This is a genomic window from Arthrobacter vasquezii, assembly GCF_029455255.1.
GTDB classification, from domain to species: domain Bacteria; phylum Actinomycetota; class Actinomycetes; order Actinomycetales; family Micrococcaceae; genus Arthrobacter_D; species Arthrobacter_D parietis.
On the sequence record NZ_JAROKN010000003.1, the window covers coordinates 113809 to 163569 of the forward strand.

The 49761-nt window shown below is 63.3% G+C and carries 45 protein-coding genes and 2 pseudogenes (1 of these 47 only partly in view); 35 read left to right on the forward strand and 12 right to left on the reverse strand.

Annotation, left to right across the window (positions count from 1 at the left end; genetic code table 11):
• From aroB to nusB, 3 genes are all read left to right on the forward strand, one after another.
• Positions 1-24: the final stretch of a 3-dehydroquinate synthase gene (aroB, locus tag P4U43_RS02575; RefSeq protein ID WP_277357310.1), read on the forward strand. Its footprint begins 1068 nt before the window's first position; the window shows 24 of its 1092 coding nt (coding positions 1069-1092); its start codon lies off the left edge, out of view; the stop codon is at positions 22-24.
• 121 nt (positions 25-145) lie between these two features.
• Complete coding sequence (gene efp, locus P4U43_RS02580; RefSeq protein WP_056549427.1) at positions 146-709, forward strand: elongation factor P; 564 nt, start codon at positions 146-148, stop codon at positions 707-709.
• Positions 706-1116, forward strand: a complete 411-nt coding sequence (gene nusB, locus P4U43_RS02585) for a transcription antitermination factor NusB (RefSeq protein WP_204536095.1) — start codon at positions 706-708, stop codon at positions 1114-1116. Before efp ends, nusB begins: the two co-directional genes overlap by 4 nt.
• A 37-nt stretch (positions 1117-1153) precedes the next feature.
• Here the strand turns inward: nusB and P4U43_RS02590 are convergent, their stop codons facing one another.
• Positions 1154-2422 (reverse strand): PrsW family intramembrane metalloprotease, encoded by a 1269-nt coding sequence (locus P4U43_RS02590; protein WP_277357311.1) that lies wholly within the window; start codon positions 2420-2422, stop codon positions 1154-1156.
• Positions 2423-2520: 98 nt separating this feature from the next.
• Here P4U43_RS02590 and pyrR point away from each other — a divergent pair, with 98 nt between their 5' ends.
• The 11 genes and pseudogenes from pyrR to P4U43_RS02645 all read left to right on the forward strand — a co-directional run.
• On the forward strand, positions 2521-3096 hold the full coding sequence (gene pyrR / locus P4U43_RS02595; RefSeq protein ID WP_277357312.1) for a bifunctional pyr operon transcriptional regulator/uracil phosphoribosyltransferase PyrR: 576 nt from the start codon (positions 2521-2523) through the stop codon (positions 3094-3096).
• The gene (locus P4U43_RS02600; protein ID WP_277357313.1) at positions 3093-4094 is read left to right on the forward strand and encodes an aspartate carbamoyltransferase catalytic subunit; all 1002 of its coding nucleotides are present in this window, start codon (positions 3093-3095) and stop codon (positions 4092-4094) included. Before pyrR ends, P4U43_RS02600 begins: the two co-directional genes overlap by 4 nt.
• The gene (locus P4U43_RS02605; protein WP_277357314.1) at positions 4091-5410 is read left to right on the forward strand and encodes a dihydroorotase; all 1320 of its coding nucleotides are present in this window, start codon (positions 4091-4093) and stop codon (positions 5408-5410) included. Before P4U43_RS02600 ends, P4U43_RS02605 begins: the two co-directional genes overlap by 4 nt.
• Before the next feature lie 3 nt (positions 5411-5413).
• The gene (locus P4U43_RS02610; protein ID WP_277357315.1) at positions 5414-5944 is read left to right on the forward strand and encodes a PH-like domain-containing protein; all 531 of its coding nucleotides are present in this window, start codon (positions 5414-5416) and stop codon (positions 5942-5944) included.
• Complete coding sequence (gene carA / locus P4U43_RS02615) at positions 5941-7185, forward strand: glutamine-hydrolyzing carbamoyl-phosphate synthase small subunit (protein WP_277357316.1); 1245 nt, start codon at positions 5941-5943, stop codon at positions 7183-7185. The genes P4U43_RS02610 and carA overlap by 4 nt, the downstream gene beginning before the upstream one ends.
• Positions 7186-10497 (forward strand): carbamoyl-phosphate synthase large subunit, encoded by a 3312-nt coding sequence (carB, locus tag P4U43_RS02620; RefSeq protein WP_277357317.1) that lies wholly within the window; start codon positions 7186-7188, stop codon positions 10495-10497.
• Position 10498: 1 nt separating this feature from the next.
• Positions 10499-11347, forward strand: coding sequence for an orotidine-5'-phosphate decarboxylase (pyrF, locus tag P4U43_RS02625; RefSeq protein WP_277357318.1), 849 nt, complete (start codon positions 10499-10501; stop codon positions 11345-11347).
• 99 nt (positions 11348-11446) lie between these two features.
• On the forward strand, positions 11447-11782 hold the full coding sequence (gene mihF / locus P4U43_RS02630) for an integration host factor, actinobacterial type (protein ID WP_277357319.1): 336 nt from the start codon (positions 11447-11449) through the stop codon (positions 11780-11782).
• A gap of 14 nt (positions 11783-11796) precedes the next feature.
• Positions 11797-12366, forward strand: a complete 570-nt coding sequence (gene gmk / locus P4U43_RS02635; RefSeq protein WP_277357320.1) for a guanylate kinase — start codon at positions 11797-11799, stop codon at positions 12364-12366.
• A gap of 48 nt (positions 12367-12414) precedes the next feature.
• Complete coding sequence (gene rpoZ / locus P4U43_RS02640; RefSeq protein ID WP_026544007.1) at positions 12415-12675, forward strand: DNA-directed RNA polymerase subunit omega; 261 nt, start codon at positions 12415-12417, stop codon at positions 12673-12675.
• Between the two features lie 30 nt (positions 12676-12705).
• Positions 12706-12849, forward strand: a pseudogene (locus P4U43_RS02645) (flavoprotein); the annotation flags it as partial.
• A 133-nt stretch (positions 12850-12982) separates the two neighbouring features.
• Here the strand turns inward: P4U43_RS02645 and P4U43_RS02650 are convergent.
• Positions 12983-14233, reverse strand: a complete 1251-nt coding sequence (locus P4U43_RS02650) for an inositol-3-phosphate synthase (protein WP_277357321.1) — start codon at positions 14231-14233, stop codon at positions 12983-12985.
• Between the two features lie 80 nt (positions 14234-14313).
• Positions 14314-15381 carry a sugar phosphate isomerase/epimerase family protein gene (locus P4U43_RS02655; RefSeq protein ID WP_277357322.1) on the reverse strand — a complete coding sequence of 356 codons (1068 nt, stop codon included), beginning with the start codon at positions 15379-15381 and terminating at the stop codon, positions 14314-14316.
• A gap of 240 nt (positions 15382-15621) precedes the next feature.
• Here P4U43_RS02655 and P4U43_RS02660 point away from each other — a divergent pair, with 240 nt between their 5' ends.
• The 4 genes from P4U43_RS02660 (at position 15622) to P4U43_RS02675 (ending at position 20041) form a co-directional block, all read left to right on the forward strand.
• A complete protein-coding gene (locus P4U43_RS02660; protein WP_277357323.1) occupies positions 15622-16830 on the forward strand; it encodes an ROK family transcriptional regulator in 1209 nt (402 codons plus the stop codon).
• Between the two features lie 452 nt (positions 16831-17282).
• Positions 17283-18230 (forward strand): TIM barrel protein, encoded by a 948-nt coding sequence (locus P4U43_RS02665; protein WP_277357324.1) that lies wholly within the window; start codon positions 17283-17285, stop codon positions 18228-18230.
• Between the two features lie 238 nt (positions 18231-18468).
• Positions 18469-19032, forward strand: a complete 564-nt coding sequence (gene pyrE, locus P4U43_RS02670; protein ID WP_056545924.1) for an orotate phosphoribosyltransferase — start codon at positions 18469-18471, stop codon at positions 19030-19032.
• A gap of 10 nt (positions 19033-19042) precedes the next feature.
• On the forward strand, positions 19043-20041 hold the full coding sequence (locus P4U43_RS02675; protein ID WP_277357325.1) for a thioesterase domain-containing protein: 999 nt from the start codon (positions 19043-19045) through the stop codon (positions 20039-20041).
• 122 nt (positions 20042-20163) lie between these two features.
• Here the strand turns inward: P4U43_RS02675 and P4U43_RS02680 are convergent, their stop codons facing one another.
• Positions 20164-20943 (reverse strand): HAD-IIA family hydrolase, encoded by a 780-nt coding sequence (locus tag P4U43_RS02680; RefSeq protein WP_157359012.1) that lies wholly within the window; start codon positions 20941-20943, stop codon positions 20164-20166.
• 69 nt (positions 20944-21012) lie between these two features.
• On the opposite strand from P4U43_RS02680, the gene P4U43_RS02685 reads away from it, so the two are divergent.
• Positions 21013-21657 carry a TrmH family RNA methyltransferase gene (locus tag P4U43_RS02685; RefSeq protein ID WP_277357326.1) on the forward strand — a complete coding sequence of 215 codons (645 nt, stop codon included), beginning with the start codon at positions 21013-21015 and terminating at the stop codon, positions 21655-21657.
• Here P4U43_RS02685 and P4U43_RS02690 read toward each other — a convergent pair whose 3' ends face one another.
• Positions 21658-22167, reverse strand: coding sequence for a MarR family transcriptional regulator (locus P4U43_RS02690; protein WP_277357327.1), 510 nt, complete (start codon positions 22165-22167; stop codon positions 21658-21660). It abuts the gene before it with no gap.
• A gap of 168 nt (positions 22168-22335) precedes the next feature.
• Here P4U43_RS02690 and sigK point away from each other — a divergent pair, with 168 nt between their 5' ends.
• From sigK to P4U43_RS02710, 4 genes are all read left to right on the forward strand, one after another.
• Entirely contained in the window at positions 22336-22941 is a 606-nt protein-coding gene (gene sigK / locus P4U43_RS02695) for an ECF RNA polymerase sigma factor SigK (RefSeq protein ID WP_277357328.1), read from the forward strand.
• A gap of 96 nt (positions 22942-23037) precedes the next feature.
• A complete protein-coding gene (fbaA, locus tag P4U43_RS02700; protein ID WP_277357329.1) occupies positions 23038-24057 on the forward strand; it encodes a class II fructose-bisphosphate aldolase in 1020 nt (339 codons plus the stop codon).
• Positions 24057-24479 carry a DUF3151 domain-containing protein gene (locus P4U43_RS02705; RefSeq protein WP_277357330.1) on the forward strand — a complete coding sequence of 141 codons (423 nt, stop codon included), beginning with the start codon at positions 24057-24059 and terminating at the stop codon, positions 24477-24479. Before fbaA ends, P4U43_RS02705 begins: the two co-directional genes overlap by 1 nt.
• A 180-nt stretch (positions 24480-24659) precedes the next feature.
• Positions 24660-26045: an MFS transporter gene (locus tag P4U43_RS02710; RefSeq protein ID WP_277357331.1), complete on the forward strand. Its 1386-nt coding sequence runs from the start codon at positions 24660-24662 to the stop codon at positions 26043-26045.
• Positions 26046-26050: 5 nt separating this feature from the next.
• On the opposite strand, the gene P4U43_RS02715 is transcribed toward P4U43_RS02710, so the two are convergent.
• A complete protein-coding gene (locus P4U43_RS02715; RefSeq protein ID WP_277357332.1) occupies positions 26051-26686 on the reverse strand; it encodes a hypothetical protein in 636 nt (211 codons plus the stop codon).
• A 173-nt stretch (positions 26687-26859) separates the two neighbouring features.
• On the opposite strand from P4U43_RS02715, the gene P4U43_RS02720 reads away from it, so the two are divergent.
• The 8 genes from P4U43_RS02720 (at position 26860) to P4U43_RS02755 (ending at position 39472) form a co-directional block, all read left to right on the forward strand.
• Positions 26860-30576, forward strand: a complete 3717-nt coding sequence (locus tag P4U43_RS02720) for a nitrate reductase subunit alpha (protein WP_277357333.1) — start codon at positions 26860-26862, stop codon at positions 30574-30576.
• The gene (gene narH / locus P4U43_RS02725) at positions 30576-32276 is read left to right on the forward strand and encodes a nitrate reductase subunit beta (protein WP_277357334.1); all 1701 of its coding nucleotides are present in this window, start codon (positions 30576-30578) and stop codon (positions 32274-32276) included. The genes P4U43_RS02720 and narH overlap by 1 nt, the downstream gene beginning before the upstream one ends.
• The gene (narJ, locus tag P4U43_RS02730) at positions 32273-32950 is read left to right on the forward strand and encodes a nitrate reductase molybdenum cofactor assembly chaperone (RefSeq protein ID WP_277357335.1); all 678 of its coding nucleotides are present in this window, start codon (positions 32273-32275) and stop codon (positions 32948-32950) included. The genes narH and narJ overlap by 4 nt, the downstream gene beginning before the upstream one ends.
• A gap of 2 nt (positions 32951-32952) precedes the next feature.
• Entirely contained in the window at positions 32953-33705 is a 753-nt protein-coding gene (gene narI, locus P4U43_RS02735; protein ID WP_056545949.1) for a respiratory nitrate reductase subunit gamma, read from the forward strand.
• 21 nt (positions 33706-33726) lie between these two features.
• Positions 33727-34965 (forward strand): MFS transporter, encoded by a 1239-nt coding sequence (locus P4U43_RS02740; protein WP_277357336.1) that lies wholly within the window; start codon positions 33727-33729, stop codon positions 34963-34965.
• Positions 34966-35022: 57 nt separating this feature from the next.
• Entirely contained in the window at positions 35023-35472 is a 450-nt protein-coding gene (locus P4U43_RS02745) for an RrF2 family transcriptional regulator (protein ID WP_056545952.1), read from the forward strand.
• Positions 35473-35577: 105 nt separating this feature from the next.
• Positions 35578-36747: a globin domain-containing protein gene (locus tag P4U43_RS02750; RefSeq protein WP_277357337.1), complete on the forward strand. Its 1170-nt coding sequence runs from the start codon at positions 35578-35580 to the stop codon at positions 36745-36747.
• Positions 36748-36787: 40 nt separating this feature from the next.
• On the forward strand, positions 36788-39472 hold the full coding sequence (locus P4U43_RS02755) for a multicopper oxidase domain-containing protein (protein WP_277357338.1): 2685 nt from the start codon (positions 36788-36790) through the stop codon (positions 39470-39472).
• Positions 39473-39500: 28 nt separating this feature from the next.
• Here the strand turns inward: P4U43_RS02755 and P4U43_RS02760 are convergent, their stop codons facing one another.
• A complete protein-coding gene (locus P4U43_RS02760) occupies positions 39501-39713 on the reverse strand; it encodes a hypothetical protein (RefSeq protein ID WP_277357339.1) in 213 nt (70 codons plus the stop codon).
• Between the two features lie 91 nt (positions 39714-39804).
• On the reverse strand, positions 39805-41505 hold the full coding sequence (ptsP, locus tag P4U43_RS02765) for a phosphoenolpyruvate--protein phosphotransferase (RefSeq protein WP_277357340.1): 1701 nt from the start codon (positions 41503-41505) through the stop codon (positions 39805-39807).
• 66 nt (positions 41506-41571) lie between these two features.
• On the opposite strand from ptsP, the gene P4U43_RS02770 reads away from it, so the two are divergent.
• From P4U43_RS02770 to P4U43_RS02780, 3 genes are read left to right on the forward strand one after another with little or no spacing between them, the layout of a single operon-like run.
• Positions 41572-42300: a TetR/AcrR family transcriptional regulator gene (locus P4U43_RS02770; protein ID WP_277357341.1), complete on the forward strand. Its 729-nt coding sequence runs from the start codon at positions 41572-41574 to the stop codon at positions 42298-42300.
• Between the two features lie 58 nt (positions 42301-42358).
• Positions 42359-44476, forward strand: coding sequence for a PTS mannitol transporter subunit IICBA (locus tag P4U43_RS02775; RefSeq protein ID WP_277357342.1), 2118 nt, complete (start codon positions 42359-42361; stop codon positions 44474-44476).
• On the forward strand, positions 44476-45627 hold the full coding sequence (locus P4U43_RS02780) for a mannitol-1-phosphate 5-dehydrogenase (RefSeq protein ID WP_277357343.1): 1152 nt from the start codon (positions 44476-44478) through the stop codon (positions 45625-45627). Before P4U43_RS02775 ends, P4U43_RS02780 begins: the two co-directional genes overlap by 1 nt.
• Positions 45628-45705: 78 nt before the next feature.
• On the opposite strand, the gene P4U43_RS02785 is transcribed toward P4U43_RS02780, so the two are convergent.
• The 3 genes and pseudogenes from P4U43_RS02785 to P4U43_RS02795 all read right to left on the reverse strand — a co-directional run bounded on the left by P4U43_RS02785 (position 45706) and on the right by P4U43_RS02795 (position 47701).
• A complete protein-coding gene (locus P4U43_RS02785) occupies positions 45706-46179 on the reverse strand; it encodes a cupin domain-containing protein (protein WP_277357344.1) in 474 nt (157 codons plus the stop codon).
• A 148-nt stretch (positions 46180-46327) separates the two neighbouring features.
• Positions 46328-46492 (reverse strand): annotated as a pseudogene (locus P4U43_RS02790) (spore photoproduct lyase family protein); the annotation flags it as partial.
• A 24-nt stretch (positions 46493-46516) separates the two neighbouring features.
• Positions 46517-47701, reverse strand: a complete 1185-nt coding sequence (locus tag P4U43_RS02795) for a N(5)-(carboxyethyl)ornithine synthase (RefSeq protein WP_277357346.1) — start codon at positions 47699-47701, stop codon at positions 46517-46519.
• A gap of 156 nt (positions 47702-47857) precedes the next feature.
• On the opposite strand from P4U43_RS02795, the gene P4U43_RS02800 reads away from it, so the two are divergent.
• Positions 47858-48973, forward strand: coding sequence for an FUSC family protein (locus P4U43_RS02800; protein WP_277357347.1), 1116 nt, complete (start codon positions 47858-47860; stop codon positions 48971-48973).
• A gap of 30 nt (positions 48974-49003) precedes the next feature.
• Here the strand turns inward: P4U43_RS02800 and P4U43_RS02805 are convergent, their stop codons facing one another.
• The gene (locus P4U43_RS02805) at positions 49004-49315 is read right to left on the reverse strand and encodes a hypothetical protein (protein WP_277357348.1); all 312 of its coding nucleotides are present in this window, start codon (positions 49313-49315) and stop codon (positions 49004-49006) included.
• Between the last annotated feature and the right edge of the window lie 446 nt (positions 49316-49761).

Sequence of the window (49761 nt, forward strand, 5' to 3'; positions counted from 1 at the left end):
GCGTACCAGGAAATCGCTTCCTGATCCGGTTACCGCGGGCAGGGTAGACTGGTCTTCGGTCTTTTGGCGGGCAGTTCCTGAACAGTCCGGTACTGCGCCTGCTGCGACGTAAGCCAAACATCAGTGAATCGACGAAAGAGAATCCGTGGCTACCACGAATGACATCAAGAACGGCACTGTTCTCAAGCTTGAGGGAAACCTCTGGAATGTGCTTGAGTTCCAGCACGTGAAGCCGGGCAAGGGCGGCGCATTTGTCCGTACGAAGCTCCGCAACATCCTGTCCGGCAAGGTCGTCGACAAAACCTTCAACGCCGGGCTCAAGATCGAAACTGCCACCGTGGACCGCCGCGACTACCAGTACCTGTACAAGGACGGCGACGACTTCGTGTTCATGGACACGACGGACTATGACCAGATCACCGTTCCCGGCGCTACCGTGGGCAGTGCGGAAAATTTCATGCTCGAAAGCCAGATGGCGACCATCGCCATGCACGAGGGTTCGCCGCTCTACCTCGAACTGCCGCCGTCAGTGGTCCTTGAAATTACTTACACAGAGCGAGGGCTGCAGGGAGATCGCTCTACCGGCGGCACCAAGCCGGCCACCGTTGAAACCGGGTACGAGATCCAGGTGCCCCTTTTCCTGGAAACCGGGACCAAAGTGAAGGTCGACACCCGCTCCGGTGAGTACCTGGGACGCGTCAACGAGTGAGCGCCCGGAGCAAGGCGCGGCGCAGGGCCATGGATATCCTGTTCGAGGCCGAGCAGAGGTCCGTTTCTCCCCTGGAAGCACTGCAGGCACGCCGCGAGAAAACGGACACCGTCATCAATGAGTACTCGGTGGAGATCATCGAAGGCGTGATGGCCCACGGCACGCAGATCGATGAGTTCCTCGGCACGTATTCGCAGGGGTGGACGCTTGATCGAATGCCCGCGGTGGACCGTATGATTCTCAGGGTCGGCACCTGGGAACTGCTGTACAACGAGGATGTTCCGGACACCGTCGCTGTGAGCGAGGCTGTGCAGCTGGCAACCATGTTGTCGACCGATGAGTCGCCCACGTTCATCAACGGCTTGCTGGGCAGGCTCCAGCAGCTCAAACCCACGCTGCTGGCGTAGTTTCCAGCTGCCCGGACCGGAAGTCTGCGCCGGGAACTCAGACCCTGCGCGCTGACGCCGCGTTGAGGATCCGGCGGCGGGCCGCGTCCAGTTCGTGTAGGAGGTGGACCTCCAGTTGCGGATCATGCGTGGCCGCGTGGCCCGCGCGGAGACGCTGGCGCACAAAGGCCAGACGGACGCCGGTGTTGATGAATTGCTTCATACCAGGACCCGCGCCGACGGCCCGCGCCCACGCCATCGCCGATGACCGACCGCGCGGCGCCGCCACCATTTCCAACTCCTGATTGGTGAGCCAACCGGCACCGGAGTACTCCGCCAGGCGCTGATATGTCACTGCCCGTTCAGCGCGGCGCAAACCAAGCACGACTGCGATCACCACGAGGAATAGCGGCACCTGAACCAGGAAATAGAACGAGAAGAAGTCGGTGAACAGGACCACCAGGCCGCCGTTCCACAGCATGTGACCGGCGATGGCGGGAAGCAGGCCGATAGCAAACGCACCCAGCAGCCGGCCCTTCCCACGGCCTTTCGCGACGACCATCCCGAGGACAACTCCCAGCGCACCGGTGAACATCACATGGGCGAACGGTGAGAACAGTCCCCGCATCACAAACACCGTGATGAGTCCGCCGAGCCCTGCAGGGTCAGTGATCGCCGATCCGAAGTAGAGGATATTTTCGGTGAACGCGAAGCCCGCGGCGACAGTTCCGGCATAGACCATCCCGTCCACCGGCCCGTCAAAATGGGTGCGTCGGGACAGAGCAAGAATCAGTACGCCGAGACCCTTGGCTGCTTCTTCCACCAGCGGAGCCTGGAAGACAGGACCGATGATGTCGGGACTCGTTCCCTCCAGCCCTACGCTCAAAAGCGCCGTGACGACGGGCCCTAGCAGGAGCGTGACAGCCACCGACATTCCTGCTCCCCAGAGGAAAGCGAAAGTCAGGGCGCCCCGCGGTTCCGGGTCCCACCGGTCCACCCAGCGGATGCCGGCCAGGCAGATTGCCAGCGGCACCAGTGCAAGAGCGGCGCACAGAACCAGTGCAGCCGCCCCCAACTGCACCGTCACGAGCACCGCCACTCCACCAAGAATGAGGGCCGCAAAAACGAGCAGCAAACCATTGACGACGGCGGCGCGCACCGGACGGGAGTGCTCCCTGCCAAGTGATTCCATTCCGGGGGGCAGGTGGGCAGGCGACGGAATCGGTGGCCCCGGACTTACCTGCTGCCACATTCCCAGCGGCGGCTGTGCCGCCGGTTGTACCGTCCGACGTGGCTCCGAGTAGGGGCGCCCGGCGTTCATACTCATCCCCACAGGATAGGCGGTGGGGCGGCTGTGATAGTTTTGAACGCGCAGCCCAACCCTTTAAAGGCCGTCCCGTGAGGCGGAGAAGGAGGACGCGTTCCATGAGTGTACCCAGCCCTCACACCGGAGGCTCCGTGTTCCGCACGGTCCTCGGTGACGCTGATATCGATCGTGCCCTGACGCGGATCGCGCACGAAATCCTCGAAGCCAACAAGGGCGCAGAAGACCTCGTACTGCTGGGCATTCCCCGCCGCGGTTTTCCCATCGCGCAAAGGCTCGCCCGCAAGATCGCGCGCACCGATCCCACCGTGAACCCCGAGCGCATGGTCGGACGCCTCGATGTCACGATGTTTCGTGACGACCTCCGCAAGCACCCCACCCGCCCGCCCGGTCCCACAAAGCTTCCGCCTTCCGGCATCGACGACAAGGTTGTCGTGCTGGTGGATGACGTGCTCTACTCCGGCCGCACGATCCGGGCAGCGCTTGACGCAATCGTCGACGTCGGAAGACCCCGAATTGTCCGTCTGGCCGTTCTGGTGGACCGCGGGCACCGCGAGCTCCCCATTCGAGCGGATCACGTTGGAAAGAACCTTCCCACCTCCTCCGCAGAAAAAGTTCGTGTGCGGATCAGCGAAATCGATTCCGTCGACGAAGTAGTCATTGAAGGACCGGCATGAAGCACCTCCTGTCGACCGAGAACCTGACGGGAACGGAAGCTATCCGGATCCTCGACACTGCCGAAGAAATGGCGGTTGTCGGTGAGCGGGAAGTGAAGAAGCTGCCGGCGCTACGTGGACGGACCGTCGTAAATCTCTTCTTCGAGGACTCGACACGGACCCGTATCTCTTTCGAAGCCGCAGCGAAGCGGCTGTCCGCTGATGTGATCAACTTCGCTGCGAAGGGCTCCTCGGTTTCCAAGGGCGAGTCACTCAAGGACACGGCGCAGACCCTTGAGGCGATGAGTGCCGATGCCGTGGTCATCAGGCACTGGGCATCCGGGGCTCCCGCCCGGCTTGCTGCCTCGGACTGGATCGACGCCGCCGTGATCAATGCGGGCGATGGAACCCACGAGCATCCCACCCAGGCGCTGCTCGATGCCTTCACACTCCGCAGGCACTGGTCGAAGATCGCCGGACGCCCATCCCTCGGTGAAGACCTGCGGGGGCTGCGGATCGCGATTGTGGGTGACGTTCTGCACTCGCGGGTAGCCCGCTCCAACCTCTGGCTGCTCACCACCCTCGGTGCGGAGGTGACCCTCGTGGCGCCTCCGACCCTGCTGCCCGTCGGTATCGATACCTGGCCCTGCAGGGTCAGCTTCGACCTTGACGAGGTACTGGCGACCGGTCCGCACGCGGTCATGATGCTCCGGGTTCAAGGCGAGCGGATGAACGCTGCCTTCTTCCCCTCGACCCGTGAATACGCCCGCACCTGGGGCTTCGACGATGAGCGGCTGGCAGCGCTGGAGGCCTCCGCCGGCAAGGACACCATCATCATGCATCCGGGCCCCATGAACCGGGGCCTCGAGATTTCCTCAGCTGCGGCTGATTCTCCCCGTTCAACCGTGCTTGCCCAGGTGCGCAACGGCGTATCCGTCCGGATGGCCGTTCTCTACCTGCTGCTGTCGGGCGATGATTCCGCGCAGCCCACACCCGCCCAGGAGGCAATAACAGTATGAGTACCAGCTACCTGATCAAGGGCGCCACCATCGCCACGGGGGAGGCCGGTGTGGACGTACTGGTTTCAGATGGACGCATAGCTGACCGAGGGCGATCCCTTTCAGCTGCCGGCGCCGTCGTTCTTGATGCCGACGGGTTGATCCTGCTACCCGGAATGGTGGATATCCACACACACCTTCGGGAACCGGGACGCGAAGATGCGGAGACAGTGGAGTCCGGTACCCGGGCAGCTGCGCTGGGGGGCTATACAGCCGTGCACGCGATGGCCAACAGCATGCCCGTGGCAGACACCGCTGGCGTGGTTGAGCAGGTTCATGCACTTGGGAGGCGCGCCGGCTGGGTAGACGTACGTCCGGTTGGTGCTGTCACAGTCGGGCTTGCCGGGGAGAGGCTCGCGGAGCTCGGCGCGATGGCGGAGTCGCGTGCCAGGGTCAGGGTATTTTCCGACGACGGCATCTGTGTGTCAGATCCGGTGCTGATGCGGCGCGCACTGGAATACGTGAAGGCGTTCGACGGCGTAGTCGCCCAGCACGCGCAGGAGCCGAGGCTCACTGAGGGCGCACAGATGAATGAGGGCGCCGTCTCTGCAGTCCTCGGGCTGGCGGGTTGGCCGGCGGTTGCCGAGGAAAGCATTATTGCGCGTGACGTCCTGCTGGCGCAGCACGTTGGTTCACGGCTCCACGTCTGCCATGTTTCAACTGCGGGGTCGGTTGACATCATCCGATGGGCGAAACAGCGCGGCGTGAAGGTGACCGCAGAAGTCACGCCGCACCACCTGTTGCTGACCGACGAACTTGTCCGTTCCTGGGATCCCGTCTACAAGGTGAACCCGCCGCTGCGCACGAACGACGACGTCACGGCTCTCCGCGAGGCGCTGGCTGACGGAACCATCGACGTCGTCGGCACTGATCACGCGCCGCACCCCTCCGAACACAAGGAGTGCGAATGGGCGCAGGCCGCAATGGGCATGACGGGCCTGGAAACTGCTCTGTCCGTCGTGCAGCACAGCATGATCGAGACCGGACTCATGGATTGGTCGCGTTTTGCCGATGCGACGTCCATTCTCCCTGCGCGCATCGGCAGGGTGGAGACGCAGGGAAGACCGCTGGAGGTTGGCGAGATGGCAAATCTCACACTGGTGGATCCAGCAGCCCGGTGGACGGTCGATCCCCATAAGATGGCTACCAAGGGCCGTAACAGTCCCTTCGCCGGCCTTGAGTTGCCAGGCGCCGTCGTCGCAACCTTCTTCGCGGGGCATCCGACCGTGCTCGAAGGGCGGCTCAACACACCGCATCCCGATGCACAAGGGGAATGAAGCGTGGACGTAGCAACAACCGCGGTCGTCATCTCACTGATTGCGATCGTGCTGGTGGTGGGACTGATGGCCCTTGGCTGGCGCAATCGCCAGCTGCGCCAGCAGGGGCTGCAGGCTCCTGCCGGTCTTCCCGGCAATCCCGGGACACCGCTCTATGCTGCGGAAGGGCAATACGTGGTCACCACCACCGGCGGTGACTGGCTTGACCGCGTCACAGCCCATGGTTTGGGCAATAAGGCAACAGCGACCGCAGCCGTGTATGCGCACGGTCTCCTGTTTGACCGCACCGGTGATAGCGAGGTGTACATCGCCAAGGAAAATCTTTCAGACGTTCGGCTCGAGCGCGGCATGGCCGGAAAATTCGTTGAAAAGGACGGTTTGGTGGTTGTGTCATGGACCCTGGATTCCCAGACCTTTGATACCGGCTTCCGAACCCGGTATTCCGCGGACAAGACTCAGCTTCTGGCCGCAATCAGCGCACTGATTGAGGACGCTGACCCCCTCACCAACCCCACGAGCAAGGAAATACAGTGACAACACACGCGGGAGTAGCAGGCGCCGGTGCAGAGGCGGTTCTGATTCTGGAGGACGGACGTTCCTTTCGTGGACGCAGTTACGGAGCGCCCGGAACGGCTCTGGGCGAGGCAGTCTTCGCTACCGGCATGACCGGGTATCAGGAGACCATCACGGATCCCTCCTACGCGCGGCAGCTCGTAGTGCAGACGGCACCGCACATCGGCAACACCGGGGTGAACCGGGACGACGCCGAGTCCCGGCGGATCTGGGTGGCCGGCTACGTTGTGCGTGACTCGGCGAGGCGCCCCTCCAACTGGCGGTCCGAGAAAAGCCTCGATGACGAGCTGACCGAACAGGGCGTCGTCGGTATTCAGGGTGTCGATACCCGTGCCATCACCCGCCACCTGCGCGAGCGCGGCGCTATGAAGGCCGGCATCTTCTCCGGACCGGACGCCGCACGCAGTGATGCTGAGCTCCTCGCCGAGGTGAAAGGCCAGCGCAGCATGGAGGGGTTCCGGCTCGCGGAGGAAGTGAGCGCCACCGCACGCTACGTTGTGGAGCCCTCCGACCACGGTTGGGACGGCGAGCCACGGTTCACGGTGGCGGCCCTGGACCTCGGCATCAAAGCCATGACACCGAAGCACTTTGCCCAGCGCGGTGTGCGCACAGTGGTGCTGCCTGCAGATTCAACCTACGACGACGTCGTGGCCGTCGGTGCCGATGGGGTCTTCATGTCAAACGGGCCGGGGGATCCGTCAACCGCGGACGCCCAGGTTTCGCTACTGCGCCACGTTCTCGACGCGCGGATGCCGTTCTTCGGTATCTGTTTCGGCAACCAGATCCTTGGCCGGGCACTCGGTTTCGGCACGTACAAGCTGCGTTACGGGCACCGGGGGATCAATCAGCCCGTACTCGACCGGCGTACGGGCAAGGTAGAGATCACCAGCCAGAACCACGGGTTCGCGGTGGACGCACCACTCGAGGGACCGGTTACCGCCCCTGAGGAACGCTTCGGCCGCGTCGAGGTGAGCCATGTGTGCCTCAATGACGACGTCGTCGAGGGCCTCGCGTGCCTGGATCTGCCGGCGTTCTCGGTGCAGTACCACCCGGAAGCGGCTGCCGGCCCGCATGATTCCGCGTACCTGTTTGACAGGTTCATCGACTTCATGGCCGAAGCTGCCCGCTCCGGCGACGGCTCCGGCAAGCTTGATGCCTCCGAAGTCTCCAAAGCTCCCACCCCCGCGCAGGAAGAAAACTAGATGCCCCGCAGAACCGATCTCACCTCCGTCCTGGTCATCGGATCGGGGCCCATCGTCATCGGCCAGGCGGCCGAGTTCGACTATTCAGGCACCCAGGCGCTCCGCGTGTTGAAGGAGGAGGGCCTGAGGGTCATCCTGGTCAACTCCAACCCGGCAACGATCATGACCGATCCGGAGTTCGCCGACGCAACCTACGTTGAGCCGATTACGCCGGAAGTGGTCGAGAAGATCATCTCGAAGGAACGTCCGGACGCGATCCTTCCCACGCTGGGCGGCCAGACCGCGCTCAACACGGCGATCGCCCTGGACAAGAACGGCGTACTCGAGAAATACGGTGTGGAACTCATCGGCGCGAACATCGCTGCGATCGAGCTCGGCGAGGACCGCGAGAAGTTCAAGGGCGTCGTGGAGCGTTGCGGCGCGGAATCGGCCCGGTCCGCCATTATTCACTCCTTGGAGGAAGCTTTCGTTGCTGCGGAGGATCTCGGATACCCGATGGTGGTCCGCCCTTCCTTCACCATGGGTGGTCTCGGTTCCGGCCTTGCCTACACCGAGCAGGACCTGCGGCGCATTGTGGGTCAGGGCCTGCAGTACAGCCCTACCAGCGAGGTACTGCTTGAGGAGAGCATCCTCGGGTGGAAGGAATACGAGCTGGAAATGATGCGCGACAAGAAGGACAACGTCGTCGTCGTCTGTTCCATCGAGAATTTCGACCCGGTCGGGGTCCATACCGGCGACTCCATTACCGTGGCGCCGGCCCTGACACTCACCGACCGTGAGTACCAGCGCCTGCGGGACATCTCGATCGCGGTCATCCGTGAAGTGGGCGTGGATACGGGCGGTTGCAACATCCAGTTCGCGGTTGAGCCAGGTACCGGTCGCGTCGTGGTTATCGAGATGAATCCACGCGTCTCGCGGTCCTCGGCCCTGGCCTCGAAGGCCACCGGATTCGCCATCGCGAAGATCGCCACGAAGCTCTCCCTCGGGTACACGCTCGACGAAATCCCGAATGACATCACGCGCAAGACACCGGCGTCCTTCGAGCCGACACTGGACTACGTTGTGGTCAAGGTTCCCCGGTTCGCGTTCGAGAAGTTCCCCGCCGCAGATAACACGCTGACCACCACCATGAAGTCCGTCGGCGAGGCGATGGCGATGGGCCGAAATTTCACCGAAGCGCTGCAGAAGGCGCTGCGCTCCCTGGAACAAAAGGGCTCACAGCTGACCTTTGATCCGGTCAGCGAATTCGACGTCCCCGAACTGATCGAGGCGGCAAAGCGCCCGACGACGGAGCGTCTCTCCCAGGTGCAGCGGGCACTCCTCGGAGGAGCGAGCATTGAAGACCTCTATGAGGCCACCGGTATCGATCCGTGGTTTTTGGACCAGCTCGTCCTCCTCAACGAGGTGGCTGCGACCGTCCGCCTGGAAGGGATCAAGCCTGACACGCTGCGACTGGCGAAGCGGCACGGCTTCTCCGACGAGCAGATTGGCCTCCTCACGCATACGCCGGAGGCAGTGGTGCGGGGCGTACGTCATGCCCTCGACATCCGGCCGGTCTTCAAGACTGTAGATACCTGCGCAGCCGAATTCGCGGCGTACACGCCGTACCACTATTCGTCCTACGACGAAGAGGACGAGGTGGGCCTGCACGCCAAGCCGTCCATCATCATCCTGGGCTCCGGCCCGAACCGCATCGGACAGGGCATCGAACTCGACTACTCGTGCGTCCACGCGACCATGGCGCTGCGCAAGGCCGGCTATGAGACGGTGATGGTCAACTGCAATCCGGAGACCGTTTCCACGGACTACGACGTCTCCACCCGACTCTACTTCGAGCCGCTCACGCTGGAGGATGTCCTCGAAGTGATTGCCGCAGAGGAACGGACCGGCGGGGTCATGGGTGTCTTTGTGCAGCTAGGCGGCCAAACGCCGTTGAAGCTTGCCCAGGCGCTGGCCGATGCCGGCATCCCGATCCTCGGCACGTCGCCTGAGGCCATCGACCTGGCTGAGCACCGGGGTGAGTTTGCGCGGGTCCTGGCCGAGGCCGGACTGATAGCCCCGAAGAACGGTACGGCAGTCTCCTTTGAGGATGCCCGGGCCATTGCCGACGAGATCGGCTATCCGGTCCTGGTCCGGCCGTCGTACGTGCTGGGTGGACGCGGCATGGAGATCGTGTATGACGAGGCGAACCTGTCCCGCTATATCTCCAACGCGACAGAAATCACTGCGGACCATCCGGTCCTGATTGACCGGTTCCTCGAGGATGCCGTGGAGATCGACGTCGATGCGCTGTACGACGGCAAGGACCTGTACCTCGGCGGCATTATGGAGCACATCGAGGAAGCCGGCATCCACTCCGGAGACTCCGCGTGCGTGCTGCCCCCGATCACTCTGGGTACCGATGTGCTGGATCGGGTCCGGAAAGCAACCCGCGCCATTGCCGAGGGCGTCGGCGTCCGCGGTCTCATCAACATCCAGTTCGCGCTTGCAACAGATGTGCTGTACGTGCTCGAAGCCAACCCGCGCGCCTCGCGTACCGTCCCGTTCGTCTCGAAGGCCACGGGTGTCCAGATGGCGAAGGCCGCCGCGCTCATCGGCACCGGTGTTACCATCCACCAGCTGAGGACTGCCTATAAAATCCTGCCTGAAAACGGTGACGGCTCACAGCTGCCGCTATCCGCGCCGGTGTCCGTGAAGGAGGCGGTGCTTCCGTTCAGCCGCTTCCGCACGCCGGAGGGCACAGTGGTTGACTCGCTGCTGGGTCCTGAGATGCGTTCGACCGGTGAAGTCATGGGTATTGACAAGCATTTCGATACCGCCTTCGCCAAGAGCCAGGCCGCTGCCAACAACGCCCTGCCCACCCAGGGCAAAGTGTTCGTCTCCGTGGCCAACCGGGACAAGCGTTCGATCATCATGGGTGTCAAGCGACTCTCGGATCTCGGCTTCGAGATCGTCTCCACCGGCGGCACTGCCGATGTGCTGCGCCGCAATGGCATTCAGGCCACTCCTGTCCGGAAAGTCGCCGAAGGCAGCAGTGCAGAGGGCGAGGGAACCATTGCGGACCTGGTGGTCGCCGGTGAAATCGATATGGTCTTCAACACGCCCTCAGGCGGGGAGGCTCGCAGCGACGGGTACCAGCTGCGCGCTGCCGCAACCTCGATCGGCATTCCGTGCATCACCACCGTCGCTGAGTTCAACGCGGCGGTGCAGGCAATCGAGGCGCTGCGCACCTACGAGTGGTCGGTCACAAGCCTGCAGGACCACGCACGGGCTATCCGGGGCGAGACCGTTCCGGACCCGGCCGGAGCATAAGGTGACGTTCGGATCGCGGCTGGCGGCCGCCGTCGGGCGTTTCGGAAGCCTGTGCGTCGGAATCGATCCGCACCCCTCACTGCTCGCGGCGTGGGGCCTTCCCGATACCCCCGCCGGGCTGGACACTTTTTCGGAGACGGTGTTGGAGGCGGTCGCGGGAAGTGTGGCGGTCGTGAAGCCGCAGGTTGCCCTGTTTGAGAGGCACGGTTCCCGCGGAATGGCCGTCCTCGAGCGGCTGCTGAAGCACAGCACCGCGGCCGGGGTGCTGACAATCGCAGACGCCAAGCGCGGGGACATCGGATCAACCATGGCCGGCTATGCCGATGCCTGGCTCCGAGACGGGTCCGCACTGGCAGCGGACGCCCTCACCCTCAGCCCGTACCTGGGGTTCGAGTCGCTTCGCCCGGCCTTGACCGCGGCCAGTGAGACGGGTCGCGGAGTCTTTGTCCTGGCCCTCACCTCCAACCCGGAGGGCGCTTCCGTGCAGCATGTGGGCGGCGAGGACTCGGTTGCGCGCCGCATAGTCCAGGCAGCGGCTGCAGAGAACGACGGCGGCACCCCGGGTTCGGTGGGTCTGGTGATCGGCGCGACCGCAGGGGCAGCGGTGCGTCGGCTTGGGCTCGACCTGGGCACGCTGAACGGGCCGATTCTCGCTCCCGGCGTGGGGGCGCAGGGTGCCGGGCGCCAGGAGCTTCTGGAAACCTTCGCGGGCGCCTCCGGAGTGATCTTGCCCAACTCGAGCAGGGAGATCCTTAGCTCCGGTCCCGACGCGGCACGACTTCGCCAGGCGGTCGCCACGGCGCAACGCGCGGTGGACCTGTCCGGGGTCGCCGAGCCCGGAACGGATTGATTTTCAGTCAGCCGAGCAGATAGGTTCAGTGCAAGCCCAAACTCCAGACCCGTCACTGCCGGTGCTTGGCCGACGGTTTCAACTGCCTAGGGAGCCCGAGTGAGCCTGAAACCTCTCACCGATAGCGAACGAACACTGGCGCGGGAAAAAGCAACTGCGGCCCGGGCCGTCCGGGCGGAGCTGAAGTCCCGGCTGAAGTCGGGAGAAGTGACGGTCGATGAGGTCATCAACGGTTCTACGCATGAAGAAGCGATCGGCAGGCTTCGGGTTCTTGATTTACTCAAGGCTTTGCCCGGTGTGGGGGAGAAGCGGGCCGCGGGCATCATGGACGCCGTGGGAATCGCAGCTACCCGCAGGGTTCGCGGGCTGGGAATCCACCAGCGCAAGGCCCTCGTTGAACATTTGACGAACCACCCGGCGAACAACCGCCACTAGAGAAAGAAGTATTCGTGAATCAGCCGCGGCTGACCGTGCTTGCGGGCCCAACGGCTGTGGGCAAAGGGACTGTCTCGACCTACATCCGTGACAATTACCCGGAGGTGGAACTCTCCGTCTCGGCGACAACCCGCGCTCCCCGTCCGGGTGAGGTGGAGGGAGTTCATTATCACTTCGTGTCGCCGGAAGAGTTCGACTCCCTGGTGGACACGGGCCAGATGCTGGAGTGGGCTGTTGTGCACGGGCGGAACCGCTATGGCACCCTGAGACGCACGGTCAATTCAGCGATGGAGGCCGGAAAGTCGGTTCTCCTCGAGATTGACCTGCAGGGCGCGCGACAGGTGAAGGAGAGTATGCCGGAAGCGAATTTCGTGTTCCTCGCCCCCCCAAGCTGGGAGGAAATGGTCCGGCGGCTCATCGGCAGGGGTACCGAAACCGCCGAGGAACAACAGCAGCGCCTGGTAACCGCTAAACTGGAACTTGCTGCCGAACCGGAATTTGATCACACCGTGATTAATGACGATGTTCAGCGCGCAGCAGATGAGCTTGTTTCATTGATGGGCCTCACCGCGCACTCGCAGTAAAACGCAACGCGCAGTGGCTTTTACGGCCCAGCGACTATTGGAGATTTTGTGTCTACTCAGCCCGAAGGCATCATCAACCCGCCGATCGACTCCCTGCTCGAGGCGTCGGATTCGAAGTACGCCCTGGTGATTTACGGTGCCAAGCGTGCCCGCCAGATCAACGCCTACTACTCGCAGCTGCACGAGGGCCTGTTCGAGTACGTCGGGCCGCTTGTCGAGACCAAGCTGAATGAGAAGCCCCTGTCGATCGCCCTGCGCGAGATCAATGAGGGAATGCTCGTAGCTGCACCGGCAGAAGCGTCGGAGTAAGCGCTCCGCCGGTCAGCGCGAAGACTCGACGTGCGTATCGTCCTGGGAGTTGGAGGAGGGATCGCCGCCTACAAGGTGGCGTCCCTTCTGCGTTTGTTCACTGAAGCCGGCCATGAGGTGACGGTCATTCCCACCGATGCAGCGCAGCGCTTTGTGGGCACGGCCACCTGGGAGCACGCGCTCGCCAAAGGGAGAGCCACCCGGCGGCCGCCTAGTGCATGCCCGGCTGCAGATCCGCCCGCGAGAGTGTCGCCAAGTACCGTCAGCACGGCCGGCGCGCGCACGAGCTCAAGGTAGTCGTTGACGCTCACGGCTGCTCTGAGCTCCCGCCGCCGGCCGCCAACCGGGCACTTGCCGTCTCCGCCCACTCCACGAGGTTGCGGGTCTGGTTGGCGAACGAGTGCTCGTCGCTGCCCCAGGGATCCTTGAAGAAAAACCCCAGTGCCTCGACATGGCCTTCCTCTCCCGCAGCGTGGGCGAGGGCCATCAGCCGGGCGAGGTCGAGCACCATGGGAGCGGCGAGCATGGAGTCGTAGGCGCTCCAGGTGGTTTGCAGGGTCAGGCGCGATCCGAGGAAACCCTCAACGTTGATGTGGTCCCAGGCCACCTTCGTTTCACCGAGATCCTGGACATTGTCAATGTGAAGCGGAGTGACCGCACCCCCCGTCAGCTCCTGCAGGCCGCGGTTCTTGGACTGAAGCTTGCCTGAGACGGCCTGCGGATCGGCGAGGGTTGCGCCGTCCCCACCGCCGAGCAGGTTGGTGCCGGCCCAGGACAGGACACGGAGCCCGCGAGCTGCGAAAGCGGGTGCGAGGACTGACCGCAGCCAGGTCTGGCCGGTCTTGCCGTCCTGGCCGGCGGACGGCACCTGATGCCGGGCGGCGAGCTCACGCAGCGCTGGGATGGTGAGAGCCGTGGAGGGTGTGAAACACACATAGGGGGAACCGGCCAGGATAGCTGCGTAGGCGCCCACCGAGCTCGGCGGCAACACGCGGCGGGCCGGATCCTTCAGGGCGGCGAGAAGCAGGTCTACGTTGTAGAACTCGGCGATCGGTTCAACGGGTGCCTCGGTGGAAGCGACATCAAGAACGACGACGCGGTCAAGGTTATTGGCCTGCTTGAAGTCGGTGATGTCCTGCGCGAGCCGCTGGGCCACCTTTTCCTGTGACTCGGACTTCTGTGCGGGGTCGTAACCCGGCCGCACGCGCTGGTCCGCCTCACCGAGCTGTGAGCGGACGGATTCGAGCAGGTGAGACGGCAGCATTCCCGAATCAACGAGTGCCTCGGCACGCTTGGTCATGCAGACGCCGCTGATGTCGTGTCCGCCCACCACGAGGTCGGTGAAGTCGGGAAGCAGAGCCGCATTGAAGGAGTGCTGGTCCGTGACGCAGCCCGTGGCGGGGGCAAGGCCCGAAGAGATGGCAGCGAGTCCCACCGTGGCAGTGGTGGCCACGGATCCGCGCGCACCGATGAGCCAGATGCCGGTCCTGCCATAGGCAGGAGCGGTTGATTCTGACCTTTCGGCCTCGCTCTGAGTTCCTTCGGCTGATGTACCCAATTCGGTGTTCCTTTCGAAAGTTCGGCAGCGCTGAGGCCCTCCGGGCGGACCTGTTCAGGACCACCCGGAGAGCTTGCGCGTCAGTAGGAGTAGCAGGTGAGGAAGTTGAAGCTGTCCTCGGCGAACTCCGCCGTCGCCGGGGCGCCGTCGCGTTCAATGACGTAGTACTTCACATGGCCCTGCGCGGCGTCGAGAATGGGCGCCCAGTCAATGTCCCCTTCTCCGACGTCGGTCAGCAGGGGAAAGCTCTCGAAACCGAGGGTGTCGGCCGGCAGGGCGCCATCCTTGATGTGCAGCAGTTCAATCCGGTCACCGTGGCGCTCAAGCAGGTCGACGACGTCGACTCCCGCGTCAGATGCCCAGTACACGTCCAGCTGGAAGGCCACGTAACGCGGGTCGGTGTTCGCCAGGAGCACTTCATAGGCGGTTGTCTGCTCGCCGGTCTCCGGGTTGGTAACCAGCGTGGTGAACTCCCACCAGTGGTTATGCCCGAAGTGCTTGCCGGTGCCGGCCTCGACGGAGAGCTGGCCGAGATGGTTCATTGCCTCGGCGGTGGCCAGCACGTCTGCGTAGGTGCTGCTTCCATCCCTGTTGATACCGGGTGCGGCCCAGCCGCCGGATCCCGTGTACTTCTGGCCGATGGTCTTGGCGTACGCAAGGGTCTGGTCGAAGGTCGCTTCAGCTGTGCTTCCGTGCGCCGACGGAGCCTTGAGCTTGTATTCCTTGAGCAGTGCACGGAACTCCTCCGCGCTTCGTCCTTCATAGGAACCGCCGAACGGCTCCACGTTCTTGTAGCCGATCTCAGCCAGCTCGGCGAGGACGGCCTCGGTACCGATCTCCCCCTGCCAGCCCGCGTAACTGTAGAGCTGGAACGAAATCTTGCTGGCCGGAATGCTCTTGCCTGCGCAGTCGGCTGCCGGGTTTGCATTGCTGGACGCGGGAGCCGCAGCAGCGGGCCCGGTCAATAGAGCGGTCGCCGCGATGGCAAGTGAAGCGGCGCCTGCCAGCCTGCGAATAGCCCCCCGGTGTGAGCGGGTGCTGCCGGTACGGGTGTCCTTGATCAAAGCTTCCTCCTTGAAGTGATGCTGCGTCGTAGCTGTGCCGGAGGTTCTCTCCTGCTGGGAGACCTGTGGAGAGACGCCGGTCACAAAGAACCTAACACGACTAATGACGATGACCAACGGATGTAGTGGTTCCTTCGATATATTCGCGCAACCCAACGTGACCAATAAGGCGAAATTGCGGGCAGTAACGCGGATTGCGTGGCATTCGATCATTTCGACGGCGGTGGAAGCGGTTGAAGCGCGTGCACGCGCCCTTTCTTCCGGGTGCCCACCGAGCCCGCTTCCAGCCCTCTGTTTCGTCGAAAGGTGTGCTGTAATTAGTCGATGAGTGACATAAGCAGCTTCAATGGCCTTGGTTCATCCGGCGCGAGCGAGTTGTTCCAGATCCTGCGCGATGGCCGTCCGCGTACGCGGACCGAGCTCGCCGAGCAAATGGGCCTTGCCCGTTCCACCATCACGCTGCGCATTGAGGCGCTCATGGAACTCGGTCTTGTTGGTTTCGTGGATGATGCGGTTTCGACCGGCGGGCGTCCCTCCTCGCGTATCGCGTTGAAGGCCGGCAGCAAGGTAGTACTCGGTGTGGACATTGGCGCTTCGCATCTGCACGTCGCGGTTACGGACCTGACGGGCCACCGCCTGCATGAAGCTTCGCGGGCCATCGAAGTCACGCAGGGCCCCGATGTTGTGTTGCAGGCAGTTGTGGAGTTGGGCACCGAGTTGCTCGAGCAATCAGGGCGGGCCGTCAAAGACCTGCTGGCCATCGGCATCGGCGTGCCCGGCCCGGTGGAGCACCGGACCGGCAGGCCGATCAACCCGCCGATCATGCCCGGATGGAACGGTTTCGACGTGCCGGGCCACCTGCAGGCCCACTTCCACGTGCCGGTCCTCGTAGACAACGATGTGAACATCATGGCGCTCGGTGAGCGCAACGTCGCCTGGCCCGCAGTAGACAACCTCATCTTCGTCAAGGTCGCCACCGGCATCGGCTCGGGCATCGTCTCCAGCGGTATGCTGCAGCGCGGTGCAGACGGCGTCGCCGGGGACATCGGCCATATCCGCGTGCACAACGGCGGTGGAGTGCCCTGCCACTGCGGGAACAAGGACTGCCTGGAAGCAGTGGCATCCGGGCCGGCCGTCGCGTCGAAATTGCGCGCCCTCGGACTGGAAGCCACTACCAGCGAGGATGTGGTTCGGCTGGTTGGCGCGGGAACCACCGAAGCCGTGCATGCCGTGCGCCAGGCCGGCAGGGATGTAGGTGAGGTGCTCTCTGCCTGTGTCAGCCTCATCAATCCGTCCGTCATTGTCATCGGCGGCTCGATGGCACTCACTGGCGAGCACTTCATCGCGGGCATCCGCGAAGTGGTCTACTCCCGAACTATCCCCCTGGCTACCCAGCACCTGCAGATTGTGCAGTCAAGTTCCGGCCTCGATGCCGGCGTGCTCGGCGCCAGCATGCTGGCCATCCACCATGCCATGTCCCCACAGCGCATCGATGCCATGGTCCTGGGCCTGTCTGACTCGATGGCGGGCTAGCCGCCGACTTCTTCTGACACCCTTCCGACTTTTGCTTGACAGACAACAAAACCCCGAATTAGGGTCAGACCACAAGCCCGAACGACGGCGGCACTGACCTTCCCGGTAAGCGTCGCCGCCGGCTGGCCAGGCGGGAGGGTCAACACCTTCCTGCCTGGATTTCAGGTGCAATTGCTCTTGAAATCGGGGAAGTTGTGGTTGTGAAAGCTCGGATTACATCAGCACCATGACTTCCTGCCACTATCGCGTCTGGCACCGATTGACAGCAACGGTGGTGTGTTGAGCGCACGGCGAGGACGCTGTGGGTGAGGCAACCAACCGTGGGTAGCGCTGCTGCCCGGCTGCTTCGGTTCCTGCCGTGAGCCCCGTAACCAATTGCTGCACCGCAGCTTCACATGCTTCCCCACCAAGGTCGGCGGCGGAACGCATCCAGTGCCAGGAAAGGCAAACATATGTGCTTTGGATTCAATGCCCCAGGCGCCCTTCGTCGTTCATTGGAAGAGAAGGGGGTTGACCGGCGCAGCTTCCTGAGGGGAGCCGCAGCGGTCGGTGTAGGAATGGGTCTGGCCGGCGTTGGCGGGACTGCTGCCATCGCCGCTCCCAGTGGCAGGAAGGGCCGGCCGGTGCCTCCCGGACTCATCAGCATCCAGCTGTACACGCTGCGCGACATCATGCGCGGCGAGGGAGTGGATGCAACTCTGGCGAGCCTTGCTGACTTCGGCTACACCAAGGTTGAGCTTGCCGGCCTCTACGGACGCACCGCTGAATCGATGCGCTCAACCCTTGATTCGCTTGGCATCACCCCATCATCGAGCCACGACGGCATCAGTTCCTCGCCGGCCGCACTGGAGGCGAAGATCGCGAACGCCGTCGCCCTCGGCCAGACGCACATCAACGTGCCGTATCTGGCTTCAACCTCCGGGGATGACTGGCGCCGCTGGGCGGACCAGATGAACGTGGAGGCCGCAGCTGCCCGCGCAGCCGGGCTCAAGTACGGTTACCACAATCACGCCCACGAGTTCACGACCGACGTCGGCGGCGGAGAGACCCCATGGGACATCTTCACCAGCCGCCTTGATCCCAAACTGGTCCACCTGGAGGTAGACCTGTACTGGGCTGTCACCGGCGGTGTTGGCGTGGGCGCGAAAGATCCCGTTCAGTTCGCCATCGACACCATTCAGCAGGCGCCGCAGAAGGTTCTGCAGTACCACGTGAAGGATAAGGAGAGCCTCGACGGCGACCGCAATTTCGCTGACCTCGGCACCGGAATCATCGACTTTGCGCGTATCTTCCGGGCCCACACACCGAAGGAATACATCGTCGAGAACGACCAGCCGGACGTCACGCCCCTGCAGACCGCAGAGGTGGGCTACGACTACCTGCGTGCGCTCCGCTTCTAGTGGGAACTGCTCCAGTAGAGCCGTAGAGCGGACCGACGCTCCCAGTCGAGCCGTCCGGTGAAAGCCGGGTAGATGTCTCCCACAGAGGCACCTGCCCGGCTTTCGTCGTCGTCGGGGCTTGGGAAAGCCCATGTACAGCCGAATGGCAGGTTTCACCCGGCAAACGCCCACGCAATCGTCACCGGAATGATGCGCTGAGCTGAAATGTGCAACCGTCGCCCCGTCTAAACTGATTCCCATGACCGATATCCCCACCGCCCGTGACCGACTCCGCGATCTCATTTTGGAACTGGCGGTGGTGCGGGGAAAGGTCACACTTTCCAGCGGCAAGGAGGCGGACTACTACATCGACCTCCGCCGGGTGACGCTGCATCATGAAGCGTCGGCGCTGGTGGGAGAGGTCATGCTGGGCCTGCTCGACGACGCCGGCATCACCTTCCAGAGCGCGGGCGGCCTGACAATGGGGGCGGACCCGGTGGGAACAGCGCTGATGCACGCCGCCACCCGGGACGGACGCGCTATTGACGCCTTCGTGGTGCGCAAGGCGCAGAAGACATACGGAATGGGCCGCCAGGTCGAGGGCCCGGATGTAGCAGGTCGCGACGTCGTCGTTCTTGAGGACACCTCCACTACCGGCGGATCCGCGCTCACCGCAGTGGAGGGCGTGCGCAAGGCCGGCGGGAATGTAGTGGCAGTCGCGGTCATCGTGGACCGCGATACCGGTTCGAAGGAGCGGATCGAATCCGAAGCGGGCGTGCCCTACCTCTTCGCGTTCAGCAAGGACGAACTCGGTCTGGAGTAATGGCCAACCCATGACCACCGATCCGGAGCGGCTCCTCACCTATGCGCATGGCCTGAAAGGCATGTCGCGCCGGCGCTTCCTTACCGGTTCCGCTCTTGGGCTGGCCCTGGCCACGGACCTGTTCGTTACGCGCCAGATCCAGGAAGCCCGCGAAGAGTTCACCATTATCCCTGTGGAGGATGAGTACGCAGACGCCACCTTCCCCAACGCTCGCTGGATCCTGTTCCCGGGATACAAGACGAGCTGGGAAGAAGGTGTCTGGATCATGAACTCGCTCCGGCCGGTGCTCAGCCGGCGGGCACGGTTGGCCGTCATGGGCTACTCCAACCGGGGCCTGGATATCTCCACCATCGTCGGCTCCCTGCGGCGCTACATCCGCACCCAGCAGATTGACACCCTGTATTTCTACGGACACAGCTTCGGGGGAATGGTGGCTGTGGAGGTTGCTTCCCGGCTTCGTGAGGTGGGTATCGACGTCCGGTTCATCCTGCTGGATTCGAGCCCGCATGACCGGTTTGACGTGATCGACCAGGCAATGTTCGACGGCGTTGTCTACCTTTACGAGGCCGGTTACCGTGTTCCCACCGTTCTTCGCGGCAGTTACGAGCTGGCTGAGCGCATTGTGCACAAGAACGAGCGCACCTGGTCGCAGATCGTCGATCAGACCCTTGAGCAGCTCTCACCGTTGGCTCCGTCCAGTGTGCTGATCCAGTCCCAGGCGTCGTACATCTTTCATTACAACGTTGCCCGGTTCAGTCTGGGCAGCAGCACCGAACTGGCGTTCATCGGCAACCCGAATGACGGCACGGTGGATTACGCGACGGCGCGTCCCGGCTGGGCGGCGGCCTTCCCGGACAGCTTGGTTTCAGCGGACCTCATTACCGAGGGTGCTCTCCCGCCCCACGCCAGCCCGCAGTGGAACCCGCTGATTTACCAGGCTGTGGTGCGCGAACTGCAGCAGGAATTCCTTCCGATTCCCACCGGTGGAGCAGTGAAGAGCATCTCCTAGTTTCGTGCAGAACCGGCGCCAACCTGCCTATAGTCGCTTCAGAACGGTGGCAGACCTCGCACTTGCGCGGAATGCAGCCCAGAGCTAGGCGGCGATGTCCCGCAGGTTGAGGATGCCGGGCATCAGACCTGCTCGATGAGGTCCTGCACGGAGTCCACGATCTGCGCCGGCCGGAACGGGTAGGCATCGACGTCTTCCCGCTTGGTGATGCCGGTAAGCACCAGGACAGTATGGAGACCGGCCTCCATGCCCGCGATGATGTCCGTGTCCATGCGGTCACCCACCATGGCGGTGGTCTCCGAATGCGCGTCGATCTGGTTCATTGCCGAGCGGAACATCATCGGGTTCGGCTTGCCCACGATGTACGGCTCGCGGTTGGTTGCCGCTGTGATGAGCGCCGCTATTGCCCCGGTGGCGGGAAGCGGGCCCTCCTTGGAGGGGCCGGTGGTGTCCGGGTTGGTGGCAATGAACCGGGCGCCGTCCAGGATCAGGCGAATGGCCTTTGTGATCGCTTCGAACGAGTAGGTCCGCGTTTCGCCGAGCACCACATAGTCCGGATTCTGGTCGGTGAGGACAAAGCCGGCCTCGTGCAGCGCCGTCGTCAGTCCGGCTTCACCAATCACATAAGCTCGGCCGCCGGGCAGCTGATCGCGCAGGAACTGCGCTGTGGCGAGCGCCGAAGTCCACAGATTCTCCTCCGGAACCTCGAGTCCGGAGGCCTTCAGCCGTGCAGCCAGGTCACGCGGGGTGTAGATCGAGTTGTTCGTCAGAACGAGGAAGCGGCGGGAGGTTGCCACCCACCGGTCAATTAGCTCCGCAGCTCCCGGGATGGCCTGATTCTCGTGGACCAGGACGCCATCCATATCAGTCAGCCAGCACTCGATGTGTTCGTTTTCGCGCATTTGCTTCTTCCGTGACGACGTTGGAGGGGACATAAACCCGGCATCAGTCTTTCACTCTAGTCTTGGGGGGTGGAAGAAACTGTGGAAAACGCTCCGGCAACCGTGGGTGTGGGTCCCTGGGAGGGCGTGTGGCCCTCTGATCCGCACTGGGACCCGGATTTGCTGGCACACGGGGATACCCGGAACGTAGTTGATGAATACCGCTACTGGCAGCATGACGCCATCGTTGCCGACCTCGATTCCAAGCGCCATAACTTCCACGTGGCCATCGAGAACTGGCAGCATGACCTGAATATCGGCTCAGTGGTCCGCACGGCCAACGCTTTCCTGGCGCGTGAAGTGCACATCATCGGACGACGACGGTGGAACCGCCGCGGAGCCATGGTCACCGACCGCTACCAGCACGTTCGGCACCATCCCACGGTTGAGGAGTTTGTCGAGTGGGCGCAGGCAGCCGGGCTACGTGTGATCGGTATCGATAATTTCCCCGATTCCGTGCCGTTGGAAACGTATGAATTGCCGCGCGATTGCGTGCTCGTGTTCGGGCAGGAGGGCCCGGGCCTCACTCCGGAAGTCCATGCCGCCGCCGATGCCACGCTGTCCATCGCCCAGTTCGGTTCCACCCGTTCGATCAACGCATCAGCAGCAGCGGCCATCGCCATGCACGGCTGGGTGCGGCGCCACGTGTTTGGGCAACACACCATTCCGCAGTAGTCAGCCCTGCTGGTCCGCGTCGATCCCGTCCACGGCCTCGCGCAACCGGACAAGGAAGTCAACGACGACGGCCGCATCCCCCGGTTGGAGCGTCTGAGCGACATCCATCATCCGCTGGTGCGTATTGCTCATGGTCCGCCGGGCGTCGCAATCCGGCTCTGCGCTCGCCTCCAGGACCAGTGCCCGGCGGTCGCTGGGGTGCGGTTTGCGCCGCACGTGCCCTGTCCGGGCCAGCCTGTCGATGAGGCTCGTGGTGGAGGCAGAGGAGATCCCCAGCCGAACAGCGAGTTCCTTGGGGCTGACTTCGCGATGATCATGCTGCGCCTCAAGCAGGTAGCGCAGCGCAAGGAAGTCGGTTTCGCCCATGCCGGTGGAGGAGCGAGTGCGTCGGCGCATGGCTGTTTCGGAGGCACGGTAGTCCCGTAAGGCGTTGAGCACGGAGATACCCGGATCCAACCGGTCAGTCAAGGTTCCCCCCGTGACGGGAACAGCCTGCGGAAGAGTGCTCATGTCTGTCAGCCTAGCATTTTGTTAGCGGGCCTTGCAGGACGCTTACCATGTAGCTAGTTTTCCTAGGGAAATGGGTGTAGAACTGCTAGGAGGCTAACTATCAGAAGGAACAACCGCGATGACGATGAGAATTAACAGACCGCCCCGGATCTCACGTCAGGTTGTCTCATGTCGGTGACCGTTGCGGAGAGACTTCCTTCGCTGAGTGAGATGCCGGAGCCGGACCTCCCCTCTCTCCTCATGCAGGTGGGGTTGGGTGACGAACGTGCATTCACCGCCCTTTACCGGGCCACGAGCGCGCGGATCTTCGGGCTGGTGCGGAGGATCGTCGTAGACCCCACGATGTCGGAGGAAGTGACCCAGGAGGTTTTCCTTCAGGTATGGAACAAGGCGCCGGAATTCTCACCGGCACTCGGATCGCCCATCGCGTGGCTCATGACACTCGCGCATCGTCGTGCAGTGGACAGGATCCGGTCGGAGCAGGCTCATCGGAACAGGTTCAACCGGTGGTCCACTGGCGAGGTGCTGACGCCTTTTGACTGCGTCATGGAATCGGTTCTGGCGCAGGACGAGTCCCAGGCGGTGAAGGCTGCCTTCGGTGTGCTGACCGAGAAGCAGAGGCAGGCAATCGAGATGGCGTACTACAAGGGGCTCACCTACGCGCAGGTGGCGGAAGTGTTGGGAACCCCTCTCGGCACGGTGAAGGCCCGGATCCGCGACGGCCTTGCACGGCTCAAGGATGCACTCGAACCCAATTCATCACTCGCGCCGTAAGGTTTCCGCGCAATTAGCGCCCTCGTTAGGATGGGACAGAAGCGAGGCTTCACCTGCGTGAGCCTTGAGTGCCCGAAACCCATACGAGGAGTTGCCATGCCCATCGCCACACCGGACAGTTACGCCGAGATGATCGACCGCGCCAAGGCCGGCGGCTTCGCCTACCCGGCGGTGAACGTAACGTCCTCCCAGACGTTGAATGCGGCCATTCGGGGTTTCGCCGAAGCGGGCTCTGACGGCATCATCCAGGTTTCCACGGGCGGTGCAGCCTACTGGTCCGGCGCCTCCGTCAAGAACATGGTTGCCGGATCCCTCGGCTTTGCAGCCTTTGCGCGCGAGGTCGCCAAGAGCTACGACGTCAACATTGCGCTGCACACGGACCACTGCCCGAAGGACAAGCTTGACGACTTCGTGCTGCCGCTGCTGGCCGCATCGGAGGAAGCAGTCAAGCGCGGTGAAGACCCGCTTTTCCAGTCCCATATGTGGGACGGTTCGGCCGAGACGCTCGAGGAAAACCTGCGGATCGCCAAGGAAATCCTGCCCCGCGCCGCTGCGGCGAAGATCATTCTCGAGGTTGAAATCGGCACCGTTGGCGGTGAGGAAGACGGAGTCGAAAACGCGATCAATGACAAGCTCTACACCACGGTGGAAGACGCAATGGCAACCATTGACGCCCTCGGAGCCGGCGAGCACGGCCGTTACATCACTGCGCTGACCTTCGGAAACGTACACGGAGTCTACAAGCCGGGCGGCGTGAAGCTGCGCCCCGAAATCCTGAAGGACATTCAGGAGCAGGTGGGTCAGAAGATCGGAAAGGACAAGCCCTTCGACCTCGTGTTCCACGGTGGTTCCGGCTCCTCGGACCAGGAAATCGCTGACGCCGTTTCCTACGGCGTGATCAAGATGAACATCGACACGGATACGCAGTACGCCTTCACCCGCCCGGTGGCGGACCACATGCTCAAGAACTACGACGGCGTCCTGAAGGTCGACGGCGAGGTGGGCAACAAGAAGACCTATGATCCGCGCGTCTGGGGTGCGTCCGCAGAAGCCGGCCTGGCAGCCCGTGTTGTCGAGGCCGCCAAGTCGCTTGGATCAGCGGGCAAGAAGCTCTGATGTCGGACGAGTTCCGCAAGAACCTCCTGGGCCCGGAGCCTACGCTCCTTCCCGAGGAACCGGATGTTGTGTCCCGGCTGGCGGCAGGGGACGAGGCTGTCGATCTGGCAGCCAAGCACCCGACGTCGTCGTTATTGTGGGCCATCCTCGCCGACGAGGCGTATGGCGACGGACGCACCATCGAGTCCTACGCCTACGCACGCACCGGCTACCACCGCGGGCTGGATGCGCTCCGCCGGAACGGGTGGCGGGGAGCGGGTCCGGTGCCGTACTCGCATGAGCCGAACCGCGGCTTCCTGCGCGCGCTGAACGCGCTCGGCCGTGCGGCGGCCTCGATCGGTGAGATCGATGAGGCGGAACGCATCGCGAAGTTCCTGCGCGAATCGGACCCGGAGGCAAGCGAGAAACTTACCGGTTCGTAACTGTCGCTCCTTGAACAGGAACTTTTGCGCAGGTCTGGTGAGCTGACGACGTCGGCAAGTCGCCGGACCTGCCCAAAAGTTCCGTTGGTGGTGGGCGCCCTTTGACACTCCCGCAGCCGAACTCATAGTTTCGTTGTGAGACCCATGGGCGCCGTGGGCGCCTCCACACGAAGGAGACGCATGGCTGAGCAGGAGAGAACAACCGGACCTCCCACAACGGACGCAGGGGAATTCGCCACTCCGGATTCCGAAACTCCCGAAGGGAAACGGACACTTCGGAAGGCGATCGGCGCCTCCGCGATCGGCAATGGTGTCGAGTGGTTCGACTACAGCATCTACGGACTGATGGTGGTGTACATCAGTTCCATTTTCTTCCCGGGAGACCAGGCAACGGTCTGGGCGCTGGGAACCTTCGCCGTCTCATTTCTGGTGCGGCCATTCGGCGGGTTCTTCTGGGGTCCGTTGGGTGACAAGATCGGACGGAAGTCCGTGCTGGCGATGACCATCCTGTTGATGGCGGGTTCCACTTTCTGCATCGGTCTGCTGCCAACGTATGACGCCGCCGGCTTCCTCGCTCCGGCGCTGCTGGTTCTGCTGAGGTTGATTCAGGGCTTCTCTGCCGGCGGTGAGTATGGTGGCGCGGCGACCTTCATGGCTGAATACTCCCCGGACAGGAAACGCGGTTTCTACGGCAGCTTCCTGGAGTTCGGCACGCTCGCGGGGTTTGCCTTGGGCAGCCTGGTCGCTCTGTTGTGCCAATTGATCATCGGCGCCGACGCCATGGCCGACTGGGGCTGGCGCATTCCGTTCCTCATCGCGGGTCCCATGGGAGCGGTTGGTTGGTACCTTCGCAAGAAGCTCGAGGACACTCCCGTCTTCCGGGAGGCGGAGTCGAAGGGCGAAACCGAATCCAAAGCCGGGGTGGCGCTGAAGGACCTGCTGACCAAGTACTGGCGTCCGATCCTCTCGATGTCAGGGCTCGTAATCGCCCTCAACGTAGTGAACTACACGTTCCTGCAGTACATGCCTACCTACCTTCAGGTCACGATCAACATGGACGCGGACGCCACTTTTACCCTGCTGCTCATCGGACAAGTCGTGTTGATGGCCTTGATCCCCTTTTTTGGAGCACTGTCCGACCGGGTCGGACGCAAGCCTCTGTGGTGGTTCTCTCTGATCGGGCTGTTTGTCCTGGCAGTGCCGATGTACATGCTCATGGGATTGGGGTTCGGATTTGCACTGCTGGCGTTTGCGGTCCTCGGACTCCTCTACCTGCCGCAGCTTGCGACCATTTCGGCGATGTTCCCATCCCTGTTTCCCACCCACGTACGGTTTGCCGGCTTTGCCATTACCTACAACGTCGCCACTGCCCTGTTCGGCGGAACAGCCCCGGTGGTCAACGGAGCACTCGTGGAAAGCACCGGGAACAATCTGGTCCCGGCCATGTACATGATGGGCGCGTGCGTGATCGGAGCTCTCGCGCTCATCAAGACTCCCGAGACCGCGGGCCTCTCGCTGCGCGGACGCAACACACCCGGCAGCAAAGTGGCGGCAGAAGCTGCCTAGCGGCGTCAGGTACCGGAAACTGCCGTTGATTCGGTGAGCGGCAGCACCGTCGTCGTTACGTCCACCACCTGCGGCTTCTTCGGCACCGAGCTGAACCCGAACCGCACGCGGGGACGCACGCTCGTGAGCTCGCCGAGTGGATCGCCCGCCCACGACGCCGTTGCGGCGGTGATGACCCGGGCGCCGGTGACGCCGTAGAACTGCCGGCGGCCGTCCTTCGTGGTACCTGCTGTGCGCACGCCGGGCATGATGATTTTGGAGATGGGGTTGATGGCAGTCAGCCAGCGCGGATGGGTGGCGATCATGGTAGGAATCAAGCCGAGCACACGCCCGACGACGGTTGACTCACCCAGTTCCGCGCGGATACTGAGCGGGCCGGCATCGAGGGCGAGCGAATCCTCTCCCATACTGACCGTCAGCGGAACGGTGCGCACAATGTCGAAGGAATAGGCTCCGGACACGTAGTCGGCGACGGCCGACGTCGGAGCGAGCAGCGTGCGCGTTCCTTCGGCGCTCTGCACCATCACGTCGGTGAACGCACCGTACGGGGACGCGCCCCACATGCCGATGACGATGCGCACTCCCGATGTGGTGCCCAGGCTGGCGATGTGTCCTACGAATTGTTCGGTCTCGGCGCTCATGGTTTCCATTATGTACGGTGTGCGTTCGGCCGCCGAGAACCGGAGGCTGGAGCGCCCGATGTTGATGCGCCCGATCGAACTTGTTGCCCGCAAATACCACACATTTGCGTTGACTTATTCCAAACAGCTGAGAAACGCTGGTCAGTAATACTTGCCTCGCCTAGGTTGGTTTTATGGCACAGGGAACTGTTCGTGCGGGGCTTGATGGTTCGGCCTCTGACGCGTTGTTGAAGCTGGGGCGTTTCTTCAGCAAGTGGGAAGAAACCGATGACGGCCGGGCGGTTTTCAGGGAAGGCGGAAGAAGCGGCGACATCTTCTACCGGGACCGCTGGAGCCATGACAAAGTGGTCCGCTCCACGCACGGGGTCAATTGCACGGGCTCGTGCTCCTGGAAGGTGTACGTCAAGGACGGCATCATCACCTGGGAATCGCAGCAGACCGACTACCCTTCCGTAGGTCCCGACAGCCCGGAATATGAACCGCGCGGCTGTCCGCGCGGAGCGGCCTTTTCCTGGTACACCTATTCCCCAACCCGGGTCCGCTACCCGTACGGACGCGGTGTGCTCATTGAGATGTACCGGGAGGCAAAGGCCCGGCTGAAGGACCCGGTGCTGGCATGGGCAGACATTGTGAACGATCCCGACCGGCGGCGGCGCTACCAGCAGGCCCGCGGCAAGGGCGGCCTCGTCCGGATTCCCTGGCAGGAAGCAATCGAGATCGCCGCGGCTGCGCATGTCCACACCATCAAAGCCCACGGACCGGACCGGGTGGCCGGCTTCTCGCCGATTCCCGCGATGTCCATGGTGTCCCACGCCGCGGGTAACCGCTTCATCCAGCTCATCGGCGGAGTGATGACGTCCTTCTACGACTGGTACGCGGACCTGCCGGTGGCCAGCCCGCAGGTGTTCGGTGACCAGACGGATGTTCCGGAGTCGGGCGACTGGTGGGACGCGACCTACCTGATGATGTGGGGCTCGAACGTACCTGTGACCCGTACGCCGGACGCGCACTGGATGACGGAGGTGCGTTACCGCGGAACCAAGGTGGTCTCGGTGAGCCCCGACTACGCGGACAACACCAAGTTCGCCGACGAGTGGCTGCCTGCCCAGGCAGGCACGGACGCCGCGCTGGCCATGGGCATGGGCCACGTGATGCTCAAGGAGTTCTTCGTGGACCGGGAGGTCCCGTTCTTCCGCAACTACGTCCGCCAGTTCACGGACCTGCCATTCCTTGTCCGGTTGGAACAGCACGACGGCGGCGCACTGGTCCCGACCAAATTCCTCACCGCCGCGGATCTGAGCTCACATGCTCCGGGCGAGGATGATGCGTTCAAGACGGTCCTGTTCGACCAGAAGACCGGCCGGGTCGCCGTCCCCAACGGCACCATGGGACACCGCTACAACGACGGCGGCATGGGCAAGTGGAACCTCGACCTGGGAGAGATTGACCCCGCGCTGTCCATGCTGGAAACCTCCGGTGCCGGCAGCGCCGAGATCCTCATGCCGCGCTTCGATGACCCGTCCGGCGAGGCGGGAGTCCAGCGCCGCGGCGTTCCCGTTCTGGAGGTCGAAGGGCACCTCGTCACCACGGTGTTCGACCTCATGCTTGCCCAGTACGGTGTGGGCCGCGAGGGGCTGCCGGGGGAGTGGGCGGGCAGTTACGACGATGCTTCTACTCCCTACACGCCGGCGTGGCAGGAGGAGATCACGAGCGTCCCCGCGCAGGCCTGCATCCGGGTGGCGCGCGAGTTCGCCCGCAATGCCGAGCAGTCCAACGGCCGCTCGATGATCATCATGGGCGCGGGAATCTGCCAGTGGTTCCACGGGGATGCAACCTACCGGGCAGTGTTGTCGCTTCTGATGCTCACCGGGTGCATGGGCCGCAACGGCGGCGGTTGGGCCCACTACGTCGGCCAGGAGAAATGCAGGCCGATCACCGGATGGATCTCACTGGCCAACGCGTTGGACTGGTCCCGGCCGCCGCGCACCATGATCGGCACGGGTTACTGGTACATGCACACTGACCAGTGGCGCCAGGACGGCTACTCCGCTGACGCGCTGAAGTCACCGCTGTCCACCGGAAACCTCGACGGCATGCACACCGCCGATGCCCTGGCGCAGTCCAACCGGCTCGGCTGGATGCCCTTCTACCCGCAGTTCGACCGGAACCCGCTGGATCTGGCCGAGGAGGCCCAAGACGCGGTGGATCGCGGTGAGGTGGCCGACGCGCCGTCGTACATTGCGGATCAGCTGAAAAGCCGCAAGCTCAATCCCGCCATTGAGGACGTCGACTCCCCGAAAAACTGGCCGCGCACCCTGATGCTCTGGCGGTCCAATCTGTTCGGAAGCTCGGCAAAGGGAAACGAGTACTTTCTCCGCAACCTGCTCGGGACCCACAACAACGTGATGGGCGAGGACCATTCCAGCGGCCAGCTTCCCGAGGACGTCACGTGGCATGAGGAAGCGCCGCAGGGGAAGCTGGACCTATTGGTCACCGCGGACTTCCGGATGACGTCGAGCACGCTGCTCTCGGACATCGTCTTCCCCGCCGCAACCTGGTATGAGAAACACGATCTCTCCTCCACCGACATGCACCCATTTGTCCACGCCTTCACCCCGGCTATTGACCCGCCGTGGCAATCGAAGTCGGATTTTGAGACCTTCCACCTGCTGGCCAGGGAGTTTTCCCGCCAGGCCAAGACGCACCTCGGTGTGCGCAAAGACCTGGTGAGTGTGCCGCTGCAGCATGACACCCCCGGGCAGGTTGCTCAGCCGGGAGGTGTGGTGCGCGATTGGCGCCGGGAGGACATTCCGGCTGTTCCCGGCCAGAACATGCCCAATTTCCATATTGTCGAGCGGGACTACACCGCTATTGCCGACAAGCTCGCGTCCGTGGGGCCGCTGGCCGACACGCTGGGCTTCACCGTCAAAAACATCACTTACCGTGTCAAACGGGAAGTTGACCGGCTGGGGCACTCAAACGGGGTCATGCAGGGCGGCGCGGGCAACGGCCGGCCGGCGATCGACACCGATTCGAAAATGGCTGAGGCAATCCTGGCGTTCTCCGGAACCACAAACGGTGAGCTTGCCGTCCAGGGTTTCAAGGACCTCGAGAAACGCACCGGAGTGAAGTTGGCGGACCTGGCGGAGGGGTCGGAGGAGAAACGCATTACCTTCGCCCAGACGCAGGCAGGACCGGTTCCTGTGATCACCTCGCCGGAATGGTCCGGCTCGGAGACCGGGGGCCGCCGTTACGCTCCGTTCACCGTCAACGTTGAACGGTTGAAGCCTTGGCACACACTGACGGGACGCATGCACTTCTTCCTGGATCACGACTGGATGCGTGACGTCGGGGAGGCCCTGCCCATCTACCGGCCGCCGCTCGACATGAACCGGCTGTTCGGTGAGCCGAAGCTGGGCCCCGACGGCACCAGGGAAATCACGGTACGGTACCTCACCCCCCACTCGAAATGGTCCATCCACTCGGAGTATCAGGACAACCTGCTGATGCTTTCGCTTTCACGCGGCGGCCCGACCGTCTGGATGAGCCCTGCGGACGCTGCCTCCATTGAGGTGAAGGACAACGACTGGGTTGAGTGCGTCAACACCAACGGCGTACTGGTCGGCCGGGCGATCGTCAGCCACCGGATGCCGTCCGGCGTCGTTTTCGTCTACCACGCACAGGAACGGACGATCGATGTACCGAAGTCCGAGGCGACCGGCCGGCGCGGCGGAATTCACAACTCGGTCACCAGGCTGCTGGTCAAACCGACCCACATGATCGGCGGCTACGCCCAGCTCGCCTACGCCTTCAACTATCTGGGCCCAACGGGAAACCAGCGGGACATGGTTACGAGGGTCCGCCGTCGTTCACAGGAGGTGAAGTACTGATGCGTGTCATGGCTCAGATGGGCATGGTGATGAACCTGGACAAGTGCATCGGGTGTCACACCTGCTCGGTGACCTGCAAGCAGGCCTGGACCAACCGGGCGGGCACCGAGTATGTCTGGTTCAACAATGTTGAAACCCGGCCCGGGCAGGGGTACCCCCGGCGTTACGAGGACCAGGATAAATGGCGCGGGGGTTGGGAGTTGAACAAGCGCGGCCGCCTGAAGCTGAAGGGCGGCGGACGGCTGAAGAAGATGCTTGGGCTCTTCGCGAGTCCCGTGCAGCCTGAGCTGGCCGACTACTACGAGCCCTGGACGTATGACTACAAGAACCTCGTGGACGCCCCGCTCGGCGACGACTTCCCCGTTGCCAGGCCGAAGTCGCTCATCACCGGGGAAGACACCAAGGTGACCTGGTCCGCCAACTGGGATGACAACCTGGCCGGCACAACGGAGATGGGCCATCTGGACCCGATGGTCGAGAAAGTCCGAAAGGAGTCCGCAGACAAGATCAAGTTCGAGTTCGAGCAGACCTTCATGTTCTACCTGCCGCGGATCTGCGAGCACTGCCTCAACCCCTCCTGCATGGCCTCCTGCCCCTCCGGCGCTATCTACAAGCGGGTGGAAGACGGAATCGTGCTGATTGACCAGGACCGCTGCCGCGGGTGGCGTCAGTGCATCACGGGCTGCCCGTACAAGAAGGTCTACTTCAACCACAAGACCGGGAAGGCGGAGAAGTGCACGTTCTGCTACCCCAGGATCGAGGTGGGACTGCCCACCGTATGCTCGGAAACTTGTGTTGGCCGCCTGCGCTATCTGGGCCTGTTCCTTTATGACGCAGACAAAGTAACCGAAGCGGCATCGGTTCCGGATGACAAGGACCTTTACCAGGCGCAGCTGGACGTACTGCTGGATCCCAATGACCCGGCCGTGGTTGCGGCTGCCCGCGAGCAGGACATCCCGGACGACTGGATCGATGCCGCGCAGCGCTCGCCCGTCTACGCGCTCGCGAAAGTCTACAAGATAGCCCTTCCGCTGCACCCGGAGTACCGCACCATGCCAATGGTCTGGTACGTTCCGCCGCTCTCTCCGATTGTTGACCTGCTGCGCGACCAGGGGCATGACGCTGAAGACCACGGAAACCTGTTCGGCGCCATCGACGAGTTGCGCATTCCGGTTGAGTACCTTGCCGAGCTTTTCACCGCGGGCGATTCCGAGATGGTTACCGGTGTGTTGAAGAAGCTCGCTGCCATGCGCTCCTATCTGCGCGGCATCAGCCTGGGCAACGATCCGGACGATTCCATTCCGGCTTCCGTCGGGATGGAGGGCGAAACGATGTATGAGATGTACCGGTTGATGGCTATCGCCAAGTACGACGAACGCTATGTGATTCCGAAAGCCCACGTGGAGCAGGCACACGATCTCGAGGAGCTGGGATGTTCCCTCGATTTCGACGGCGGCCCCGGCATGCAGGACTCCCCCTTCGGGGAGGCCAGCGGCGTACCGACACCGGTCGCAGTGGAAACGTTCAATGCGCTGCAGCAGCGGCAGACCTCCGACGCTCCCGGAGGTCGGGAGACGCTGCGTGGTCGGGTCAATCTGCTGAATTGGGACGGCAATGGAGTGCCTGAGGGCATGTTCCCTGACCAGCCGCGCGATGATCCGCAGGAATACGATCACTCCGATGGGGAGGAACGGCGATGAGCAAGCTCTTTGGCGGCTGGACGTCGAAGAGGTCTACGCAGGAGGGACGCGAGGGAAGGGAGGCCGTCACCTACCTCGCCGCGGCCTGGTGCCTGTCCTATCCCGATGAGGAGCTGCTCGGCCGGATCCCGCTGATCCGGGCGGCTCTCTCCGAGCACGACGGCGCGCTTGCACCATTTGAGTCCGTCCTCCGTCAGCTCGAGACCAGTGCACTGCCCGAGGTCCAGGCGACGTATGTGCAGGAATTCGACCTGAGCCGGCGGCACTCGCTCCATCTGTCCTACTGGACCGACGGCGATACCCGGCGCAGGGGCGAGGTGCTGGGCGAATTCAAGCGGGTGTACCGGCGCAGCGAGGTGTTGGTGGACCTGGACGGTGAATTGCCTGACTACCTGCCGATGGTCCTTGAGTTCGCAGCCACGGTGGACCCGGCTGCAGGAAGGGATCTGTTGCTGGGATTCCGCCCGAGCGTCGAACTGATCCGGTTGGCTCTCGAGGACGACAAGCTGGCGCACGCCGACCTCGTGCGTGCAGTGTGCGACACCCTGCCCGGCCCGTCACCCGCGGACCGCAACGCCGTCATGCGGCTGGCCAGACAGGGGCCGCAGACGGAATCCGTGGGCCTCGATCCGTATGATCCGCGCCTGCTCCCCCTGAGTTCATCGAAAGGTTGACCATGGACGTCCTGCTCTGGGGAATTGCCCCGTACGTCTCAATGGCGGTGCTCATCGGCGGGCTCATTTGGAGGTACCGCTATGACCAGTTCGGCTGGACGACGCGCTCCTCGCAGCTGTACGAGTCCCGGCTGCTGCGGATCGGATCACCGCTGTTTCACTTCGGCATTCTGGCGGTAGTGGCCGGCCACTTCTTTGGTCTGGTCATTCCCATGTCCTGGACCGAAGCAGTGGGGATGAGTCAGGACTTCTATCACTTCAACGCGCTCTTCGTCGGGGGGATCGCAGGAATCGGCACTCTTGGCGGGATCGCGATCCTGATCTACCGCCGCCGTAAGACAGGCCCTGTCTTCATGGCGACAACACGCAATGACAAGATGATGTACGTGGTTCTCGCGGCCGCGATCGTCTTCGGATTGTGGACCACGCTGGCGAGTGTCTTCCTTGGCGGGCACGGGCACAACTACCGTGAGACGGTAGCGCCCTGGTTCCGTTCCCTCTTCATTTTCCAACCGGACATTGCATCCATGGCGGCCGCTCCGTTCTCCTTCCACCTGCACACGCTGGTGGGCATGCTGCTGTTTGTCATCTGGCCATTCACCCGCCTGGTGCATGCGTTCACTGCTCCCCTCCATTACCTGTTCCGGCCCTACATCGTCTACAGGTCGAGGGATCGCAGAGGTTCGGGCAGTTCACCCTCGCGTCGGGGCTGGGCGCCCGTCGGTACACCGGACCGCGATAACCGCAGGCGATAAGGACGAGGCAGAGGGGAAGAGATGGGCCCACAGACCCCAGCCAGCGCAACTCCGCCGGCTACCCATACACCGGGGAAGACCCGCAACCTGGCGCTGGCAACGCTCGCCTCAGTGGTTGGTTTCCTCGCGTGGACGGTCATTGCACCACTCAGCGGCACGTACACTGCGCAGCTGGGCCTTGCCCCCTCCGCAACGGCAGCACTGGTAGCGATGCCCGTGCTGGTGGGGTCGGTCGGGCGGATTGTGGTCGGTGTCCTCACGGACCGTCACGGCGGAAGGGTCATGTTCACTGCCGTACTGCTCGCAGCCGTCCCGCCGATCCTGCTGGTGGCCCTGGGGGGAACCATCAATTCCTATCTCCTCCTCATTGCGGCAGGGTTCCTGCTGGGGATCGCCGGAACCGTCTTCGCCGTCGGGATACCTTTTGTCTCCGCCTGGTACGAGCCCGAAAGGCGGGGATTCGCCACCGGCGTCTTCGGTGCCGGCATGGGCGGAACCGCACTGTCTGCCTTCTTCACACCGCGGCTCGTGGACCTGATCGGCTATCTTGCCACGCACCTTCTCATTGCCGGGCTGCTGGTGGCCACGGCCATCGTGGTGTGGCTTTTCATGCAGGAGGCACCTGCGAGACCGTCGGTCCCGTCAACCGGAGTCGCCGCGAAACTCCTGGGCGCCGCCCGGCTGGGAGTGACCTGGCGGATGTGTTTCCTCTACGCCGTGGTCTTTGGCGGGTTCGTGTCATTTTCGACCTACTTGCCCACCTACCTGCGGGACATCTATGAGTTCGACCTCACGGCGGCCGGAACACGCACAGCGGGCTTTGCTCTCGCGGCGGTGCTGGCTCGCCCGGTGGGCGGTATTCTGGCGGACCGGATCGGGGCGAAACCAGTGGTTCTCACCTCCCTTGCCGCTGTTGCCATCCTCGCCTGGGTGGTGAACCTCAAGCCGGCCGGCGAGGTGCCGGCGGGGCTGACCTTCCTTGCAATGGCTGCGGCGCTCGGTCTCGGTGCGGGCGGCGTCTTCGCATGGGTGGGGGTACTGTCTCCGCCGGAGAAGGTAGGTGCGGTTGCAGGGATTGTCAGCGCTGCGGGCGGTTTGGGCGGCTACTTTCCGCCATTGATTATGGGCGCCACCTACGACGCCGAGGACAACAGTTACTTCATCGGGCTGATGTTGCTCACGGTCACAGCACTGGTTGCGCTCCTTTTCACTCTCTTCGCGGTGAAGGGCAAGCCCGAAAACTCTCAGCCGCCGTCCTGACCCGCGGAGCATGGGGTGGCGGTGCATTGATTTTGTTAGCTGACCTAGACTTAAAGCATGAGGATCAACGCGTTTGCAGACGTATGCCTGCGCGCAGTAATGCTGCTGTCGGCGGCCCCGGAAGGGGACCTGCTCACATCCCGGGACATCGCGGACGGCATCGGCACTCCTTACAACCACGTCAGCAAGGCCATCGCGCGTCTGCGTACGCTTGGACTCGTTGACATTACGCGGGGACGCAGCGGGGGCGTGACCCTCAGCCAAGCCGGGCGGCACGCTACGGTGGGTTGGCTCCTCAGGCAGCTGGATGACCGTGCCGATGTCGTCGACTGTGAAAGTGCCGCAGGCGGATGCCCGCTGAACCATCGCTGTTCGCTGCGCGCTGCACTGCGCCGGGCACGCGAGGCCTTCTACTCGGAACTGGATGACCTCGTCATTTCAGAACTGCCTAGAACGGAGCAGATGGGCCCGGTCTTCGTGACTTTGCACACACGTAAGTCGGCCTGACAGCTCAAATTCAAGGAACTTTCTACGTGGTGTAGAAATCCCTGCAAAAACTGGTATCAGAAATGCTACTTTTCTTGTGTAAGCCCTTCTACGCAGGAGAAAACGATGCTCTCGGACCAGTCCTTTCCCATTATTGAAGCCACCCTCCCGCTCGTTGGAGAGCGCATGCCGGGCATCGCAAAGAACTTCTATGGGCGCCTCTTCGCAGCGCATCCCGAACTGCTGGACGGTCTGTTCAGCCGGGCCAATCAGAAGAACGGCTCCCAGCAACAGGCGCTCGCCGGAAGCGTTGCCGGATTCGCTGCGCACCTGGTCCGCAACCCGGACACCTACCCCGAGGTGATGCTTTCGCGCATCGCACACAAACATGCCTCCCTGGGAATCGCACCCGAACAGTACGACGTCGTCTACAAATACCTGTTTGAGGCAATCGCCCATGAGCTCAGCGACGTCATCACCAGCGAGATCGCTGCTGCCTGGAGCGAGGTGTACTGGCTCATGGCCCACGCCCTTATCAAGATCGAAAAGGGGCTCTACGCCGAACAGGCCAACACTCAGCCCTGGAGTTCCTGGACCGTCGTCGCCAAGCAGCCGGCGGGAACCGCGGCCATGACCTTCACGCTTGAGCCGGCGGATGACACGCCGGTAACCCTCGCCAAGCCCGGTCAGTTTGTCAGCGTCCGCGTGCAGTTGGCCGACGGCCTCCGTCAGGTGCGCCAGTACTCGCTGTCGGCGGAGACCAGCTCCCGCCGGCGGGTCTTCACCACGAAGCGCGATGACAACGGAGAGGTTTCGCCGGTCCTGTACAACGACGTCGCTGTCGGGGACGTGATCGAGGTATCCAACCCATATGGTGACGTCACTCTTGCTGACGGGAACGCGCCGCTGGTGCTCGCCACCGCAGGCATCGGCTGCACTCCGTCAGCGTCCATCCTGCGCTCACTGGTGGAGCGCGGCTCTGAGCGTGAGGTCCTGGTGCTCCATGCCGAGCGCAGCCTCGACCAGTGGGCGTTGAAGGACCAGATGAATGCCGACGTCGATGCACTCACCGGCGCCCGGCTGACACTATGGCTGGAGAACCCGACCGGCACTGCACACCCCGGGTTCATGTCCCTGAAGGGGCTGGACATTCCCGATGGCGCGTCTGTGTACCTGTGCGGTCCGCTTCCCTTCATGAAGAACATCCGCGCGGAGGCGCTCGCCGCCGGGGTCCCGGCCGACCGCATCCACTACGAGGTCTTCGGTCCTGACCTCTGGATGAATTCAGCCAACTGATCCGGTGGGCGGCTAGCACCATGAAGCGGCGGTAAGCACTATGAGAACGACGACGACGGGCCGGCTGCCGGCCGCACGGGCGTCCTGGCATCGGAAGGCCAGCAGGCCGGTGCTGGTCTGGTTTGTGCTGCTGCTAGTGCTGGCGCTGGTTCACCGGTGGGTGCCGGAGTCCCGCTGGTTGCTGGTCCACATGTTCGTGCTGGGAATGGTCACGAACTCCATCCTCATCTGGAGCCAGCACTTCGCAGAGGCTTTGCTGAAGAACCGGCTCGGCGAGGAGCAGCGGAACATCCAGGTGCTCCGCATCCGTTTGCTGAATCTCGGCATCGCAGCCACTGTTGCGGGTGTACTGACCGGCATCTGGGCGCTGACGCTGGTGGGCGCCGTCGTTATCGGAGCCATGGTGACCTGGCATGCAGTGTCCCTGATGCAACAGCTGCGGACGGCTCTGCCGTCCCGCTTCGGGTCAACGATTAAGTACTACATCGCAGCCGCGCTGTTGCTGCCGGTCGGTGCTGCCTTCGGTGCAGTTCTGGCGTACGGGCTCGATGAGCGCGTGCATGCGCGGTTCCTGCTGGCTCACCAGGCGCTGAATGTGCTGGGCTTTGTCGGTCTCACGGTCATCGGAACGCTGGTGACGCTCTGGCCGACCATGCTGAGGACCCGCATGGTGGACGGGCTTGCGCGCGCGGGGCGCTGGGGTCTCGCGGCCATGCTCGCCGGGACGCTGTTGACGACCGTTGGGGCGCTGGCTGGGTGGGCCGTTCCCGCTGCGCTGGGGGTGCTCGTCTACCTCGACGGCATAGTGATCACCGGGTTCTACTTCGTCAAGTGCGCCCTGCAGAAGCGGCCCAACGACTATTCCACATTCTCTGTGGCTGCGGGACTGTTCTGGCTCACCGGTTCACTGCTGGGACTCTTCCTCCTGATCGTCACCGGGCCGGCGGACCCGGAGCGGTTGCACCTGCTCACCGTTCCGGTGGTTGCCGGTTTCGCCGCCCAGGTACTCCTGGGCGCCATGAGCTTCCTGATGCCCACCGTTATGGGCGGCGGTCCGGTGGCTGTCCGCAACGCGCTGCAGGAAACCAACCGCTTCGCGATGCTGCGGATCGCAGTCATCAACTTCGGCCTGCTCATCTTCGTGTTCAGTGAGGCCAGTTGGGTCAGGGTGATTACCTCAGCGCTGGTTCTCGCCGCTTATGTGTCCTTCCTGCCGCTCATGGTCCGCGCGGTGAGGGTCTCGGTGGCTGCGCGGAAAGCGACGGTCCGCGACCAGGATGGGTCCAACGGACTTCGGCGCCCGGTGCGGGTGACCATCGAGCCTCCTCCGGCTCCGCAACGCCATCTGGCCTTGGCCGCGGCCGGCGTCGTGATCGTCCTGGCGGGAGCAGGAGCGGGCATCATGCTGGACCCGGCGGCGGTTGGACTGAACCTGGCTCAGCGGGCCGGGACCGCCGAGGTAGAGGCAACCGGTGAAGAAACCCGCGTCAAGGTTTCTGCGCGGGACATGCAGTTCCACCCGGCGTCCGTGGACGTGCCTGCCGGGAACACGCTGGTCATCGAACTGAGCAATGATGATCCCACCACCGTGCATGACCTCGCGCTCGAAACGGGCGAACGGTCGGAGCGCCTCCGCCCGGGAGAAACAGCCATCCTGGACGCCGGCCTCATCACGGCAGGCACGGACGGCTGGTGCACCGTCGTCGGGCACCGGAGCATGGGGATGGTGTTCGAGGTCAACGTGATTGGCGGTCCCAGTGATGATCCGGCTGCGGCAGCCGGGGCCAACTACGGGAGCGATAGCAACCATGGCGGCCATGGCGGGAGCGGCGGTACCGGCGGGCCGCTCAACCTCAGCGAGGACCCCGGCCCCGGCTTTGTGGCGCGTGAAGCGGCCCTCCAACCGGCGCCGGCAGGCACGGTGCACCGCTTCACTTTCGAGATCAAGCAGGAGCAGCGCGCCATCGCTCCGGGGGTTCTCCAGGAAGCGTGGACCTACAACGGGCAGGTTAACGGCCCAACCCTGCGCGGTAGGGTCGGCGACACCTTTGAGATCACGCTGGTCAACAACGGGAGCATCGGGCATTCAATCGACTTCCATGCGGGCGCGGTCTCTCCTGACGAAGTCATGCGCTCCATCCCGCCCGGGGAATCCCTGGTCTACCGGTTCCGCGCCGAGCGGTCCGGCATCTGGCTGTACCACTGCGCCACCGCGCCTGTCTCGGCCCACATTGCCTCCGGGATGTTCGGTGCGGTGATTATTGATCCGCCGAACCTGCCACCCGCCGACCGCGAGTACCTCCTGGTGCAGTCGGAGGCCTACCTTGAGGACGGCTCCGGTGCGGTGGATGTAAGGGCGATCGCTGCGGGGCAACCGGACGCCGTCATATGGAACGGACACGCCAACCAGTACATGTTCCAGCCGCTTCAGGCGGAGACCGGTGAACGCGTCCGCGTGTGGGTGTTGGCGGCCGGGCCTTCGCGCGGTACCAGCTTCCACATCGTCGGCGATCAGTTCGACACCGTCTTCAAGGAAGGCGCCTACCTTTTGAGAAAGGACAATCCGGAGCAGGGCGGTGCCCAATCACTCGACCTTGCGCCGGCTCAGGGCGGTTACGTGGAACTTCAGTTCGACCAACCTGGAAACTACATGTTCCTCAATCATTCCCTCGCTGATGCCGAGCGGGGTGCGCAGGGGATGATCGCGGTCACCGAGGCACCGTGATGTCACCGACCTTCGTTGAGCAGTCTCACTACCCGCGCTGCTCGTCCTCCTCGTTGGTGGGGCGGTCGTCATCTGCCGCGTCAGTTGCCGCGCCCGACGGCGTTGCCCCACCCTCGCCTGTCCAGTCGCCCTGATCGCTGGCGTCGGCGGCGGGATCGGACTGGACATCCGGATCGACCGGCGGCTTGCCCGGCAGGTCCTCGTCGATTTCCTGCGGCTTGTCCGACGTGCTTTCGCTCATGGTCTCTCCTCGCGTATCCGAATAGCTGATACCTGAGTCCTATGCCCCGGCGACGGTCCGCGTCAAGGCCGTCACCGGGGCGCCGGGCAGGTCAGAGGCCGAGGTCTTCCAATACGGGTAGCTTGCCCCGCACGGCGCTCCGGGCATCTTCAGCGGTGCGCGCGGAGAGTGCAAGCTCTGCCAGTTCCTGCGCCTGCGCCAACGTCACGGTCTTGAGCACAGCTGCCACCGCGGCCAGGGACCGCGCGGTCATGGACAGCGTGGTGACGCCCAGACCCACCAGTACGACGGCGAGCGCAGGGTCCGCTGCCGCCTCACCGCAGACTCCCACCGGTTTGGCGTTACGTTCTGCGGCTGCGCCCTCGGTTGCCGCGCCTTCGGCTGAAAGGCGGACCAGTCGCAGCACGGCCGGCTGCCAGGGTGTGTTGAGCGCTGCAAGGGGGCCAAGCTGGCGGTCCGCCGCCATGGCGTACTGCGTGAGGTCGTTGGTGCCGAGGCTCGCGAACGACACCTCGCGGAGGATGGCGTCCGCGGTCAGGGCAGCGGACGGCACTTCCACCATCACGCCGGGCGTCTTCAGGCCGGCGCCGGCACACATGGAGGCGAACTTCGCAGCCTCGTCCGCCGTCGAGATCATGGGTGCCATCACCCACACGTCTGCTTCCGACTGTTCAGCGGCGCGGGCAATTGCCTCGAGCTGCCGCTGCAGCACGCCGGGGGAGGTGAGGTCCGTGCGGTAACCGCGGACCCCCAATGCCGGGTTAGGCTCCGTCGCGTCCGTGAGGAAGGGGAGCGGCTTGTCCGCTCCGGCATCGAGGGTACGGAGTACAACCTTCTTGCCGGGAAAAGCGTCGAAGACGCCCTGATAGGCAGCTGCCTGCTCATCGACGGTCGGCTCGCTGTCCCGCTCAAGGAAACAGAACTCGGTCCGGAACAGGCCAACTCCTTCGGCCCCAAGCTCGGCTGCAGCCACAGCGTCTTTCGCTCCGCCCACATTGGCGAGGAGGGGCACCAGATGACCGTCCGCCGTCGTGCCCTGGCCGTCAAAGTCAGCCAGCAGTGAAGCTGTTTCCTCCCACGCGGCAGCCGCGCTCCGTTCGGCATCCCCTGGTTCCTCGACAAGCGTGCCGGCCGCGCCGTCGACGTACACTTCCGCGCCGTCGGGCAGGTCGTCGACGCCGGGTGCTGCCACTACGGCAGGCAGCCCGAGGGAGCGGGCAATGATGGCGGTGTGCGACTGCGGGCCGCCGCCCGATGTGACGAGGGCGAGGACAACGGCGGGGTCCAGCGTGGCGGTGTCGGCCGGCGCAAGGTCCTCGGCGACGAGGACAAACGGTGTGGCAGAGGCAGGAATGCCCGGAGCCGCCTGGCCGCGGAGCTCCGCGACAATGCGGGAGCGGACATCAAGGACGTCCGTTGCGCGTTCAGCCATGTACCCGCCGAGGTTGTGCAGCATCTCGGACACTGAGGCCGCGGATTCCCAGACGGCCCGCTGGTTGGACAGACCTTTCGCGATCAGCTTCCCGGCGCCTTTGAGCAACATCGTGTCCCTGGCCATCAGCGCCGTTGCCTCAAGGACCGCCTTGCCGTCACCTGAGGCACGCTCGGCACGCGACTTGAGTTCGTCGTGGACCGCCGTTGCTGCCTGTTTCAGCTCCGCCGTTGCCTCCTCGACGCTCACGCCGTCGGGAAGCTGTTCCCCGGCCGGAGGTTCACTGACGGGTTTGGGCATCTGGCGGACCGGTCCGATCACTCGACCGGGGCTGACGCCTACTCCTTGAAAGTTCTGCACTGGAGGTCCTCATTTTCGTTGTGACGCAGTTCATATAGCGTTGCTATAGGTGCTAGGCTAGCGGCCATGAGTTTCGAAGGCCAGCCGCCGGCGAAGATGAGACTGCTGCGTGCAGCCGCAGAACTGTTGGCCAACTCTGCTGGAGCTCCCGTTTCCACCCGCCAGATCACCCAGCTGGCGGGGGTGAGCGCGCCTACCCTGTACCACCATTTCGGTGATAAGGAAGGCCTGTTTGATGCGGTGGTTTCAGCTGGTTTCGAAGAGTATGTGGCGGGCGAGAGAGATTTTGCCCCGTCCGGACAGCCGCTGGTGGACATCCGGCGGATGTGGGACAACCACGTGCAATTCGGGCTCAACCAGCCGGAGCTCTATCTGGTGATGTTCGGCAATATCCGCCCCGAAAGCCGCCCGGCCATCGTTGCAGATGCCGAGGCGCTCATGGAGGAGATGCTGAACAAGGCCGCTGCTGCCGGCCAGTTGAGCGTTCAGCCGCGGGAGGCGGCCAGGAGCATCCTGGCAGCCAACGTGGGAGTAACGCTCATGCTGATCGCAGAAGCTGTCGTTGACCGGAACCTCGATCTGTCCACCATGACCCGGGACGCCATGATCTATGCGGTGGCTTCGGATCAGGCGGAGCAGAACGGGAACGAAACGTCTGGAAAATCGTCGGTTGTGGTGGCTGCGATCGCGTTGAATGCAGCACTGCAGTCATCGCACTCCGATCAGCTGTCCAGTTCCGAACTCAAGCTCTTCCTTGAGTGGCTCCACCGGATCTCAACCAGTTCCACCACATAGTGCTCCACATCTATCGGACCATCCTGCGCTGGCGCGGGACTCACGGTTAGGAAATCACATGGCAACAGAGACAGCTGCGAAGCCCAAGGGCAGCATGCGCGTCGGCGTCCAGAAGTTCGGGACGTTCCTGTCCGGCATGATCATGCCCAATATCGGTGCATTCATTGCGTGGGGACTCATTACCGCGCTCTTCATTGAAGCGGGCTGGCTTCCGGTTGCGGAGCTGGGCGGCTTCGGAACGGATGCGGAGGGCAACCCGAATACCGGCCTTGTGGGCCCCATGATCACCTACCTGTTGCCGCTCCTCATCGCCTACACCGGCGGCCGGATGGTCTATGACGTCCGCGGTGGCGTCGTCGGTGCAATCGGCACCATGGGCGTGATTGTCGGCGCTGGTATTCCCATGTTCATCGGCGCCATGATCATGGGCCCGCTCGGCGGCTGGACCATGAAGAAGATCGACAAAATCTGGGACGGCAAGATCAAGCCCGGTTTCGAGATGCTGGTCAACAACTTCTCCGCCGGCATCTGGGGAGCAGCACTCGCGCTGATCGGCTTCTACGGTATCTCCCCGCTGGTCGAGGCATTCAGCACGGCTGCGGGCAACGTGGTCCAGTTCCTGGTGAACAACGGGCTCCTGCCGCTCACCAGCATCTTCATCGAGCCCGCCAAGGTCCTGTTCCTGAACAACGCCATCAACCACGGCGTCCTCACCCCGCTGGGTGTCCAACAGTCACTGGAGGACGGCAAGTCCATCCTGTTCCTCCTCGAAGCAAACCCCGGCCCGGGCCTCGGCATCCTGCTGGCGTACATGTTCTTCGGCCGCGGCATTGCCAAGGCGTCCGCTCCCGGAGCTGCAATCATCCACTTCCTCGGCGGCATCCACGAGATTTACTTCCCATACGTCCTGATGCGCCCGCTGCTGATCCTGGCCGCCATTGCCGGCGGCATGACCGGAATCGCGACGCTCGCCGTCACCAACTCCGGCCTGGTCGCCCCTGCCGCTCCCGGTTCGATCATTGCTGTACTCGCCCAGACGGCCCGTGACAGCTACTTCGGTGTGATTCTGTCGGTGATCCTTGCGGCCGCCGTGTCCTTCCTGGTTGCCTCGGTGATCCTGAAGACCTCGAAGCAGAAAGACGACGACGGCGATGAAGGCGGTCTTGCGGCCGCCACCTCGCGGATGGAATCGATGAAGGGCAAGAAGAGCTCTGTTGCCTCCAACCTGACCGGTGGCGAGAACGTTGCTGTGATGGCCGGACCGATCCAGAACATTGTTTTTGCCTGCGACGCCGGCATGGGTTCAAGCGCGATGGGCGCATCGGTACTGCGGAACAAGATCAAGGCGGCCGGCTACCCGGACGTCAAGGTCACCAATGCTTCGATCGCGAATCTACGGGATGATTACGACGTCGTGGTAACCCACCAGGACCTGACGGAACGGGCCAAGCCCGCTACCTCCAGCGCAGTGCACGTCTCTGTGGACAACTTTATGAACAGCCCCCGGTATGAGGAAATCGTGGACCTGGTCAAGGAAAGCCGCAGTGACAGGGCGGATGCAGGTGCAGCAGCGGGTACCGGCGCCGGCTCGGATGCTGATGCCGGGTCCTTCGGCGGCGCACACGCTGCCGGAGCGCACGCGGCGGGAAATGCCGCGGAAGAGGCAGCCGGCGGGACGTCTCCTGATGCTCGAGGAGCCGGCGCACACGCTGCCGCAGCGTCTGCGGATGGTGAGGAATCGGCGTCGGACATCCTGGTTGCCGAAAGTGTTGTGCTCAGCGGTTCCTCGACCAACAGGGATGCAGCCATCGACGAGGCAGGGCAGCTGCTGCTGGCTCGCGACGCAGTGGATGAGGGCTACCTCCGCGCCATGCATGAACGCGAGGAATCCGTCTCCACCTACATGGGCAGCTTCCTGGCGATTCCGCACGGCACCAACGCGGCGAAGGGCCACATCCGCAAGTCCGCGGTGTCCTTTGTCCGCTACCCGGAGGGAATCGACTGGAACGGCAAGGAGGTCAAGTTCGTGGTCGGCGTGGCCGGTGTGAACAACGAGCACCTGCACATTCTGTCCTCCATCGCGAAAGTCTTCACGGACAAGGGGCAGGTGGCCCAGCTGGAGGCAGCGACCTCGGCTGAGGAGATCCTCGAAATCTTCCGAAAGGTCAACGCATAGTGAAGGCAGTCCACTTTGGAGCAGGGAACATTGGGCGCGGCTTTGTTGGGCTGCTCCTCCATCAGGCCGGCTATGAGGTGGTGTTCGCGGATGTAGCGGACGCTCTCATCAGCGAGCTGGCGGGCGCGGAGAATTACTGCGTCCACGAGGTGGGTGAGCATCCGGCCGTGCATGCAGTCGACAACTTCCGGGCGGTGAACTCCACTACGGAGGAGAGTCGGCTGCTCGAAGAGATCGCGTCGGCGGACATCGTGACCACAGCTGTGGGCCCGCACATCCTTAAGTTCGTGGCGCCGGTGATCGCGAAGGGGATAGCCGCACGGGCGGGCGGCTCCGCCCCGCTGCAGGTCATGGCCTGTGAAAACGCGATCAACGCGACCGACATCCTTCGGGAGTTCGTCGCTGCATCCTGGGATGAGGCAGGCGGGGACCTGGCAGACCGTGCGGTCTTCGCCAACACTGCAGTGGACCGCATCGTTCCAAATCAGGAGCCCGGCCAGGGCCTGGACGTGACGGTGGAGACCTTCTACGAGTGGGTGATCGACCGTACCCCGTTCGGGAACAATCCGCCGGTGATTCCGGGGGCGATGTTCGTGGACCGGCTCGGCCCGTATATCGAGCGGAAGCTGTTCACCGTGAACACGGGACACGCGTCGGCGGCCTACTTCGGGTACCAGGCGGGTTTGGAGAAGATCTCCGAGGCCATGGCTGATCCGTCAGTAGCCGCCGACGTTCGAGCGGTCCTCGGGGAAACCAAGCAGCTCCTCGTGGACAAGCACGGCTTCGATGAGGGGGAGCAGGAGGCGTACGTCCAGAAGATCCTTGGGCGCTTCACCAACCCGCACCTTCCGGACACCGTGAACCGGGTGGGGCGGGCGCCCCTGCGCAAGCTCAGCCGGAATGAGCGGTTCATCGGTCCCGCTGCCGAGCTCGCCGAGCGCGGTACTACGCCCTCGGCGTTGCTGAAGGCGATTGCGTCAGCGCTGCGTTTTGATGACCCGGCGGATGCCGAGGCGGTTGAGCTACAGAAGCTCCTCCGGTCCTCAGGGGCAGCCGAAGCTACTCAACAGATCACCGGGCTCTCATCGGACCATCCGTTGTTCCCGGATGTGCTGAAGCTTGTGGAGGAGCGGCAGAGCGCGCTGGTCTGAGTTCTGATCACACCGAAACGGCGCCGTACCCCATCGGGGGTGCGGCGCCGTCGTCGTTCTTCTTGAGGGTGCGCTGACTCAGGCGCTCTCTTCACCCTTGGTGTCGACTTCCTCAACCCAGCTCGGCGGCTCGTCCTTGCCCTGGTCCTCGTCCTTCTCGGCGTCTTCCGGGGTTTGCTGCACGATGCCCTGGGCGTGGTGGGTAGGCGCGTAAATGGTGTAGAGGCGGAGTGCTTCGTCGCCGGTGTTTTCGACGTCATGCCAGGTTCCGGCTGGCACCTGAATGCTCCAGCCGTCCTCGACATCCTGCTGGTAGGAGAGGTCGTCCTTCGACGGCCCCATCTTCACGCGACCAGTTCCTGCGTCAATACGCAGGAACTGGTCAGTGCCGTGATGCACTTCGAGGCCTATTGCACCGCCCGGCTCAATCGACATGAGCGTCACCTGCAGGTGCTTGCCTGTCCAGGCGACGCGACGGTAGGCGGCGTTTTCGGTTGTGGCGTCCTCGATGTTGAACGCGTTGGGGTTCGGTCCGTTGTCAGTGATGTCCATGAATCCATCCTTGACCATCCCGGCCAGGACCGCCAGAGTGATGGCGGGCCACCCGCCGGCCTCGGAAGGCTGATGGGCCTTCGGTTCAGGTCCAGTAAAGAAGTTACTCCCGCGAGCAAGGAAGTGCTGCTGCGCTGGTATCCCAGGATCAAAAACGGAGGGTGATTATTTCGGCCGTCAGGTCGAGGTCGCTGACGCCGTCGACTGCCTCGGAGACGTCATTCAGCAGGGCGCCATACTGCTCCTGCCAACCGGGTACGGGCATGATGGGCGCGATCGTCAGACCCACCCGATAGCCGGCCGTCGATACCGCGCGAAGGGCTGCGGTGTTCCTCCTTCAAGCAGGCACTGGGAGGTGTGGGTACTCGGGTTCTCGTTGCTGGAATTGCAGTACGTCCGGGTTCAGGATGACCCCCTCGCGGATTTCGATCGCGCGGCTGATGGTCTCGCTCCGAGCCCAGGCCGCCGGGCCTGTGATGACGGTTTCCAGGAAGGGCAGCAGAGCCTCGCTGATCTCCCAACTGGCGGAATTCCAGAGGTAGGAGGGGCTGTGATCGACCGCGTAGTAGTCGATGTGGTCGCCCACCGTGAACATAGGCTGGGCAAAGGTGGTCGGCTTGGCCCAACTGAAGCCCATACCCTCATCGCAGGAAACATCAACAATCAGGCTGCCGGGCCTGAAAGCGTCCAGGTCCTTGGTGCTCAGGTAGGTCAACGGTGCATTTGGGTCCTGCAGAGTGCAGTTGACCACGATGTCCCTTTCGGCCAGGAATGGCGCCAGCGGTACCCGTCCGCGTTCGGTGATGACCTCGCTGAGGAACGGTGCCTCATGATTGTGGTCAAACTGGGCGATCCGTACCGAATGGATGGGTGATCCGACGGCGGCCACTCCCCGGTTGGTCAGAACCTGGACGTCATGGATGCCGTGGGCATTGAGGGCGGTGACGGCCCCGCGTGCCGTTGCCCCGAAGCCGATGACGACGGCGCTCAGCCGCCGTCCGTAGTCGCCGGTAGCGCCGGTCAGGGCGAGGGAGTGCAGCACTGAGCAGTAGCCGGCCAGTTCGTTGTTCTTGTGGAACACGTGCAGGCCGAAGCCGCCGTCGCTGGCCCAGTGGTTCATCGCCTCGAAGGCGATCAGCGTGAGCTTTTTGTCGATTGCCAGTTGGGTGATGGCCCGATCCTGAACGCAGTGCGGCCATCCCCACAGGATCTGCCCGTCGCGGAGTTCGGCGAGATCCTCGGGTTGCGGTTTGGGCAGGAGAACGACGTCGGCCTCCGCCAGTACACGCTCGCGTGGGACGATGCCGCCTACGAGTGGTGCCAGCTGGGAGTCTGAAACACCGAAACGCTCACCGTACCCTTCTTCCAGGATCAGGTGCTGCAGCAATTCGGGGGCAATGCGTGTCAGATGCAGGGGGTGTATCGGCAGGCGCCGCTCATCAGGTTTTCGGGTGCTGGAAAGGACGCCGAGGGTGAGGCGATCGGTCTCGGATGGTGCCTGGCGGGGGGACTTATCTGCCATGATCGCTCCTGTCGCGGAACCGAATGGGTTCCTTGCTTTGAACGTTACAGGCATGCCGGGGCTCTGCGGGAAGCTATATCAAGGAACCACTTCATTTCACCCCGGCATACGATAGTAAGTATGCTTGTTAATCGACCTCCTCCAAGATAGGATTTTTTGCCACAGGACACGCAACGCACGCTATTGAACAGGCTGGGCTGGCTGAAGCCCTCCGTCACACGCTCGAGGCTGCTACTTGCCTGCAAGGCTGCCCTCGCCGTGGGTATAGCCTGGGTGGTTGCGCCGCTGATGCCCGGAGTCGTGGATGAATACCCCTACTACGCCCCGCTCGGCGCGTTGCTCAGCATGCATTCAACGCTCAAAGGGTCGGCGAAATACGGTCTGCAGATCCTCGCAGGGCTCGCCCTCGGTATTCTCCTCGCCGCGATCGTGCTGGTTGTCGGTGCGCCAAACTTCCTGACTATCTCGCTCGTGGTCGCCGTCGGTGTGTTGATTGGCAGCATGCGCTGGCTTGGAGCCCCGGGCCAGGAATACTTGCCCATCGCGGCACTATTCGTCCTGATTGTGGGCGGCCAGGACGCAAGCGGGTACGCGATCGGCTACCTTGTGCAGATGATCGTGGGCATAGCCGTAGGGCTCCTGGTCAACCTCCTGGTTCTTCCGCCCCTGACATTCGATTCTGCTGTACAGAAGGCATCACGCTTCCGTCGGAGCCTGTCGCGTCACCTCAACGACGTCGGTACCGCGCTGACGGAGAGCTGGCCTCCCACCCGCGAGGACTGGGCCGGCCAAAATGATGCATTGGCTGCAGCGGCAGCGGAAGTGCGGGGGACCATCCACCTCGCTGATGACAGCAGGAAGGGCAACCCGCGGGCAAAAATTCATAAGCGGAACCTGGAAGCAGATTATGAGGACTTGGCTGCCCTTGAGAACGTCACCTTCCATATCCGCGACCTAACCGAGGTACTCGCGGGGGCGGTGTGGGGAAAGCCTTTCCCGGTGGAACTGCCGGCAACCCTATGTGAACCACTCAGCCAAGCGATTCTCGCGGTAGCCGACGTGCTGGACGCTTGGGACGGGCAGGCGGACCCACAGGAACCCATCAAGCATGCAGAACGCAGTATTGAACGGCTCCACGCTGGACTTGATGAGCATCGTTCCGGGGGTCCGGCATCGATGAGCGCCGGTGCCACTGTTGCCATGGCCCTGCAGCGGATACTGGCAGCCGTCAGGATCCGGCTGGAGGGCGCCCGCGCGGGTCACGCGGACTGACGGAAATGTTGGTTGGATAGCTGCGTCGTCTCACACACCTTCGAGTGAACCCTCGCCGGATTTCTCGACACGACGCACCACTGCAAGGTGGACAGCAGTGTCCGCGACTCGGTGGATCGAGTCCAACGATTCGACAATGTCATCGCCGTCGGGGGTTTCGATTACCAGCCGCCCTTTGAAAGAGGGCGTATGTGTGCCGGCATTGCAGCGCACTCCTGCGGCCAGCATTCTTCGGGCCTGTGCTCCATCAAGTACCAGGTCCGGTGATGGTTTCACGCCCTGAGCAAGCTCTAGAGCTTTCACGACACCGATGAGAGCGCCGGTCCGATCTAGTACGGCCATACCAATGCGAATCCTGCTCAAACCTGCCATGTTTTCATTCCCTGTCATTGAAGCGTTACGCCTTCAACGCTAGAGAAAGGGCATGGCTAGGACCCGAGAGATGGCTGACAGCAGTGTGCAAGCCCGCTTCGTATTCCCTGATAGCGCGCTAGAAGTTTGCTCCACGCGGTTCAAGGGGAACAAGATCGCAGGGCTGCGATATGGGCGCGTCCCCCGTGGGTTCACGAAAACTGAAGCGCCGGTGGGCGGGAACCCAAGCGATCAGTTCTAAATGTGTCGGTCTAACACCGTGAGTTGGCTGTAGAAACAGATGAAACTCCCGAAGGGCTGACATGGGTCCGGGGTGCGTGCACGCAGACGTTCTTAACGGCTGCCGTTTCACACCGAAAGGGTGTAGCAACTGATTGATCGCATCTTGTCCTTGACCGAGCGCGTATCACCGGGGC

Excerpts from the sequence above, each read along its gene's own strand:
- pyrR (WP_277357312.1), top strand. The coding sequence starts at position 2,521 with ATGAGTGTACCCAGCCCTCACACCGGAGGCTCCGTGTTCCGCACGGTC.
- P4U43_RS02675 (WP_277357325.1), top strand. The coding sequence starts at position 19,043 with ATGACCACCGATCCGGAGCGGCTCCTCACCTATGCGCATGGCCTGAAA.
- P4U43_RS02745 (WP_056545952.1), top strand. The coding sequence starts at position 35,023 with ATGAGGATCAACGCGTTTGCAGACGTATGCCTGCGCGCAGTAATGCTG.
- P4U43_RS02760 (WP_277357339.1), bottom strand. The coding sequence starts at position 39,713 with ATGAGCGAAAGCACGTCGGACAAGCCGCAGGAAATCGACGAGGACCTG.
- P4U43_RS02805 (WP_277357348.1), bottom strand. The coding sequence starts at position 49,315 with ATGGCCGTACTAGATCGGACCGGCGCTCTCATCGGTGTCGTGAAAGCT.
- P4U43_RS02705 (WP_277357330.1), top strand. The coding sequence starts at position 24,057 with ATGTCGGACGAGTTCCGCAAGAACCTCCTGGGCCCGGAGCCTACGCTC.
- P4U43_RS02785 (WP_277357344.1), bottom strand. The coding sequence starts at position 46,179 with ATGGACATCACTGACAACGGACCGAACCCCAACGCGTTCAACATCGAG.
- narH (WP_277357334.1), top strand. The coding sequence starts at position 30,576 with ATGCGTGTCATGGCTCAGATGGGCATGGTGATGAACCTGGACAAGTGC.
- P4U43_RS02775 (WP_277357342.1), top strand. The coding sequence starts at position 42,359 with ATGGCAACAGAGACAGCTGCGAAGCCCAAGGGCAGCATGCGCGTCGGC.
- P4U43_RS02740 (WP_277357336.1), top strand. The coding sequence starts at position 33,727 with ATGGGCCCACAGACCCCAGCCAGCGCAACTCCGCCGGCTACCCATACA.
- P4U43_RS02590 (WP_277357311.1), bottom strand. The coding sequence starts at position 2,422 with ATGAGTATGAACGCCGGGCGCCCCTACTCGGAGCCACGTCGGACGGTA.
- P4U43_RS02755 (WP_277357338.1), top strand. The coding sequence starts at position 36,788 with ATGAGAACGACGACGACGGGCCGGCTGCCGGCCGCACGGGCGTCCTGG.
- fbaA (WP_277357329.1), top strand. The coding sequence starts at position 23,038 with ATGCCCATCGCCACACCGGACAGTTACGCCGAGATGATCGACCGCGCC.
- P4U43_RS02750 (WP_277357337.1), top strand. The coding sequence starts at position 35,578 with ATGCTCTCGGACCAGTCCTTTCCCATTATTGAAGCCACCCTCCCGCTC.
- narI (WP_056545949.1), top strand. The coding sequence starts at position 32,953 with ATGGACGTCCTGCTCTGGGGAATTGCCCCGTACGTCTCAATGGCGGTG.
- P4U43_RS02720 (WP_277357333.1), top strand. The coding sequence starts at position 26,860 with ATGGCACAGGGAACTGTTCGTGCGGGGCTTGATGGTTCGGCCTCTGAC.
- P4U43_RS02605 (WP_277357314.1), top strand. The coding sequence starts at position 4,091 with ATGAGTACCAGCTACCTGATCAAGGGCGCCACCATCGCCACGGGGGAG.
- carB (WP_277357317.1), top strand. The coding sequence starts at position 7,186 with ATGCCCCGCAGAACCGATCTCACCTCCGTCCTGGTCATCGGATCGGGG.
- P4U43_RS02600 (WP_277357313.1), top strand. The coding sequence starts at position 3,093 with ATGAAGCACCTCCTGTCGACCGAGAACCTGACGGGAACGGAAGCTATC.
- P4U43_RS02680 (WP_157359012.1), bottom strand. The coding sequence starts at position 20,943 with ATGCGCGAAAACGAACACATCGAGTGCTGGCTGACTGATATGGATGGC.
- sigK (WP_277357328.1), top strand. The coding sequence starts at position 22,336 with ATGTCGGTGACCGTTGCGGAGAGACTTCCTTCGCTGAGTGAGATGCCG.
- pyrE (WP_056545924.1), top strand. The coding sequence starts at position 18,469 with ATGACCGATATCCCCACCGCCCGTGACCGACTCCGCGATCTCATTTTG.
- P4U43_RS02795 (WP_277357346.1), bottom strand. The coding sequence starts at position 47,701 with ATGGCAGATAAGTCCCCCCGCCAGGCACCATCCGAGACCGATCGCCTC.
- P4U43_RS02665 (WP_277357324.1), top strand. The coding sequence starts at position 17,283 with ATGTGCTTTGGATTCAATGCCCCAGGCGCCCTTCGTCGTTCATTGGAA.
- P4U43_RS02660 (WP_277357323.1), top strand. The coding sequence starts at position 15,622 with ATGAGTGACATAAGCAGCTTCAATGGCCTTGGTTCATCCGGCGCGAGC.
- narJ (WP_277357335.1), top strand. The coding sequence starts at position 32,273 with ATGAGCAAGCTCTTTGGCGGCTGGACGTCGAAGAGGTCTACGCAGGAG.
- P4U43_RS02710 (WP_277357331.1), top strand. The coding sequence starts at position 24,660 with ATGGCTGAGCAGGAGAGAACAACCGGACCTCCCACAACGGACGCAGGG.
- P4U43_RS02690 (WP_277357327.1), bottom strand. The coding sequence starts at position 22,167 with ATGAGCACTCTTCCGCAGGCTGTTCCCGTCACGGGGGGAACCTTGACT.
- P4U43_RS02770 (WP_277357341.1), top strand. The coding sequence starts at position 41,572 with ATGAGTTTCGAAGGCCAGCCGCCGGCGAAGATGAGACTGCTGCGTGCA.
- P4U43_RS02715 (WP_277357332.1), bottom strand. The coding sequence starts at position 26,686 with ATGAGCGCCGAGACCGAACAATTCGTAGGACACATCGCCAGCCTGGGC.